Consider the following 50538-nt stretch of genomic DNA (forward strand, 5'->3'; position numbering starts at 1 on the left):
TTGCCGTCGCGCGTGAAGCAGCTCACGCCATTGCCGAATTCATGGTCGTTGACCAGGTCGACCGCGTCCTTGAAGTTGGCCACGCGCACGCAGGAGAGCACCGGGCCGAAGATCTCTTCCTTGTAGATGCGCATCTCGGGCGTGACGTGGTCGAACAGCGTGCCGCCCATCCAGAAGCCGTCGCCGCAGCCGGCACCGGCCTGGCCGCCGTCGAACTGGCGGCCGTCGACCAGCAGCTTCGCGCCTTCCTTCTCGCCCTGGGCGATGTAGCCGGTGATGCGCTCGTGTGCCGCGCGCGTGACGATCGGGCCCATTTCGGCCGCGAGGTTCTCGCCGTCGAGCACCTTGAGCRTCTTCGTGCGCTCGATGAGCTTGGGAATGATCTTGTCGGCCACGTCGCCCACCAGCACCGCCACGCTGATCGCCATGCAGCGCTCGCCGGCCGAGCCGTAGCCCGCGCCGATCAGTGCGTCCACCGTCTGGTCGATGTCGGCGTCGGGCATCACCACCATGTGGTTCTTCGCGCCGCCAAGGGCCTGCACGCGCTTGCCGTTGCGCGCGCCCGTTTCATAGATGTAGTTGGCAATGGGCGTGGAGCCCACGAAGCTCACGGCCTTGACGTCGGGGTGCTCGAGCAGCGCGTCGACCGCCACCTTGTCGCCCTGCACCACGTTGAACACGCCGTCGGGCAGGCCCGCTTCCTTCAGCAGTTCGGCCATGCGCAGCGACGGGGTCGGATCGGTCGGGCTGGGCTTGAGAATGAAGGTGTTGCCGGCGGCAATGGCCACCGGGAACATCCACATCGGCACCATCACCGGGAAGTTGAAGGGCGTGATGCCAGCCACCACGCCGAGCGGCTGGCGCAGCGTCCAGTTGTCGATGCCGGTGGAGACCTGGTCGGTGAAGTCGCCCTTGAGCAATTGCGGGATGCCGCAGGCGAATTCGACGATGTCGATGCCGCGCGAGACCTCGCCCTGCGCGTCGGTGAACACCTTGCCGTGCTCGAAGGTAATCGCATGCGCCAGCTCGTCCTTGTTCTTGTTGAGCAGCTCCAGGAACTTGAACATCACGCGGGCGCGACGGATCGGCGGCGTATCGGCCCACTTGGGAAAGGCGGCCTGCGCGGCGGCCACCGCTGCATCGACGTCGGCATGGTTGGCCAAGGCCACTCGGCCGGTTACCCACCCCGTGGCGGGGTTGCTCACTTCCTGCGTACGGGTCGACGTCCCTGCGACAGCAGTGCCTCCGATGAAGTGGTTGATTGTGGAAATACTCATGCATGTCTCCATAGAAAACTGAAGAGGTCCGTCACTTCGCGGCGTCAAGCATCAGCGCGTTTCGGCGAGGGCGTCGTGAAGGGCCTCGACGAGGCGATCAATCTCCGCCTTCTCCGAGATAAACGGCGGCGCAAGCTGGATGGAGTCCGCGCCCTGACGCACATAGAAGCCTTTGCTCCAGCACGCCTTGGCAATGTCATAGGGCCGCCGGCCAGGAGCGTCGGGAGTGCCGCCTATGGCGATGCCAGCAGCCAATCCAAAGTTGCGGATATCGATGACGTGCTTCGCATGGACAAGTGAATGCACCGCATCTTCAAAGTAGGGTGCCAGGGCCGCCGCTCGAGCAACGATCTCGTCGTTCACAATCACGTCAAGCGTCGCGATCCCTGCCGCGCAAGCGACCGGATGGGCCGAATAGGTATAACCATGGGGAAACTCGACCGCGAAGTCGGGGGCCGCCACTCCCATGAAAGTATCGTAGACGTTACCCGAGGCAACAACAGCGGCCAATGGCTGTGCGCCATTCGTCACCTGCTTGGCGATGGTCATCATGTCTGGCACAACGCCGAATGCTTCCGCACCCGTCATTGCACCAAGACGGCCGAATCCCGTGATGACCTCATCGAAGATCAACAGGATGTCGTGCGCCGTGCAGATCTCCCGCAGCCGCTTGAGATAGCCCTGGGGCGGCAGGATCACGCCGGCCGAACCGGAGATCGGCTCGACGATCACTGCGGCGATGTTCGAGGCATCATGCAACGCGATCAGGTCGAGAAGTTCGTTGGCAAGCTCGGCGCCATCCTGCGGTAGGCCACGAACAAAGGCGTTGCTTGCAAGCTGTGTGTGGGCAAGATGGTCAGCGTCGACACCGGGGCCAAAGAGCTTGCGGTTGCCGCCGAGGCCGCCAACAGATATCCCCCCGAAATTGACTCCGTGGTAGCCCTTTTGCCGACCGATGAAGCGGGTCTTGGTTCCTTGCCCCCGCAGGCGCCAGTAGGCACGTGCCAGCTTCAGCGCGGTATCCACAGCCTCCGATCCGGAACTGGTGAAGAACACGTGGTCCAACCCTTGCGGCATGAGTGCCTTGATCTTGTTCGCGAGCTCGAATTGGGCAGGATGACCGTGCTGGAAAGCAGGCGAGTAATCCAGCTTCGCAATCTGCTTGGAGACTGCTTCGGAGATTTCGTCTCGGCCATGCCCCAACCCCGAACACCACAGACCCGAAAGACCGTCAAAGATCTTCCGGCCATCTATATCCGTGAAGTACGCTCCCTTGGCTTCAACGATGACCCGGGGCGATTCCTTGAACTGGCGATTGCCGGTGAATGGCATCCAGCAGGCGTCGATCCATTGCGGATCCAGGCTGAGGGATGGTTGTTGACGCTTTTCTTGAAAAGTATGCATGGCTGCTTCCAGTTGAAGAGGTGAATTCCGTTGATCAGGTCGCGCCGACGCTGAGGTATCGATCCTTGACCGCGTCGTCGGCCAAGAACTGCGCGTTGCTGCCCTGGTACACGATCGTTCCTTGCTCGATCACATAGTGCCGATCAGCCAACTGGGTGCAGACCTCGAGGTTCTGTTCCACCAGCAAGACTGCGACGCCAGCACGCCGGATCTCCTTGAGCTGGGCCACGATTTCTTCGACGATGACCGGGGCCAGTCCCTCGACCGGCTCATCCAGCATCAGAAGCTTGGGGTTGTTGAGCAGCGCGCGTCCGATCGAGAGCATCTGCTGCTCCCCACCAGAGAGCTGCCCTCCCCCGTTCTTCCGGCGCTCGCGCAGGCGCGGAAAGATCCTGTAGATGTCGGTCAGCGACCACGGAGAGCCCCGGCGCTGGCCGAGCAGGAGGTTTTCTTCGACCGATAGCAGCTTGAAGATTCCTCGATCCTCGGGCACGAGGCAAACACCGCGAGAAGCGATCTGGTGAGAAGGCATGCCTTGCAACTCGACGCCGCCAAAAACTATCTTGCCGCCCGTGGGGCGAACAGCGCCCGCAATTGTCTTGAGCGTGGTGGACTTGCCGGCTCCATTGCGGCCGAGCAGGGTTACCAGTTCGCCGTTACCGATCTGAAGATCGACACCTTGCAGGATGTGACTCTTGCCGTAATGGCTATGTAACCGATCCAAGCGAAGAATCATTTGCGGCCTCCGGTGATCATGCTGCCCAGGTACGCGGTTCGCACGCGTTCGTCATCGCGCACCGACTGAGGCGTTCCCTCGACCAGCACCCGTCCCTGCTGCATCACCGTCACTGTGTGCGATATGTCCATGACGATCCCCATGTTGTGTTCGATCAGAACGACCGTGTAGTCGCGGCCCAGATCGGCGATCAGCGTCTTCATGTCGTCGAGATCGTCGATCCCCATGCCGGAGGTGGGTTCGTCCAGAAAGATCGCTTTGGGCTCGGCCGCGAGGGCCATGCCGACCTCCAATCGACGCTGCTGACCATGCGACAGGGAACCGGCCGCTGTACGCTCCTGATTCCGCAGACCAAGGCGTTCGATCACCCGGTCCACCATCTCGGCGCAAGACCAGTGGCCCTGCGGCGAACGCCAGAGATTGAATGCTCTTCTTGCGTTGACGCCCTGCGCGGCCAAGCGCAAGTTCTCGCGCACTGTCAGGGTGGGAAAGAGGCTCGTGACCTGGAACGATCTCGCCATTCCCTTGCGCACTCGTACATGGCCGGGTTCACGGGTGACGTCCTGCCCATTGAAGGCAATGCTGCCACCCGTCACGCCAAGCGTGCCGGTGAGCATGTGGAACAGTGTTGTCTTGCCGGCACCGTTGGGGCCGATGACGGAGTGCACCGTGTTGCGTCTCACGCGCAGGTCCACGCCGCCAAGGGCCACGAACTTGCCGTAGTGCTTGGTAACCTGCCGTGCTTCCAGAAGGAATTCCGTGCTCATACCTGCTTCTCCTCGACTCGGATCTCACCGGTCCGCTTGAACCGCGCCGTCAAAGCGAGGAAGCCATCTTCGATAAGGCCCCACAAACCGCGCTGCATACCCAGGCTGATGATCACAAGCAGCACGCCCAGCAACATCAGCCAGCGCGGCCACAGGGTCGACAGCCAATCGGCCGCAAGCACGTAGAACAGGGCACCGATCAACGACGCGGCGAGATTGCCGGCGCCGCCGATCACTGTCATCACGAGGATCATTTCGCTCACATGAAATTCGGCGTTCGCGAGTGGTGCGACTCCGACCATCATCGCGTTGAGTGCGCCGGCCAGCGCAGTCACGGCACCCGAGAGCACGAAAGCGAGCAGTTTGAAGCGCGGTACGTTGTAGCCAACGGCGCTGGCGCGCACCTCGTTGTCCCGGATTGCCAGCAACGTGCGCCCAAAGATCGATGTCGTCACCCGATGCAGAGCGACGAAGACCAACAGGAAGATGACCGCCACCATCGCATAGAACTGCCACGCCGTGGTGTTGTCCCAGAGAACCACTCCGAACGCCGACAACGGCGGTCTCGGGATGTTGAGCAGCCCGTTGTCGCCCCCGGTCAGGGAAGGAACGCTATAGGCCAAAAAGTAGAACATCTGCGCGAAGGCGAGCGTCAGCATGACGAAGTAGGTCCCCTTCTGTCGAATCGACACGATCCCGACCAGCCCCGCGGCGAGGCCACCAAGAATGATCGAGGCAACCAGCGCAAGGGGCATGGGCAACCCGGTGCGAGTCAGCACAAGGCCGAACGTGTAGCTTCCGAGTCCGAAGAAAATGCCCTGCCCGAAGGACAGCAGACCGGTATAGCCGAGCAGCAGATTGCAACCCAGAACGGCCAACGCATAGATGAGCACTTCACTGGCCAAAGACCCAGAACTCAACAACAGCGGTAGAGCCACCACGATGCCAAGAGCAACTGCGATATCGATGTTTCGACGCATGGTTCAGCCTCGCTTTCCAAGTAGGCCATTGGGGCGCAGCAGCAGAACCGCAGCCATGGCAACGTAGATCATCAGACGGGCACCCTCTGGCCATAGGGTGCTCATCACGCTCTGCACTACGCCGATGAGAATGCCGCCCACGAGTGCTCCCGTGAAACTTCCGAGGCCACCGACCACCACGACGACGAATGCGACCGCGAGTGCCTCGATCCCCATGAACGGCTCGACACCCCGGATGGGTGCCGCGAGGACTCCCGCGATCGCCGCAGTCGCCGCACCGAGGGCGAAAACCAGACTGAAGAGACGAAAGACGTTGATGCCGAGCAGGGACACCATTTCGGGCGACTCGCTCCCGGCGCGCACTGCACTGCCCAGACGAGTGCCTTCGAGCACCCACCAGAGCAACACAGCCAAACCGCCGGTCACAGCGATCACGAACAGGCGGTACTTGGGATAGATGAAGTCTCCCCACATGACCACCCCCTCCAGGCCGCTCGGAACCGCCACGCTGTCACCCAACGGCCCCCACTGCACGATGACCAGTTCTTGGATGATCAGCGCGACGCCCACCGTGATGAGGATGTGGAACTCGTGCGGCTTGGCGTAGACATGCCGCAGCAGGGTCTTCTCGGCAACCCACCCCACGGCCGCGACGAACAGCGGAACGATAAGCAAGGCGGCCCAGAAGCTCATCCCTTGCCTGACGGCCTCGAAGCAAAAGTAAGCCCCCAGCAGATAAAAAACCCCGTGAGCAAAATTGACGAATCGGAGCAAGCCGAAGACGATGGACAGGCCAACGGCCAGCAGGAAGTACAACATTCCTATTCCGATGCCGTTGACGGTCTGCAGAAGGTAAACACTCATATACGGCGACTCCGGTAGTTCGCGGCCGACTTTTCAGCTCAGCTTGCAGCCGGCTTGTTCTACGGTCAGAAACGACTGTCCGGAACTGACAACATCCACATAATCGTCCGCATCCTTCATCTGCTTCTTGGCCTTTCCGCGAAGCAGGTAGTAGTCTTTGATGACCTGGTGGTCTTCCTTGCGGATCTGCTCCTGGCCCGTGAGGCCTTCGAACTTCATGCCCTCCAACGCTGAGATCACCGCCTTCGGCTCGGTCGAACCCGCTTTGGCGATCGCGTCAATGACGCACTTGGTGCAGATGAACGCGGCTGCCAAGGTGTAGTTCGGCATGATCTTCAGCTCTTTGTTGACCTGCGCGATCAGCTCGCGGTTGGTGGGAGAATCGACCTTGTGCCAGTACTGCGCCCCGAAGTAGATGTCCTCGGTGGTGTCTGCGCCGAGGGACTGGAACTGCTCCAGCCCCGAGGTCCATGGCACAAGGATCGTCATCTTCTTGTGCAGCCCGAAGCTGATGGCTTGACGCAACGCATCGGTTGACTGCGTCCCGAAGTTGAGCAGCACCAGGACGTCCGGCTTGGCCGCAATGGCATTGGTCAGATAGCCGCTGAACTCTTTCTCCGCCAGGGAGTGATAGCTGTTGCCGACCAGCTCCACACCCTTTTCCTTCAGCACATCCTTGGTGGCGGCCAGCATTCCTTCGCCAAAGACGTATTGGGCAGTGATGGTGTACCAGCGCTTCGCCTTGGGCTGTGCCTCGATGAGTGGCCGCAACGTCTGCGCGACGGCGCCATAGGCAGGCACCGGCCACCGGAACGTCGCGGCATTGCATTCCTTGCCCGTGATCTCGTCCGCACCGGAATAGCAGAAGAAGACGCCCCCGAGTCGATGGACCTCTTTACCCATCGCCAGTGCTTCGGGGGAAAGGATCCCGCCAACAAAGAACTTGGTGTTCTTTTGCTGCGCAGCCTCCTGCACCTTGCGCACCGCCGTCGCTGGCTTTGCCTCAGTGTCGAAAACGCTGTACGCGAGGCGACGACCTATCACGGTCCCATAACGCTGGATTGCCATGCGAACACCGAGCTCCCCATACTTGCCGTTGACGGCAAATGGACCCGACATGGGGAAAGGCGCCCCGAACTCGATCCCTTCGGCCGCCTGCGCCGAAGCCAAGCGGGAAAGCGACATTGGGGCAATGCCGGCTGCGGCCAGTGCTAGAAGGTCACGTCTATTCATATTGTCTCTTTGATGTTTCAGTTGGGGAAAGTGACGACGGCCGCGGCGACACGGGAATCGCTGCGATGGAACCTATGGCGAGTTGAGAAGTTGCGCTAGGGCATCCGCTATCGAAAGCAATCGGCTGTCTTCGCCTCGTGCCCCGACCAGCTGAATGCCGACCGGGCGACCGTCCGCGGTCAGCCCGCAAGGGATCACGATGGCGGGTTGTTGGCTCAGGTTCATGGGAAAGCTGAAGCCGGCCCAATCGGTCCATCGGGTCATGCCGCTGCCCGGCGGAACCTCGTGACCCGCCTCGAAGGGGGCCACTGCCGTGGCGGGCGAGACGAGGACGTCGTACTCCTGTAGCACCCGATCCATTGCGCTACCGAACTCGACCCGCCGCATTTGTGCAGAAACCAGGCCCGCGGTCATCGTTCCGCCGTCACGTGCGGCCTCGAGCAAACCGGGGTCAATGCGGCTTCGGTCTTGCTCGGGTATCGAGTTGATGCGGGCCGCCGCACCGCAGAGCCAGTGGTGCTTAAAAATGTCCAGGACATCGTTGCGAGGCAGTTGCATGGGCTCTACGCAGGCGCCGGCGCGTTCAATTTTTCGAACGGCTCGTTCGACGATCTGCACGACCTCTGGTTCGACTTTCCCTGTCGCGGGCTGCGACCAGTAGCCAACTCGCGTACCGGCGAGCGCAGTGTGGCCCCAGTCAGACGATGTGGGGGCATGCGCGCATTGGGTCCAGTCGCGCATGTCCCTGCCCGCCATCACCCTGAACATGGCCGCTGCGTCTGCGACGGATCTGGCAATGGAGCCGATGTGGGACAGAGTTCCGAACGCACTCACCGGAAAGGTGGGAACGCGCGCGTATGTCGGCTTGAATCCGACGGTTGCGGTGAAGGAGGCAGGAACGCGTGCCGATCCTCCGCCGTCCGTGGCGAGATGAAGGACACCGGCGCCGGTGGCGGCCGCTACGGCCGCACCACCAGACGAGCCTCCGGCGGTCACGCTGGGCATCCAGGGATTGCGCGTGATACCGCTCGCCGGACTGTCCGTGACCGCCTTCCACCCGAACTCGGGCGTGGTGGTCAGGCCCAGGAGAACAGCCCCTGCGCAGCGCAGTCGCCCGACCGCCGGTGCGTCCTCGCGTTGCGGTTGCAACTGCGTCGTCAGGCTGCCGAAGCGAACCACCCAGCCCTTCACCCAGACGATGTCCTTGATCGTTGCCGGAACGCCATCGATCGGCGACAGCGGGGTGCCCGTCCGCCAGCGCTGTTCGGACGCACGGGCCTGCTCCATCGCGCCGTCGTGGTCGATGTATGTGAAGGCGTTCAAGGGCTTGTTGATCGCTTCGGCCCTGGCGAGAGATGCACGCGCGACCTCCACGGGCGAGACTTCGCCTGAGTGATACAGCGCAGTCAGTTCCGCCACGCCGATACGGCAAAGTGGATCGGCATCCAAGAGGGGGGAACGGATAGGGAGGTGCATGGATAGGCTTCGATTGCGCGGGGCGAAGCGGCGGCTGTGGACGCCTTCCCTTCCCCGCAGAAATTGGCTAGACCATCACGCCAGTTCGATGCACTCGTTCTCCAGGCGATGTCCCTCTTTCCGAAGGTGGAGGTACCCATCCCACCAAAGGCGAAAACACGAGAGATGCGCGGATACAGAACAACAGTGCTTTGATTTGCTTCATCAAATTCTCCAACTGGCATGCATTCGAATGCACTGAAAAGATTTAGAGCGGACGCGGCTTCCCCTGGCGATGTCCAACCGCCATGGTGAATGGCTTCCAGCGCAACACGGTGCTATGCGTGCGCGTAGTCAGAGTCAGGGGAGATTGCCGAGTCGATCGCAGGAGGTGGGCTCCCACATGACCAGCTTCTTGCCGCGTGAAGTCCGCTTTTGCATCTTCTCAAACGCCTGGGACGGCGTGGTCGCCAAGACCGTCTTGATCATGTTGTCTCCTTCTCAGCTTCTAGTGTTTATTCGGCGCAGCCGCAGGCCTGGGCGCAGGACCTTCCAAACCAGTCGAAGTCCTTGCAAGCACACCTTTGAATTCTTTGATGGGGCCTGCAATGTCTCGAACTGAACCGATTGCGCTCACGCCGCGCAAAACTCCCTCTGCATCGTAGGAGAGAAAAAGTCGCGAACGTCCAATCGTCTCGACATTGGTTTCGGAGCCCAGGGAGGGAAGTCCTGCGACCTGGAGTGCGAAGTCGTACTGATTGCTCCAGAACCAAGGCACCGCATCGAACTCAAGTTGCTGGCCGAGCATGTTTCGCGCTGCGGTGTCTGCTTGATCCTCGGCATTGCGCCAGTTTTCAATCCTTACAGCCCGCCCGTAGAGTCTGCTGTCGTAGCAACACACATCACCGCACGAAAAAATTCTTTCGTCGTCAGTTCGCAGATACTGATTTGTCCGTATGCCGTTGTCGGTTGCCAAACCCGCCGTTTCAGCCAGATCGACATTCGGTCGAACACCAAGGCCATAGACCACGATGTCACATGCCATGGCCTCGCCGGTCGAAAGGCGAACGGATTGCACGTTGCCCGTCCCCTCCAGTGCCACGATCCCAACACCGAATCGGACATTCACGCTTCGTCTTTGATGCTCGGCCACCACTGCATCCGAGACGATCAGCGGCACACTCCTGCCCATTGCTTGCGGTGCGCGCTCCAGCACCGTGACCGTACAACCGCGTTCCAGAGCCGCGGCAGCAACCTCCAGGCCAATCACGCCGGCGCCGATGACCACCAGGCGGCAGCCACGCTGCAGTGAGTCCGCGATCGCTTTTGCATGCTGGGGCGTACGCAGCGGCAATACCCCACTCAGATCCGAACCTGGCACTGTGAGCGGATTGACGCTCGCCCCAGTCGCCAGCAGAAGCCGGTGATAGGCGATCTCCCGCCCGTCTTTTAAGATCACGCGCGCGGCATCTCGATCGATGCGCACGACACTTTGGGCAAGCTGCAGATCGATTTCATTCTCTGCGTACCAGGAGTCGGCGTAGAAGGCGCATTGTTCGCCTGTTTTCTTGCCTAGAAGCACCGCCTTGGACAGCGGGGGGCGATCGTAAGGAAGGCAACTCTCCTCACCAATCAGGCCGATACCGCCTGTCCAACCATGCTTGCGAAGAGCAGCAGCGGCTCGGGATCCGCTATGACCTGCACCAACGATCACGATGGGCTCTTGACAAGTGGTCATGGCTTTCTCTTCGCGCCCGTCTTTACTGTGCTGCCTTGGCTTCTGCGCACGCCAACATGGCGTCACCAATTACCCGCTCGCCCTTCGCATTCAGGGCTTCCCCGGCGCTTTGAATATCGCGTACGTCCTTGTTCTGGCTCAGCTTGGCCTTGCCCACCAAGCGGGTTACCTCGATCTCGATGCCGACGATCGCCTTGAGCATCGTGTCGATGTAATCCTTGGGACCATCGGTCATCTTCCACGGCGTTGGTTGCGACGCCTCGTGAGTGCGGGTGAGCCGAGCCACCATGCCGCGGACATATCGCTCATCGTCCCGAATCGTGGCTCTCCCGTAGGCATGGACCACGATGTAGTTCCAACTGGGCACTTGCTTGTGAAACTCTTGCTTGCTGGGATACCACTGGGGCGAGATGTAGGAATCTCCAGCCCGAAAGACAACCATCACTTCGTCGCCGCTGACGATGTCCTGCCACACAGGGTTGCTGCGCGCAACGTGCGAGTGCAGCACCACCTGGGATCCTTCCTTGGCGTCCAGCTCGAACGGAATATGGTTGGCATCCAAGCCGCTTTTGCCGTGTGTAAACAAAATGCCCAGTGGATTCTTAGCGATCAGGTCGTGCAGAACTTCAGGGCGCGATTCATCGAAGTGGGCAGGAACGTACATATCTCTATCTCTCTAATTGATTGCTGAGGAAGAAAGCTTCGACCAGACTCAATTCAGATCTCGATCATTTCGAAATCGGCTTTGCCGGCGCCGCATTCAGGGCACACCCAATCGTTCGGCACATCCTCCCAGCGGGTTCCGGATGCGATGCCTTCGCCAGGCAGGCCTTGCTCTTCGTGGTACTCGAATCCACAGAGCACACAAAGCCAACTCTTGAAGGCCACGGCTTGGTTCTTCTCGGTTATGCAATCAGTCATGGGGTGCCTCGCTCATGTCATGCCGGCTTCAAAACAAGCCGTCGTCAAAAAGTAGTATGGTGTATTCAGGTTCAGTGAGATGGACCAGTATTCACTTATCTCAGGAGACCAGAATCCATGCCACGAACAGCCAAGACGCCGGAAGTTCCTGCGATCGGGCAACTTGACCGAAAGGCCGGCGGTCTCGGACGTCAGCTTGCCCATAAGCTGCGTCAGGCGGTAAAGAGAGGTGACCTCCAACCCGGCGAAATCCTCCCGTCGACGCGGGCGCTCGCCAAGTCCCTGGGAGTCGCGCGCGGCACCGTCCTCGAGGCTTTCGAACAGCTGATTGCCGAAGGATTCCTCGAAGCCGAGCAAGGTGGCAGCACGCGCGTCGCCGCATCCTTGGCTGACATGCCATTGGTTGGTGCTGACGCGCGCGAAGGCAAGGCGAGCGCCAAGCCGCTTTCATTGCCCTTGCCATCCGCGGCATTCGCCCAGATCGCTCGGCAGTTCATGCCATTGCCACCGGTGCCCTTTGCTGTTTCGGTGCCTGCCGGAGCTGCCGCTCCCGGCGAGGTCTGGCGCCGGCTGGGCAACCAGATCCGCGCGCGCGGCAAGGGGATGCCAAGCGGCTATGGAGACCCTCAGGGGGCCCTGCCTCTGCGCCAGGCGATCGCGGAATATGTGCGACGGTCTCGCTCTGTGCGTTGCGACCCTGCTCAAATCATTGTGACTACCGGCACTCAACAAGGGCTGTATCTGGCTTGCCTGGTGCTTCTCGGCAACGAAGACTATGCGTGGGTCGAGAACCCGGCCTATTGGGGCATCACGGCAATATTGGAAACCCTGGGGCCGAAAGGTCGCATGGTGCGCGTGCCGGTCGATTCAGAAGGTTTGATCGTCGATGAGGGCTTGCGCTTGAGACCCGATGCGCGCGCCGCATTTGTGACCCCATCGCATCAATATCCGTTGGGCATGCCCTTAAGCATGGCGCGCCGAAACGCCCTGCTGACCTGGGCACGCACCAACGCAGCCTGGGTGGTGGAAGACGACTATGACAGCGAGTTGCGATACGCGGGACATCCATTTCCGGCGTTGCAAGGCCTAGACCCTGATCATGTGGTCTATCTGGGGACATTCAGCAAGATCCTCTTTCCGTCGCTGCGGCTCGGATATGCCATCGTGCCTCCGAAGCTCGTCGAGGCGTTCTGTGGTGCTCGCATGTTGTTGGACCGTCATCCGCCAAGCGCCGATCAGCACGTCTTGGCGGCCTTCATCGCCGAAGGGCATCTGGATCGACACATCCGACGGATCCGAGGCGTCTACGCGGAATGCCGCAGCCAGCTTGCACAACTTTTCCAGGAGTTGCTTCCCGGTGACCTGGCATGGCTGCAGCCCAGCGATCAGGGCATGCACTCGGTGCTCTGGCTGGCGCCTGGCGTTGATGACCAAGCCGTCTCCGTTCAGGCTGCCAGAGCCGGCGTGGCTGTGCGACCAGTGTCTCGCATGTACGCGGAAGGCAGCGAACGTTCCGGTTTGATCTTGGGCCTGGGAGCATTCACTGCCGATCAGATCGCGGACGCCGCGCGGCGACTGGCTTCCATCATCAATGCTGCCGCTCCAACAGGACGGCGCGGGGCCCGTAAAACGATCCGATGAAGGGGTCGTCAACGATCGCCGGAGTGACGGGCCGGAACCTCAGGGCGAGCGGTCAGCCCGAACGCGCGGGCCCCGTAGCAGCTCCTTCCCGTCGCCGGTCATCGTGTCGATAATGGTTGCAGCGCGGCGCAGAGCCCCGATGGCTGATCAGCCCCATGGCAGCCAGCTATCGATGCGATCACGCACACAACTATTAACCACGAAGCACCATGGCGATCGAAACACTTGACCGACCGCTGCGGTATTTCCTATGCATCGCGGAGTTGGGCTCGCTCTCCAAGGCCGCCGACAAGCTCGACCAGACACAGTCCGGATTGAGCAAGCAATTGGGCACGCTCGAGTCGAACCTTGGCCAGCCACTGTTTGTCCGTACGGGTCGCGGCGTCCAGCTGACCGAAGCCGGCACGAAACTCTATGACGCCCTGGTGCCGGCCTTCAGAGAGATCGACCGTGCTGTCGACAGCGCGCGCCAGCAAGGGGTTACGCACGGCACTGTCCGCTTGGCGACGGTCCATACGCTCAGCTACTACTTCGTCGCTGAAGTGTTCTCGCTCTTCGTCAGCACACATCCGGATGTGAATCTCTCTCTGCTCAGCCGCAGCTCACCCGAAGTCGTCGCTCTGGTCGAGAACGGCAAGGCGGACCTGGGTTTCGTCTACGACTCCGCGGTGGACTGCGGAACTTTGACATCGAAGCCGCTGTTCGAGGACGAAATGGCGCTGGTCGTCCTCGACAGCAGTCCCCTTGGATCGTCCCAGGACCTGTCGACCCTCAGCCTGCGCCTGGTCGGCTTTCCAGCACACTACGCCCTGAGGCGGATGATCCACAGCGCCGGGCTGCAGGCCACCTATGTTGCCGAAGCAGAAACGATAGACGCCATGCTCAAGCTCGTTTCCTCCGGGGTGGGTCATTGCATCTTGCCGTCGCGCATTCCCGACAGGCTCCTTGCCGACTATGGCCTTCGCAAGGTGTCCATCGGGCGTCCTGCACTGCGCCGCCGGGTGGTGGCCATCTCCAGCACAGGCAAGGCGATGGCACCGTTGACCTCCGACCTGCTCGCTTGCGCCTTGCAGGTCGCCGAACAACTGCAACGCTCGACCTGATCTTCTCAGTTCCGGGAACGGGTGTGAGCGGAGCCCGAATCGATCTCTTCAGCGCCGCAACGTTCGCCTTGGGCAAGGCCGCGCCTCTCGCTACTGCAACGAGTCCAGCGCCTGCCGAAGGTCAGCGATGAGGTCATCCACATCTTCCAGCCCGACAGACAACCGGATGAGGTCCATCGTCACGCCAGCGCTGAGACGCGCGGCAGGCTCGACCTTCTGGCGCGCAAGGATCAGGGTGCCGGGATGGGTGATCAGGGTTTCGGTGTCGCCCAGGCTGATGGCCCTGGAGATGAGCTTCAACCGATCGATCATCGCAATGGCGCCGTCGCCACCGGCGTGCAGCTCGAACGAGAGCATCCCACCACCCGCACTCATCTGCGAGAGGCCGAGTGGACGATCGGGGCTGCCTTCGAGGTAGGCGTATCGCACGAGCTTCACCGCCGGATGAGAGTCCAGCATGCGAGCAACCTTCAACGCGCTCTCGCTGTGCTGCCGCATCCGCAGCGTCAACGTCTTCAGTCCGCGCAGGACCAGGAAGCACAGCATGGGCGAGAGCGTCGCGCCAGTCATGTATTTGAGGCCTGCCGACCTGATCCGCTTGATCGTGGGCAGATCTCCGAGCACGACTCCGGCGAGCAGATCGCCGTGCCCGTTGATGTACTTCGTCATGGAGTGCACCACGAGGTCGGCACCGTGCTCGATCGGCCGCTGCAGGGCGGGCGATCCGAAGGTCGAATCGACGAGGACCCGAACACCAGGACGGCTGTGCGCCACCTCGGCCAGCTCTTTGATGTTCAAGAGCTGAGCCGTCGGGTTCACCGGCGTTTCGAAGTACACCAGCCGTGTCCGGTCGGACAAGGCCTTCTTGAGGTTCTCAGGCTTGGTGAGGTCGACCTTCGTGACCTTCACCCCGAAGCGCGGCAGGCCTTCATCGACCAATGAGGTCGCCGTCGAGTACATCGTGTGATGCACGATCAACTCGTCTCCGGCCGACAGGAGCGTGAGCAAGGTGGAGCAGATGGCCCCCATGCCTGAGCCGGTGGCCAGCGCGGCCTCGGCACCTTCGAGCTCTGCGAGCCTCGTCTCCAGGAGGTGCTGCGTCGGGTTGTGCTGCCGACCATAGACGTACCGGTCGCTTTCTCCAGAGAACACTGCTGCCGCCTCCGCCGTGTTGTCGAAGGCGAAGGTGGACGTCATGTAGATCGGCGGAGAAACGGCTCCGTAGGGATCGGATCTGTCATGACCATGATGCAGCGCGCGCGTCTGGAATCCCAGACCTTGCGAATCCTCTTTCATGCTTGATCTTTCATTTTTGACTCTGTCGATAAAAACAAGCCGGCAGCAGCGGCAGCGCCTAGTGGACGATCTGGTTCAGAAATTGGCGGGCGCGATCTGTCTGTGGGATGCCGAAGAACAGCTCGGGAACGTTCTCTTCGACGATCTCCCCTCGGTCCATGAAAATGACCCGGTCCGCCACCTTGCGGGCGAAGCCCATCTCGTGCGTCACGCAGAGCATGGTCATCTTCGTCTCCTCGGCCAGGCTCACCATGACGTCGAGCACTTCCTTGACCATCTCCGGATCAAGCGCCGAAGTGGGCTCGTCGAACAGCATGACCTTGGGCGACATGCATAGCGATCTTGCGATTGCGACACGCTGCTGCTGCCCTCCGGACAATTGGCCGGGATACTTGTGCGCTTGGTCGGGTATGCGAACCCGCTCCAGGTACTTCATTGCGATCGCCTGCGCTTCGGCCAGCGGTTTCTTCAGAACCCACGTCGGTCCTAGCGTGAGGTTCTCCAGAACGGTGAGGTGAGGAAACAGGTTGAAGTGCTGGAATACCATGCCGACTTCCTTCCTGATGGCCTCGATGCGCTTCAGGTCGTGGATCAGTTCAACGCCATCCACAGTGATGAGCCCCGACTGATGCTCCTCGAGCCGGTTGATGCAGCGGATCATCGTGGACTTGCCCGAGCCGGAGGGCCCGCAGATCACGATCCGCTCTCCCCTCCGCACGTTCAGATCGATGTTTTGCAGGACATGGAAGTCCCCATACCATTTGTTGACTTTTTGCAGACTGACGATGACTTCGCTCATTGATGTCCCCTTTGGACGCTAGCGCTTCAGATTCCGTTCGAGGGACCGGCTGTACCTCGATATGGAATAGCAGAAGACGAAATAGATCAGGCCGATGAACAGGTAGGCCTCTACGCCGAAGCCTGTCCAAGCCGGGTCCGAAAGGGCCGCCTTCGCTGCTTGCGTCAGGTCGAAGATTCCGATGATGACGACAAGGGAGGTGTCCTTGAACAGTGCGATGAAGGTGCTCACGAGCGGCGGAATCACGACCTTGAGGGCCTGAGGCAGGACAATCTTGCGTGTCTGCTGCCAGTAGCTCAATCCGATGGACTCGGCGCCCTCGTATTGACCTTTGGGGATGGCCTGGAGTCCGCCGCGGACAATCTCCGCAACGTAGGCCGCCGCGAAGAAGATGATCGCCAGCTGTGCTCTCAACAGCTTGTCGATGCTGAGGCCCTCTGGCAAGAACAGGGGCAGCATCACCGACGACAGGAACAGCAGGCTGATCAACGGCACGCCGCGTATCAGCTCGATATATGCGACGCACATTGCCTTGATGGCCGGCATCCGGGAGCGGCGTCCCAGGGCGAGCAGGATGCCGATGGGAAAGGCACACGCGATCCCGAATGTCGAAAGGATGAGCGTCAAGGGCAAGCCGCCCCAGCGCGTGTTCTCGACGAAGACCAGACCGAGGAAGCCACCCCACATCAAGGTCGCCACGGCCAGGATCGTGAACACCCACAGCCCGACGATCTGGAGTCCGGCCAGCCGGCGGGTGGCGGTCCACACGATCGAAGCGACGAGCAGCGCCGTCGCCAGCAACGGCCGCCATTGCTCGGCATGCGGATAGGCGCCGAAGAGAATCAGCCGATATTTTTCCCGGATGAACGCCCAGCAAGCCCCGCCCGCCTCCCTGCAGGCCTGGGCGTCGGGAGCTTGGAAGCTGGCCTTGACCAGCAGCCACTGCGCAAGTGGCGGTGCCAACATCAGGACGAGCCAGATCGTCAGGATGGTCAAGACCGCACTCGCCGGAGACTGGAAGAGGCTTTGCCGCAACCTGGTGATGAGCCTGGCCTGGACTCTGGGCGGCGCCTGCAAGGCGGGCCGGTCCGTATGGGTGGTGGTGCTCATGCTTATCTTTCCACCAGCGCAATGCGCTTGTTGTACCAATTCATCAACAGCGAAACTGTGAGGCTCACAGTCATGAAGGCGGCCATGATGATCAGGACGCCCTCGATCGCCTGGCCGGTCTGGTTCAACACCGTGTTGACGACGGAAACCAGGTCGGGGTAGCCGATCGCAACGGCGAGCGAGCTGTTCTTGACCAGGTTCAGGTACTGGCTCGTCGTGGGGGGAACGATGACGCGAAGCGCCTGGGGCAGGATCACGAGCCGAAGCACGCGCGACCGCGGAAGCCCGAGCGTCTGTGCCGCCTCCCATTGGCCATGGCTCACCGATTGGACGCCGGCGCGGACGATCTCTGCAATGAACCCGGCGGTGTAGGTGACGAGCCCGACCAGCAGCGCGAACAGCTCGGGAGAGAGCGCCCAGCCTCCCTCGAAGTTGAATCCGCTCTGGTGAGGAATGCTGAGATGAAATTCGCGCCCTCCGAGCAGCCAGCCGACCGTTGGCATCAGCAGCAAGAGCATCAGGGCGAAAGGCCAAAGTCTCGATTGGGCGCCGGTCCGGCGCCGGCTGGAGCGCTGCCATCGGCCAACTGCCACGATCGTGAGTACGGAGATCACCAATCCCCAAAGAATTCCCGCAACGGCCGGTCCGTCGACTGCGGGCATCAGCATGCCGCGGTTCGACAGGTAGATGCCTGGAAGCGGGTGAAAGGCTGCCTTCGGACCCGGTAGAAGTTCCCCGATGACGGCATACCAGATCAACAGTTGCAGCAGAAGCGGTACATTGCGGATCAGTTCGACGTATGCACTTGCCAGCCGCACGATGAGCCAATTGCTCGACAACCTCGCGATCCCGACAATGACGCCGAGCATCGTGGCCAATACCAGCGCAACGGCGGAGACCCGCAGCGTGTTGGCAAGCCCCACGAGAATGGCACGGGCGTAGGTGTCCGACGGGGAATACTCGATCAGTGACTCGCCGATGGCGAACCCCGCTTCTCTTTCCAGAAATGCAAAACCAGTCGCGATGTTGCGCGTCGCGAGATTATGCAAGGTGTTGGAGACGAGGTAGTACGCGACGAGCGCGGCCAGCCCCACGACGACGAACTGATAGGCAAGTGCCCTGAACGCCGGATTGTTCCAGCTGAACTTGAGCGGAGCGCGGTGGTGTGAACTCATGGGGAGGTCGAGTGCCTGTCGCTCAAGTGTGGGCTATCGAATGGGCCACCCGTACATCAAGCCTCCCTTCGTGTACAAGGCATTCAGGCCGCGATCAAGCTTCATCGGACTCCCAGCGCCCAGGCTGCGGTCGAACATCTCACCGTAGTTGCCAACCTGCTTGATGATGTTGTATGCCCACTTGTCGTCAAGCCCGAGCCCCTTGCCCATGCCAGGAGAGGTGCCGAGGATCCGCTGGATGTTGGGCGGGATGCTGCCCTTTGCGATCTCGTCGACGTTCTTGGACGTCAGGTTGTATTCCTCCGCCTCCAGAAGCGCATTGAGCGACCAGCGCACGACGTTGAACCAGGCTTCATCGCCTTGGCGGACCATCGGTCCGAGAGGCTCCTTGGACAGCGGCTCCGGCAGGATCACATACTTGTCTGTGGTTCCGAAGGCGATACGCGCCAGCGCCAGCTGCGACTTGTCCATCGTGATGCCATCGCAGCGGCCCGCCGCGAACGCGCGCTTGATCTCGTCGACGGTGTCCAGCAGCACCGGTTTGAAGCTTTGCTTGAGACCGCGAAACCAGTCGGTGAGGTTCAGTTCGGTGGTGGTCCCCGGCAGGACGCAGATGGTGGCGCCAGCCAGGTTCTTCGCGCTGCTGACATTGGCATCCTTGGTCACCATGATGCCTTGGCTGTCATAGAAGTTCACGCCAACGCCAATCAGGCCCAGTGTGGTATCGCGCGACATCGTCTGGGTGGTGTTGCGCGTCAGGACGTCGACCTCGCCGGACTGCAGCGCAGTGAAGCGTGCTTGCGTGGTGAGTGGGATGACCTTGAACTTGGTCGCATTGCCGAACATCGCGGCTGCAATCGCACGGCAGGTGTCCACGTCGATGCCCTGCCACTCCCCCTTGCTGTCGGTGAATGCGAATCCGGGGAGGTTCGTCGAGACACCGCACTGCACGAAGCCGCGCTTCTTCACCGTGTCGAATGTTTGGCCGGCATGGCCCATGCCTGAGAGACAAAGGCCCATCAGGGCGGCGGCCGCAAGGCGGACAAGTTTCATGGCGATCTTTCTGTGGAACGGGTTTTTTTCGGCGTGGACGCTGGGCGTAGAGGGCGGGCGGGCGAACGAGGTCCGGGACGTACATGCCGGAGCATGTCCATCGGACTCAAGGCGCAGGGGTCGGGCGAGTGATCTAGGGGCGCGGCCGACCAGCGAGCCGCGGCGCCGAGCCTGCTTCGGCCTGCCGGCACCAATAGTCGAAGGTGCTGTTCACGATCGAAGGCTTCAGCAGATAGTCGTGCGCCTCGCGGGCCAGCGTGTCGTCCACCGGCGTCAAAGGGCCGAAGGCGGCTTGGGCCCGCAGCTGCATCCGTGCGGCACGCTCGAGATATACCGACAGGTAGGTGGCTTCCTGTGTCGTCTTTCCGGCCGTCAGGTAGCCGTGATGCGCCAGGACGATGGCTCGCTTCGATCCCAGCGCCCGCGAGATGATGACGCCTTCATCATCCGCAATGGGCACCCCCGGCCACTCTGCGAGGAACGCGCAATCGTCATGCAGGGGGGTCATGTCCATCTGGGCGATGACCAACGGCTGCCTGGCTGCAGCGAGCGCGGAGGCCCAGGGCGAATGCGTATGGACGATGGACTGAACGTCGGGCCGCGCCTCATACACCCACAGATGGAAACGCGTCGCAGGGTTCGGCATGCCGCTGCCCGTCAGCGTGTTCAGGTCGCCATCGACTTCGATGAAGTCGTCCGGCGTGGCTTCGTCGAAGCCGAGCCCGAACCTGAGCGTCCAGTACGCGCCTGCCCTGTCGGAGCGCGCGCTGATCTGGCCTGCAAGACCCGCTTCCTGCCCCGTCATGGCAAGAATCCGGCAAGCGCAGGCCAGGGTCTCCTTCATGGTCCGGCGAGGTGACACCAGGTGCCTGGCCATGTCCTGGGTGGCACGATCGTCGAAGTAGTCCTTGGACCGCAAGTCTTCAGTCATGTGGTGTGTCTCCGTGTCTTTGTAATGACACAAAGTATCCTGGGCTGCGGCACAGCACACCATGCAGCACAGCTCATAGCAGCTATGAGCTTCGCGCGACGACCTCTCGAATCAACGGACCTGCGCTCACTCCCACTTGAGGGAGCGTTCCACCGACATGTCCGGATCGCTGCAGACTTCGATCAACGCCGGTCCCTCGACGCCCATCGCTTGTTCGACGACGCCTGCGGCATCCCTGGAGTGCTCGATCCTGAATCCGCGGGCGCCGAATGCCTCGGCAAGTTTTGCGAAGCCGGGATTCGCCAGGTCGGTGCCGCTGATGCGATGGGGAAAGTGCCGCTGCTGGTGGGTGCGGATGGTGCCGTATGACCCGTTGTTGGACACCACCACGCGCAGGTTCAGCCTTCTGTCGACCGCGGTGATCAGTTCATTGCCGCTCATGAGAAATCCGCCGTCGCCGACAAAGGCGAGGACTTCTCGCCCCGGATGGCGCAGGCCAGCCGCGACACCCGCGGGAACACCGGTTCCCATGGCTCCGCATGCCGAACCGAGCAGCCGGTTCGCCGGCGTCATCTTGAAGATGCGGTGAACCCAGGCTGCAAAGTTGCCCGAGTCGGTGGTCAAGACTGCATCGTTCCGGGCCAACCGTGCGATTGCCATGATCGTGTGGCCCAGGACGTCGTTTGCCACGACGTTCTCTGGTTGCCAGCCGTGCGCACGGTCGGCCGCTGCGCGCACCCGCTCGAGCCACTGGCTCGACACCGCCCTGGAGCCGCCATGGCGCAATGCGGCACGCACGAAGCCATGCGCCGTCGAGACAATTGGCAGTTCCGTGGCGAAGTGGCGCCCGATCATCGACGGATCGGGATACACGTGAACGAACTTCTGCGGATTGGTGCCTTGCCGCGGAAAGGCAAACCCCAGGGACGACACGTCGCCCATGCGGCTGCCGAGGGCAATGATCAGGTCGGCCTCGCTGAAAAGCGCCGTGTGCGCGGGCGAGGTGAAGAAGCTCAGTTGGCCGATCCAGCGAGGGTCTGTGTTGGAGAACTGGTCCTGGTTCTTGTTGGTGACGGCAACGGGAATGTTCCACCGGCCGACGAGCGCCTGGAGCTCGTTGCGGAAATCATCTGTCCGGCACTCACCACCCACGATCAGGATCGGCCGGCTGGCCTTGGAAATCAGCTCGTGCACGCGCGCGGCATCCTCCAGGGTCGCCTCGGCGCGTGCGACACCGTGAACCCGCGCGGGCTGCCGCTCGACCAGTTCGGTCAGCACGTCTTCGGGCAACTCGACAGCGACCGGTCCCGGCGTTCCCGAGACCGCCGCGGCAAAGGCGCGGGCCATCACTTCGGCGACGCTTGCCGCCTTGTCGATGCGCCCCGACCATTTCAGCAAGCCGGAAAAAGCCTTGCTGGAATCGATTTCCTGAACGGCGCCGCGGCCCAGGTTCGGCGTTTCGACCTGGCCTATCAGTAGGATCAGCGGAACGGCCTCTTCGGCCGCCACGTGAACGCCGATGGCAGCATTGAACGCCCCGGGGCCCCGGCTCGCCATGACGATGCCGGCGCGGCCCGTCAACTTGGCGTCCGCAATCGCGGCCAGCGCCGCGGAGCCTTCGTGGCGGCATGTCACCAGATCGAAATCCTCTCGCGCGTGAAGCGCGTCCAGGAGCGCCAGGAAGCTTTCACCGGGAACGCTGAATGCACGGTCCGCACCATGCGCGACCATGCTGTCGAGGATGGCCTCGGCAACTCTGTACGTCATGAACGTCCTTCTCTTAAGACGCGTTCACGTCGACGATCAGGCGGCCCCGGATCTCGCCCCGCATGAGCCGGGCGGCTGCGTCGATCGCTTGCGGCAGCGCGATCTCGGCCGCAATGTCTTCCAGGATCGAACCATCCAGATCGCGCGCCAGCCGCTCCCACGCCGCGACACGGTCGGCCTTTGGCCGCATCACGCTATCAACGCCGATGAGGCTTACCCCGCGGAGGATGAACGGCGCAACCGACGCAGGCAGGTCGAGCCCCTGCGCCAGGCCGCACGCAGCGACAACGCCGTTGTATCGAAGCTGCGCGCATACATTGGCCAGCGTGTGGCTGCCAACCGAATCCACGGCGGCGGCCCAGCGCTCCTTCTGCAGCGGCTTGCCCGGTTCGCTCAACTCCTTGCGATCGATCACGTCGCTGGCCCCGAGCCGCCGCAGATAATCGGATTCGTCCAGCCGCCCCGTGGACGCGGTGACCGTGTACCCGAGCTTGGCCAAGAGGGCGATCGCAACGCTTCCCACGCCGCCGTTCGCCCCCGTCACGAGCACTGGCCCATCGCCCGCCTTGAGGCCGTGGCGCTCCAGAGCCATCACGCACAGCATGGCGGTGTACCCCGCGGTCCCGATGGCCATGGCATCCCTGGTGCTGAAACGCTTCGGAAGCGGAATCAACCAGTCGCCCTTCACGCGCGCCCGCTGTGCAAGCCCGCCCCAATGCGCTTCGCCAACGCCCCAGCCGTTGAGCACCACCGTGTCGCCCGGCTTGAATTCGCGATGGTCGCTCTGCTCCACCACGCCCGCAAAGTCAATGCCCGGCACCATGGGAAAGCTCCGGACCACAGGGCCCTTTCCGGTGATGGCCAGGCCGTCCTTGTAGTTCAGCGTGCTGAATTCGACGCGGACCGTGACGTCGCCCGCGGGCAGGCGGTTTTCATCGATTTCGGCCAGCGAGGCGCGGTAGCCTTCCGCGTCTTTTTCCACGACGATGCCTTTGAACATGTTTTCGCTCCAGTAATAAATCAGTGATCCGCCGCGTGGCGGGGCGACGTTTGGGCGGGTACACCCAGGCTGGACAGGAATGCCTCGATGAAGGTGACCAGGGGCCGGTCCGACTGCACCAGCCTGGCTCGGAGCACGGCACCCTCCCAGGCGATCCAGAAGAACTCGGCGAGCTGCTCGACATTCAGCGTTGCCGAGATGGTTCCTGCGGACTGAGCCTCTCGCAGGCAGCAAGCCACCCGCTCTTGCCAGCCGACAAGAATGGCGTCGAGGCGTTCGCGAAAATCCAAAGGCAGGGCACCCAGTTCCTGGCTCAGGTTGCCGACAAGGCATCCCCGCGTGAAGCGGTGCTTGCGCATGCCTCGCGATGCATCGGCAATGAAGTCGGCAAGCCGATCGAGCGGTGCACGTTCCTGGTTCAGCAGCCACCGGTCGAGCTTGCGCTTGAAGTAGTCGTCGTACGCCTCCATCACGGCCGCTCCGAACGCGTCCTTGTTCGCGAAGTAGTGATAGAACGAGCCCTTGGGCACGGTCGCCCGCTTCAGCACGGCATCCAGGCCCGTCGAACTGAAGCCCTGCTCGGTGAGCAGCTCCATCCCGCATCGGATCAGTACATCACGCGTTGCCGCATACGCCGGCGAAGGCCGCCTGCCGCGCGCCACGGCCGTTTTGGGTTTTTCTGTCATGCAGCAATTCTAGACCGATCGTCTAGAGATCATCCACTGCTTTCTCGAAGGCATGCGCGCATCCGCCGAAGCCGCACCAACATGCGAACACGCATGCACTTTCATTGGGCGATCTGCACCTCATTGCAGGGGCGACGGATTGAATCTGCAGATTTCTCTAGACTTGATTGCAGGCCCAAGTCTTGCTCGTAAACCCCTACTAGAGTCCTAATTGACACAATGTGTCCTGTAGCAAATACTTCTACCACCTCCTCACTTCTGCAGAAGGAAGCCCCATGAAGCCCCGCTCCATCAAGAAATGGCTTGTCGCCGCCAGCCTCGCCTGCCTGGCCATCACTACCGCGCTGGCCGACGAGCCGTATCCGTCAAAGCCGATCAAGCTCGTTGCGGGTTTCCCGCCAGGGGGCCCCACGGACATCATTGCGCGCGTGATTGCGCAGGGCCTCGGCAAAGAGCTCAACGGCACGGTCATCGTTGACAACCGCGCAGGTGCCGGCGGCGTCATCGGCGCCGATGCCGTCGCCAAGTCGAAGCCGGACGGCTACACCCTGCTCGTCGCGGTGGAGTCCTCGCAGACGCGCGGGCAAGCCCTCAACCCGACGCTTTCCTATGACCAGCTCAAGGACTTTGCCTACGTCAGGAACGTCGCCAAGCAGCGCAATCTCGTCGTCGTGAATCCCGACGTGCCGGTCAACAGCATCAAGGAACTCATTGCCTACGCGAAGGCAAACCCCGGGAAGCTGAATTTCGGCGGCACCTTCGGCGCGACATCGCACATCGGCGGAACGCTGTTCGATGCACGCAACGGCACGCAGCTCACATTCGTGAACTACAAGGGCGGCGCGCAACCCATCACCGATCTCATGGCCGGCGTGGTGCAGGTCGGCTTCTTCACCGAGGCGACAGTCGCCCAGCACATCCGGGCCGGAAAGATCAAGGCCCTTGCGGTCGCCGCGCCGGAGCGCTCGCCCGCGTTCCCGGACCTTCCCACGCTCCAGGAAGCTGGCAGCAAGCCGATCGACCTTTCGCCTTGGTTCGGCATTGCGGCGCCTGCCGGCACGCCGGGTCCCGTCGTCCAGAAGATCGCGGCGGCGCTGGACAAGGTGGTGACGAGCCCCGAGTTCCTGGCGCAGTTGGAGACGCTCGGCGCCGTTCCGGTGAAGGTGTCGACACCCGATCTGTATACCAAGCAGGTGGCCAAGGAGATCGTGTTCTGGAACGATTGGGCGAAAACGATGACGACTCCTTTGGCCCGCTGACCGACTGCCCGGTATTCGATCCGATGAACTTCTACGACCTATACGACGAGAGACTGCCCGCGGCGGAGCGAGCGCTCGTTCAATCCGCCGGCGACTTCTGTCGCGGCGAATTCAGCGCCCACCTCCTGGAGTCGCACACGCAGGGCCGCGCCTACGATGCCTCATGGATCGACAGGTGGGCAAAGGAAGGCTTCCTGGGGCTTCAAACGCCAAGGGAATTCGGCGGCCACGACGCCTCGTTCCTCTGCAAGATTCGCGTGGCGCAGACGATGGCGGAGCATGGTTTTGCCGCCGCCTTTGCCATCAACAACCTGCAGGGCTCCGTGACTCGCGTGGCGCGCTTCGGCTCCGAGAAGCAACGTGCCGAGCTCCTGGCCGCCATGCTGGGCGGGCGAACGCTGTGCGCCCCAGCCATGTCCGAGCCCGACGGCGGCAGCGATCTGGCCGCGCTGAAGACAAAGGCACGGCGCGTGGACGGCGGATGGCTGATCAGCGGCACGAAGTCGTGGATCACCAACGGTTCCATCATCCAATGCGCCAACCTGCTTGCAAGAGTTGAAGACCCAGTCGGCGCGGAGGCCGGCGATATCGCGTCTTTTCTGGTGCCGCTGGTTGACGGGCCGACGCTGCGAAGGGATGAACCCGTGATGCCGGGCGCCCGCTCCTTCCGCCTCGCATCCCTGGTTTTCCAGGATCATTTCGTTCCCGACTGGTGTCTCTTCGACCCACCGGGGCAGGCGTTCAAGTCTTCCATGGCATCGGTCAATGCCGCACGCGTTCATGTCGCGGCAATGTGCGTCGCCGCTGCCAAGGCGGCCTTGGCAGAGACGGTGGGCTACGCGGAATCAAGGCAAGCCTTCGGCAAGCCGCTGCTCAGGCACCAGGGACTCGGGTGGGAGCTCGCGGAGGTCTCGCTGCGCCTGGAGGCGGCCAATGCCCTCGTGCTGCGCGCGGCGATCGCCGTGCAAACAGGAAAGGCGGCTCTGACGCTAGCCGCCCAGGCAAAAAAGTTCGCCGTCGACGTGGCCGTCTGGGCACTCGATCAGTGCCAGCGTGCAATGGGCGCCACCGGCGCGAGCGCCGATCACCGCCTTGCCATGCTGTCGAGCGAAACACGGCTGGCGGCATTCGGCGACGGCACCAACCAGATGCTGCTCGACCGCATCGCCAAGGGCCTGGCCAAAGACTACGGGCCTTCGCCCGCGCAAAAGGAATCTGATCGATGAGAAATGTGGTCGTCAAGGATGCGAGCGCCGCGGTAGCCGGCTTGCGCGACGGAGACACGGTGATGGTCGGCGGATTCGGCGGCGCGGGCGTTCCGCGCGGGATGATCGAGGCGGTGCTGGACCTTAAGGTGCGCGAACTGACCGTCATCTCCAACAACGCAGGCTCCGGTGGCCAGGACCTCTCGCTGTGGTTCGGTGCGCGCATCGTCCGCAAGATCATCTGTTCCTATCCGAGAAGCGCGGACGTGTTCGCCGACCAATACCGGGCCGGCGATGTCGAACTCGAACTGGTCCCGCAGGGCACGCTGGTCGAGCGCATCCGGGCCGGCGGTGCGGGCCTTGGCGGATTCCTCACGCCGACGGGTGTAGGCACCGTGTTCGAGAAGGGCAAGCAGAAGGTCGTGGTCGACGGCCGCGAGTTCCTTCTGGAGAAGCCCTTGCGCGCACAGTTCTCGCTGCTCAAGGGCCGGCAGGCGGACGTGCTCGGCAACCTGAACTACAACAAGACGGCACGAAACCACTCGGTGGTGATGGCCACTGCCGGCGAGGTGGTTGCGGTCGAGGTCGACGAACTCCTGGAGCCCGGCGAGCTCGATCCCGAAGGCGTCATCACCCCCTGCATCTTCGTCGACCGCGTCTTTCTCTCGAGGCCCGCATGAACTCTCTCACCAGACTGGAACTCGCGCGCCTGGTCGCCCACCAGCTTCCCAGGCAAGGGTTCGTCAACCTCGGCATCGGCGCGCCGACGAGCGTGGCGGACTATCTTCCCTCCGATACCTCGGTCATGCTCCATAGCGAGAACGGCATTCTCAACGTCGGGCCCAAACCGGCCGAGGGAGAGGAAGACCTGGACCTGATCAATGCCGGAAAGATGCCCGTCACCCTCGCCCGGGGCGGCTCCTTCTTCGACTCGAGCCTGTCGTTTTCGATGATGCGCGGAGGCCACCTCGACATCGCCATCCTCGGTGCGTTCCAGGTCTCCCAGCACGGCGACCTAGCCAACTGGACCACAGGCGACCTGAACGGTGCACCGCCAGCCATCGGCGGTGCCATCGATCTTGCCGTGGGAGCAAAGCAGATCTGGGTGATGATGGAACACACCACGCGCGACGCCCAGCCGCGCCTGGTCGAGCGTTGCACCTTGCCGCTCACGGCAGTGGGTGTGGTGGCCAAGGTGTTCACGAACCTCGCGATCATCGACGTCACCGCCGATGGATTTGTGGTGCAGGCGCTTTTCGAGGGTGCATCGCTTGAATCCGTGCAGCAGCTCACCGGAGCGCCGCTGAAGCCGGCGCCCACGCTGCGGCGATTCTCTTCGGACGGGGTGCTCGCGCCGTCCCTTTGAGGCCGGGGTTCAGGCTGAGGGGCGACCCGCCCCAGGACCTATGCGGTGGCGGCAATCACGACAAGGGCCGAAGCCGGTTCGTCGGTGAGCGCCGTGAGCTTGTGCGGAATGGTGGAGTCGAACTGCACACAGTCGCCGGGTTCCAGGCGTTCCTTACGAGCCCCGATCTGCATCTCGATGTGGCCGGTCAGAACGAAGAGGATTTCCTCGCCCTCGTGGTGGCTCATGATCCGGCCGCGCTTCTGGATTTTTCCCGGCCGCACGATGAATGCCCGCATCACGCGATCGTTGCGAAGGCCCGCGACCAGCGAGAGATGCGTCGTGGGATCTCCCGCAATGGATCCATTGCCTCGGACGATCGAAACGACGTCTTCCTCCGGCTGTTGTCCGAAGAGCCGGTCCACCGTCACGCCCAGGGCCTTGGCGATATTGAGCGCCGATTCGATCGACGGGGTGGATACGCCCCGCTCGATCTTCGACAAATAGCTGCGCGTGAGCCCTGAGTCTCGAGCCAGATTCTCCAGCGTCAGTCCGCTTTGGACGCGCAGATACTTGAGATGTAGTGCCAAGGCTTTGAATGGGTCTGTGGCAGGCCGATCGGCTGCTTGCAAACCTCTGGAAATTGCTGCGGGGCCCGATTCTGGCACGAGTGTGTCGCCCGCATCCTAGATGTCGAGCACCAGGCGGTGCCCTGCACACCCCGCAACGCAGATGATCACTTCATGGGCGCGCTCCTGGGCGCTCAATACGCGATCGTGATGGATCGGCGGTCCCTCGGTCCAGCGCGTACGGCATGCGCCGCAGATGCCGCCTGCGCATGACACGGAGATATCGGCGTCCACCGCTTCTAACGTGGCCAGGAGTCCCACCTCGGGCCGCACTTCCATCTCGCGACCGCTCTTGCTCAGCACTACGGTGTATGGCTGCGCGTTCAGGGTTGGAGCAAGCTTGGGCGCCGTGAATCGCTCCACATGTTTGCGGCTTTCAGGCCACTCGGCGACAGCGGATTCGAATGCATCGAGCATCCCGGTGGGTCCGCAGCAAAACGCCTTCGCATCCGGGCCAGCGCCCTCCACGATGAATTGGATGTCGGGCGGATCGGCCTCGAGCGTGTTGTACAAGTGGACCCGTCCACCTTTTACCGCCGGCGCCAGCATGTCGATCAGGCTCGGCTCTCCCATGCTGGCCCAGTGCAGCTGGTAGTTCGACTGGCCTTCACGCTCCAGTGCCAGGATGGCAGACACGAACGGCGTCACGCCGATTCCGCCTGCGACAAAGATGTTCATCCCGGTAGGCGAGAGCTCCAACCCGCTTCTGGGCACCGAAACACCGATGACTTCGCCGGCACGAAGCTCGTCGTGTATGTGGCATGACCCGCCGCGCCCTGCTTCCTCGCGCTTGACCGCAACCACATATCTCCTGCAGTCCGCAGGATCGTTGCAGAGCGAATAGGTACGCACGAGCCCACTGGCCAAATGGAGATCGATGTGCGCTCCGGGCCTGAAGGCAGGCAGGCGCCACCCGTCCTGGTCGGCCAATACCAGCCGCTTGACCCCCGGCACAGGCTCATCGATTTCCCGAACGACAGCTTGAAGATGCTTGATCGCCTTCGGCATATCACGACCCGTGGACAGCGTCGCCCACGCGAACGATGCCGCCCTTCAAAATCCGACAGTTGAGCCCCGACCTGTTGATCAATGGATCGAACACGGCCTTGCCGAGAATCTCCTCGATGTGGCGGCACGGCGTGGACAGCCGGGTGGCTTCGAGAAGCGTTTCCCCTACCCAGAACTGGCGGCCGACGAGATGATTGAGCGGCACCCCTTGCACGGTCACGTTTCTGCGATGCTCCTCGGGCAGCATCTGGATTTTTGCATCGCGCGCCAGGGCTTCCAGCGTCTCGTTCTCGAACAGCGTGATCTGCCGACCCTCCTCCGGCTTGTGGGAATAGAAGCCGGACTCCCGGCCGATCATGTACCGGTCTCCCTCGATGCCCTTGCCGGCAATGAGCGTCAACTCATCGAAGGACTCCATGGGAAGGAAGGCCCGAGGCGTGATGTGCAGATGCCGAACGACGCCCGTCCATGCAGGAACGACCTCTCGCTCGTCGAGCCGCTGTTGGTGGGTTGCTGCAGTAAGCATGTAAGACGCTCCTTGATAACGGCGATCCAGCCGGTCTGATGAAGGAACGTCATTATAGGACACTTTGTGTCCTATGGGACTCGTCTGAACGCAGATCGCTGTCCATGCTGATAGGCCACCGCCCTCAGCGAAGCGACCGAAGGCATGTGCATCTGGCCGACAGCTTCTGCAGCAGTTGCTGCATGCCTCCGCATCATTCCGCCATCAGCGTCCCTAGTCTTTGAAAAGACCGATGAAGAGATTCCGCATCCAGTGGTGCGCCGGGTCCGATTCGAAGCGGCGGCTCCAGTGCAGCGACACCGTGAAGGCGCTGCGGGGAAGCTCCGCCGGGAGCACCGCATAGCGCTTCGGCTCGATGAACCTGCGCGCGATCGCCTGCGGCATCACGACAGCAAAATCGGTGCGCGCGATGATCGCCGGCAGTGCCAGGAAATGCGCCGAGTTGAGCACCAGCCTTCCATCGAGCCCGAGTTGCTGCAGGATGCGGAAGGTCTCCGAGTGCGAGCGCACGGCCACGTACTCCAGGCGCCGCAGATCCTGAATGGTCATGCGGGCATCCGCCGCCTTGGTGCTCTTGGCCATCGGATGTCCCGCCCGCACCACCACCGCGTAGCGGTCGCGCAGCAGGTCGACGCGCTCCGTTCCGCTGACCGAGGGCAGAAACCCGAGCGCGAAATGGATGGCTCCGGTTTCGAGGGCATCGGTGATCTCCCCGTGCGGCAGCGGCGTCGTATGCACCCGTATGCCGGGTGCCTGGCGGTGCAAGGCCTCCATCAGTTCCGGCAGCAGCCGGGCCTCCCCGATGTCGTTCATGTGCAGCCGGACGGTCATGCGCGAGCGTGAGGGGTCGAAGGTGTCTTCGTCCCGCAGCACATCCTCGATGGCGGCCACGGCGGGCTGGACGACGCTTGCGAGCCGCTCCGCGCGCAGCGTCGGACGCATGCGGCCGTTGGCACGCACGAACAGCGCATCGCCCAAGGCGAGCCGCAGTCGCGTCAGGCCTTGGCTGGCCGCCGGCTGCGACAGCCCCAGCGCATCGGCGGCGCGGCTCACGCTGCCCAGGCGGTACACCGCCTCGAACAGGCGGAGCAGGTTCATGTCCAGCTTTTCAGTATGCATACTGCTTATTGTGCTCTAGACATTTCATTGTATTGATGAATACCACGCGAACCGCAAAACTGCGGACCTCACCTAGGAGCATTCATGGACCGACGCGTCGAACTTCCCGCGCAAGCACCCGTCCTGGTCGGCAGCCCCCTGACCGTGCGCGACGCCGTTTTCAGGCTGCTGCGCGCATTCGGCATGACCAGCGTGTTCGGCAACCCGGGCTCGACGGAACTGCCGATGTTCATCGACTTCCCGCAAGACTTCCGCTACGTGCTCGGCCTGCAGGAATCTGTGGTCGTGGGCATGGCAGACGGATATGCGCAGGCCACGCACAACGCGGCCTTCGTCAACCTGCACTCCGCCGCCGGCGTCGGCCATGCGATGGGCAACATCTTCACGGCCTTTCGCAACCGCACGCCGCTCGTGATCACGGCCGGCCAGCAGGCGCGGTCAATCCTGCCCTTCGAACCCTTCCTCGGCTCCACGCAGGCGCCCGAGCTGCCGCGACCCTACGTCAAGTGGAGCGTCGAGCCGGCGCGGGCCGAGGACGTTCCGCTGGCGATCGCGCGGGCCTACTACATCGCGATGACGCCGCCGCGCGGCCCGGTGCTGGTTTCGATTCCGTCGGATGACTGGGACGTGCAGACCTTGCCGGTCGATGCACGCGAGGTCAGCCGCCACGTGCGCGCAGCCCCCGACCTTCTCGCGCGCATTGCCGCAGCCCTCGATGGTGCCCGCGCTCCCGCCTTCGTGGTCGGTGCCGCGGTCGATCGCGACGAGGCCTGGAAAGAAGCGGTTGAATTGGCCGAGCGGCACAACGCCCGCGTGTACGTCGCGCCCATGTCGGGCCGATGCAGCTTCCCGGAAGACCACCCGCTGTGGGGAGGCTTCCTGCCGCCGATGCGCGAGCGCATCGTCGAGCGGCTCGCCGGCCACGACCTCGTATTTGCGCTTGGTGCGCCGGCGTTCACCTACCATGTGCCGGGCCAAGGACCGCACCTGCCCGAAGGATGCGAGCTGGTGCAGCTGACGGACGATCCCCAGGTCGCGGCCTGGGCGCCGACAGGAAGCTCCGTGGTCGGCAGCATCCGCCTCGGGTTGCTCGATCTGCTCGAATGCAGCGCGCCGCGCGATCGTCCGGCACCACCTGTCCATGTGCGGCCACCGCGTGTTGCAGAGCCCGGGCCCGGCGAACGCCTGCCGGTGGCGTGGGTCCTGCAGACGCTGGCCGACGTGCGCGCGCGCGACAGCATCCTGGTCGAGGAAGCACCCAGCGCACGGCCCGTGATGCACGGCCACCTGCCGGTCTTCGAGTCGGAAACCTTCTACACCATGTGCAGCGGCGGCCTGGGTTTCGGCCTTCCGGCCGCGGTGGGTGTGGCGCTGGGCAAGCCGGGCGCGCGGGTCATTGCATTGGTGGGCGATGGCTCGGCAATGTATGCCATCCAGGCGCTGTGGAGTGCAGCCCAACTGGCGCTGCCGGTCACGGTGCTGATCCTGAAGAACCGCCGCTATGCCGCGCTCTATGAGTTCGCGCGCATCTTCGGCTACCGGCCTGACGAGCATGTGCCGGGCACCGACCTGCCCGATCTCGATTTCGTTGCGCTGGCTGGCGCGCAAGGCATGAAGGGGCTGCGCGTCGACACGGCGGAGCAGTTGCGTCCGGCCTTGCATCAAGCCCTGCAATCGACCGCACCGATGCTGGTCGAGATCGAAGTGGCCTGACAGTTTTTCGCTTTTTTCAGATCTACAAGGAGACAAGACGATGGGCACGATATCGATGTTGATCAATGGCGAGGACCGCCAGGCTGCGGACGGTGCCACCTTCGAGCGCCGCAATCCGCTCGACGGCACGGTGGCGACCATCGCGCCGGCCGCCACGAAGGCCGACGCCGTGGCAGCGGTTGAAGCCGCCGCAGCCGCGTTTCCGGCCTGGTCCCGCACCGGCCCGGGCGAACGCAGGGCGCTGCTGCTGAAGGCGGCACAGGCCATCGAGGCCAAGGCAGAGGCCCTGACGGATGCCATGGCATCCGAGACTGGTGCTGGCGCCCCGTGGGCCGGATTCAACGTGCACCTGGCGGCCGGCATGCTGCAGGAGGCTGCCGGCATGACGACCCAGATCAGCGGCGAGGTTATCCCCTCCGATGTGCCCGGCAGCCTGGCCATGGGCCTGCGCCGCCCGGCCGGTGTGGTGCTTGGCATCGCGCCATGGAATGCACCGGTGATCCTCGGCGTGCGTGCGATCGCCACGCCGCTCGCTTGCGGCAACACGGTCGTGTTCAAGGGCTCGGAACTCAGCCCTGCGACCCACGGACTGATCGTTGAAGCGTTCAAGGATGCCGGCTTCCCGCCGGGCGTCGTCAACTTCGTGACCAATGCGCCGGCGGATGCGGCCGAAGTGGTCGAAGCAATCATTGCCCATCCAGCATTGCGTCGCGTGAACTTCACAGGCTCCACCCGCGTCGGCAGGCTGATCGCGCAGACCTGCGCGAAGTACCTGAAGCCGGCGGTGCTGGAACTGGGCGGCAAGGCCCCGCTGGTCGTGCTGGACGATGCCGATCTCGATGCCGCCGTCAATGGCGCGGCCTTCGGCGCCTTCGCCAACAGCGGCCAGATCTGCATGAGCACCGAGCGCATCATCGTGGACCGCAAGATCGCAGACGCCTTCGTCGCGAAGCTCGCCGCCAAGGCCACGCAGCTCCCGCTGGGCGATCCGCGCAAGGGGCCGGTGGTGCTGGGTTCGGTGGTCGACGCGAGCACCGTCGAGCGCTGCAACGCGCTGATCGACGACGCGCTTGCAAAGGGTGCGAAGCTCGTGTGCGGCGGCAAGGCCGACAGCACGCTGATGCCCGCGACGCTGCTCGACCACGTCACGCCGCAGATGCGCATCTACCATGAAGAGAGCTTCGGTCCCGTGAAACCGGTGGTGCGTGTCGACGGCGTCGACGAGGCGGTGCGCGTGGCCAATGACAACCCCTACGGACTGTCCGCCGCCGTGTTCGGGCGCGACATCGCGCGTGCTTGGGACGTCGCCAATCGCATCGACTCCGGCATCTGCCACGTGAACGGCCCGACCGTGCACGACGAGGCGCAGATGCCCTTCGGCGGCGTGAAGGACTCGGGCTACGGCCGCTTTGGCGGCAAGGCCGGCATCGACGCGTTCACCGAACTGCGGTGGCTCACGGTGCAGACCACCGAACGCCACTATCCGTTCTGATGAAGCGCAGGAGACAGCCCATGAAATCCCTGCTTGCAACCGCGGCGCTGGCGCTCGGCTTCGGCCCGTGCGGCGTTGCCCACGCCCAGGACTGGCCCAGGCAGCCGATCAAGATCGTCGCCAACTTCGCGCCCGGCGGCGCGGCCGACCAATTGGCCCGCGTGATCAGCGCACCGCTGCACGAAGCCCTGGGCCAGCCGGTGCTCGTGGAAAACAGGGGCGGTGCCGGCGGCAACCTCGGCGGCGATTTCGTCGCCAAGTCGCCGTCCGATGGTTATACGTTTCTGATGAGTTCCGGCGGCATGGTGTCGATCAATCCGCATATCTACGCAAAAATGCCCTTCGATCCGGCGAAGGATCTGGTCCCGGTCGCATCCGTCGCTCGCGTGCCGTTCTACCTGGTGGTCCGCGCCGACAGCCCAGTCAAGGACTTCAAGGGCCTGGTCGCCGACCTGAAGGCGAACCCCGGCAAGCGCTCGTTCGGATCGCCCGGCAACGGGAGCTCGCCTCACCTCGCGGCGGAGATGATGACCGGCCAGACAGGCACCACAGCCATCCACGTGCCCTACCGCGGCGCGGCGCCCGCGCTGACGGACTTGCTGGGCGGCCAGATCGACTTCCTGTTCGATCCCGGCATCAGCATCCAGCACGTCAAGACCGGCAAGCTGCGCATGCTGGCGGTGGCAAGCCTCAAGCGCGCGCCGCAGATGCCCGAGGTACCGACGCTCGATGAACTCGGGCTCAAGGGCCTCGACGCCGATGCGGTGTTCGGCCTCTACGCGCCTGCCGGCACGCGGCCGGCGGTGATCCAGCGGATCAATGCCGAAGTCAACCGCGCGCTGGCATTGCCGGCCGTCAGGACAACCATCGAAACCCTCGGCAACGTGCCGGAGCCGCTCACGCCTGCAGCCTTCGGCGACAAGGGCGCGGCCGACTTCAAGCGGCTGGGCGCCGTGATCCGGGAACGCGGCATTCGCGCCGACTGATGCATGAAGAAGAAAGACAGCCGATGACCGCCACGCTCCGGCCCGATGCCGGCCGCCCTCCCCTCATCGCCACGGACGTGCTGATCGCCGGCGGCGGTCCTTGCGGCCTGATGCTCGCCAACGAGCTCGGCCGCCGCGGCATCCGCTGCCTGCTGGTCGACGCCAAGCCGGGCACGGCCTTCAACCCGCAGGCCAATGCGACGCAGGCCCGCACGATGGAGTACTTCCGCCGGCTCGGCTTCGCGCACGAGATCCGCGCGCTGGGCCTGCCCGCTGACCACCCGACGGACATTGCGTACTTCACGCGCTTCGCCGGCCATGAACTGGCGCGCATCAGCCTGCCCACCGCGGCCGAGGCTGCTGTCAAGGTCAAGACGATGAGCGGGTCCTGGAGCGCCGCCGAGCTGCCGCATCGCGTGTCGCAGAAATTCGTCGAGCAAGCGCTGCGCCGCCATGCGCAGGCCTGGCCTTCCGTCGATGTGCGCTATGGCTGGCGGCTGGAGCGCTTCAGCGACGACGGGGGATCGGTGAGCGCCACGGTGCGGCCGAGCGAAGGAGGTCCGGCGCAGGACGTGGCCGCGAAGTTCCTGATCGGTGCCGATGGCGCGCGCAGTCTGGTCCGGCAACAGCTGGGCATCGAGTGGGGCGGCGTGAGCGGCATCCAGCGCGAGTTCATGGGCGGCAAGATGTTTGCCATCTACCTGCGCGCGCCCCGGTTCCTCGACGTGCTGCGCCACCCCAAGGCCTGGATGTACGTGGCCGTCAACCACGAAAGGCGTGCCTTCATGGCCTCGGTGGATGGCGTGTCCGAATACGCCTTCCATGCGGCGCTGCGCCCCGGCGAAGATGCCGACGGCTGGACCGAGGCCGATGCGCGCCGCGTCTTTGCCGAGGCAGTGGGCGTCGACGTGCCGATCGAGATCCTCTCGATGGGCACCTGGCTCGCCGGGCACGCGCTGGTGGCGCAGCGCTTCCAGCGGGGCCGGGTCTTCATCGCGGGGGATGCGGCCCATCTGTTCACGCCCACCGGCGGACTGGGCTACAACACGGCCGTCGAGGACGCGGTCAACCTGGGCTGGAAGCTCGCGAGCGTGATCCGCGGCCAGGCACCGCTGGCGCTGCTCGACAGCTACGAGACCGAGCGCAGGCCCCTGGCCGAGCGCAACACCGGCTACGCGCGTAAGTTCGCCGACTCTGTGGGGCTCTTCGCGGCAAAACCCGAACTGGAAGAAGCCTCCCAGCGGGGCGATGCCGAGCGGAAACTTGCCGGGCTGCACTTCGATGCGCATGCCCGGCTCGAATTCAATATCCCGGGCGTGACCTTCGGTGGCCGGTACGACGGCTCGCCGATCATCGTTGGCGACGGCGCCGTGCTGCCGCCGGACGAGCCGAATGCCTACACACCCACGGCCAGTCCGGGCGGCCGGCCGCCGCATGCGTGGCTCGACGACGGACGTTCGCTGTTCGATCTTTTCCACACCGAATGGACCCTGCTCGCGCTGGGGCCCGAAGCGCCCACGACCGAGGCCTTCGAAGCCGCGGCCCGGGATCTGGCAATGGACCTGCGCGTCGTCCGGCTGGCGCAGCCGGCCCTGCGCGAACTCTACGAAGCGCCGCTCGCGCTGATCCGCCCGGACCAGATCGTCGCATGGCGCGGTGCGGCCGCGGACGAGGCGGCACATGTGCTGTCTCGCGTCACTTCAAACCCTTCAACAAGCTCCGTCGATGCGACGAGAGGAGACCCGGCATGAAAGTCAGCACCCCGCTTCTTCGTCTCGCCGCCCTTGCGATGGCCCTGGCGGTGCCGCCTTCGGCCTTCGCACAGGCCTGGCCGACCAAGCCGGTCCGCCTGGTGGCGGCATTTCCGCCGGGCACGCCGGGCGACGTGATCGCCAGGCTGATACAGCCCGCGCTCCAGGCCGCCTGGAATCAACCAGTTGTTATCGAGAGCAAGACAGGCGCGGGAGGCAACCTGGCCGCCGGGGAAGTCGCACATGCCAGGGACGGCCACACACTGCTCGTCGGGCCCGACACGATCCTCACCATCAATCCCCATCTGTACAGGAAGCTGGGCTTCGATCTGAGGGCTTCGCTCAAGCCGGTGACCTACTTCGCGAGCTTCAACCAGACCCTGGTCTGCAACCCCGCGGCCGATGTGCCGTCCCTCGCGAAGTTCGTCCAGTTGCCCTCTACGCGGCTGTATGCCTCCGGCGGCGCCGGGACACCCAGCCACATGGCCATGGAGATGCTGCTGACGACGACCGGAACCAAGCTCACCCACGTGCCATACAAAGGTCCCGGCCCGGCAGCGCAGGACGTGATGGGAGGTCATGTGGATTGTGGCTTCATCGTCTCCTCCATCGTCTTGCCGCACGTCTTGAGCGGACGGCTGCGCGCGATCGCCGTCTCCGGCAAAGAACGTTCGGGCCTACTCCCCGAGATTCCGACGATCGCCCAGAGCGGACATCCGGGGTTCGATGCCACCTTCTTCGAGACCCTGATGGCACCGTCCGGCTTGCCGGCTGCCACGGTCGAGAAAATCCAGCGTGACGTGCGTGCCGCGCTCCTGGCGCCGGCCGTGAAGACGCGTCTGGCAGAGATGGACCTGCGTGTCGAGGGCTACAGCACGCAGGAGGCGCAACGGCGCAGCCAGGAGGACTTTGCCAAGTGGGGCACGGTCGCGCAGCGGACCCAACTGCAGCTGGACTGAAGGAGAGCCATCATGCGCAATCTGAACCATCACACCATCACCGACGCCGTGCTCGCGCGGCAGGCGCAGACGGCAGACCCGCGGCTCAAGCGCATCATGGACAGTCTCGTGCAGCACCTGCATGCCTTTGCACGCGAGGTGGAGCTGACCGAAGAGGAGTGGTTCAAGGGCATCGAGTTCCTGACCCGCTGCGGCCACATCACCGACGATAAGCGCCAGGAGTTCATCCTGCTGTCGGACGTGCTGGGCCTGTCGATGCTGACGGTGGCGCAGAACAACGACAAGCCTGCCGGCTGCACTGAGGCGACCGTCTTCGGTCCGTTCCACGTCGAAGGGGCCCCTCACTACGAACTCGGTGCGGACATCTCCAACGGTGCGCGCGGCATCCCGTGCCTTGTGCGCGGCACGGTGCGCGGCATCGGCGGCGAGCCAGTCGCCAACGCCCGCATGGACGTGTGGCAATCGGACGAAGATGGCCTGTACGACGTGCAGCATGCGGACATCGGCCATGCGCAGGCGCGCGGCATCGTGCACGCCGACAGCGAGGGGCGCTACAACTTCCGCTCGATCCTGGCCGTTCCCTATGCCATTCCGCACGATGGCCCGGTGGGCGATTTCCTGAAGGCCACCGGCCGGCATCCGTGGCGTCCCGCGCACCTGCACTTCCTGATCGAGGCCGATGGCTACGAGAAGCTGATCACGCACGTGTTCCGCAGCGACGACCGGTACCTGGATTCGGATGCCGTGTTCGGCGTGCGCCAGTCGCTGATTGCCGATTGGAGGCCGCAGGCCGATGGCTCCTATCTTGTCGAGTACGACTTCGTACTGAACCCCACCAAGCAAGACATCGCGGATGCCTGAGCGTCCTTCTTCAACCGCAATCTGCAAAGGACGCACAATGATCCGGCACATCGTCATGTGGGACGTGCATGGCGGCACGGCCGAGGAGAAGCAACGAAACGTCGAACACCTCCAAAGGTGCTTCCATGGTCTGCGCGGCTGCATTCCTGGCTTGCTCCACTTGGAGGTCGGTGTGGATGCCAGCCAGATCGACTATGCCTGCGACGTCGTGTTGTACAGCGAGTTCGAATCATGGGAAGCATTGGCCGCGTATGCGGTACATCCCGAACATCTGCGGGTACGCGACGAACTCGCTGGCGTCCGCATTGCACGACATCAGGTGGACTACGAAGTCCGGGCCGGCAGGGTCAGGGCTGAGCACGGCACAGCGGGGATCGCATGAGGGATTTCGTCTACAACGGCCAGCCGTCGCGGGTGGTGTTCGGCGCCGGGAGCTTGGCGCATCTCGAACGCGAGATCGAGATTCTCGGGGCACGCCGCGCGCTGGTGCTGTGCACGCCCGAGCAGCAGGGTCAGGCGCAGATGGTTGCCGAGCGACTTGGCGGTCGCGCCGCGGGCATTTTTGCGCGCGCGGTCATGCATGTGCCCATTGAGACCGCGCGTGAGGCCCGAGACGAGGCGCGCCGGCTGGGCGCCGACTGCGCCGTTGCCATCGGAGGCGGCTCGACCACTGGCCTGGGCAAGGCAATTGCTCTGGAATCCGGCCTGCCGATCCTTGCAATTCCCACGACCTACGCAGGGAGCGAGATGACGACCATCTACGGCATCACCGAAGGTGGCTTGAAGAAGACCGGCAAGGACGCGCGTGTGCTGCCCCGCACCGTGATCTACGACCCGGAATTGACGCTGATGCTGCCCGTGGCCATGAGCGTCACGAGCGGCATGAATGCGATTGCGCACGCGGCCGAAGGCCTGTACGCGCGCGACGGCAACCCGGTGATGAGCCTGATGGCCGAGGAAGGCGTTCGCGCGCTGGCCAGGGCGCTGCCGGCCATTCGCCGGCGCAGCAACGACATCGATGCCCGCGCAGACGCGCTGTACGGTGCATGGCTGTGCGGTACGGTCCTTGGCAGCGTGGGCATGGCGCTGCACCACAAGCTGTGCCACACCCTGGGCGGCAGCTTCAACCTGCCTCATGCCGAGGTGCACACGGTGGTGCTGCCTCAGGCCATCGCTTTCAACTCACCGGCAGTGCCTGAAGCCATGTCCCGCATCGAGCGCGCACTCGGGTCGGCAGCGCCGCGCAGCGCCGCGGCCGGCCTTTTCGACCTGGCACGGGACAACGGAGCGCCGGTGGCGCTGCGGGACCTCGGCATGAAGGAGGCTGACCTCGACCGCGCTGCGGATCTGGTCGTGAACAACCCCTACTGGAACCCACGAGAGGTCGGCGTAGCTCAGCGACGCGGAGTCAGGGAACTCCTGCAAAGGGCCTTTGAAGGCACCCCGCCTGAGTAAGCCGACTATCGTGGTCGAGGTCAATTGACTCGCCACACCGGCTACGACCGTTGAGGAAAACGGTCTCGACTAACCGGAACAGGTCACCATCGGAGACTTGACTGTTTTTTCGTCCGTGGCGGGGGAAGTTAGGAGAATCCGAAGAAGCGGCACCGAAGAGCCGCACCCAAGAGGGTGCATGCCTCTGCAAGGCACTACTTTATTGGCAGCTGACGATCTCGCAAATTAAGAAATGTCGCTGGAGCGATCAGCCGATTTTTCATTGGCGATGGCGCGAACAAGCCGAAGCAATGAGGGCTGCAGGATACGTGCCTCGAAATCGCGGCGCGGTATCGCGAGCTGCGCCATGATAAGTCCGTTAACGCAATTCAACACAAACGCATAGTCCAGATCTGGATCACTGGACCCCAGTTTCAGAAAGCTGTCCCGCATCAGACGGGCATGTATCTTTCCCCATTTCACCAGTACGCTACCTAACTCTAAGTCGCGCGATCCCGCGAGCGTAAGTTCGGTGATCGCCATGCCCATCGCATGATCATTGACCATGTACTTGATGTTGTGTTCCGCAAGGACGGTGGCGAAACGATCGGCGTCATCCGCGCACTTCGCAAGTTTAGGTGTGACGAGGGTAATGTTGTTTGCAATTCGACGGCAAACATCTTCGGCGAGTGCGCACATCAGGGCGCTTCGGGAGCCGAAGTAATAGTTGATCGCGCCATGGCTTGCATTGGCTTCGACTGAAACCGCTCGCAAAGTTACAGCATGATGGCCGTCGCGAACCAGTACGCGAAGCGCCGCTGCGATCAAGTCTTTGTGACGCTGACTTCCACGCGCGCTTAGTGGCAAATCGGGTTCAGCAAAGGCGCTCACGGAAGGCTCTTGAAAGTCGTCTGGATCCTCAGCTTAGCAGAAGAGGACTTTCGATCATCGGGCCTCTGGTGGTAGAACCGCGGACAAATCTGGCATGTACTCGAGCTTCTCGCCCATGTCTTCGGATGTGCTTGAGTCCGCATCAGCATCTCGCTCCCGGCTTGCGTAAGCTGGGCTCGCCTGAGTACGACTTCGTGCCGCGCTCGGTGGTCTGGACTGGCAGTCATGCGCCAGCCGCGCAGTTCGGCCTCGCCGAAGCCCCTGAGTTGCTCGTCGCTGAGAGCATGGGCGTCAGTTTCCGACTCTGCGGCACGCAGCCGATGGGCAAACGTCCCGTTTGCTGCTTGACCACTTGCCCGGGAACGCCAGGTCGATGTGCCCCTTTCTCCATCGCCCAAGCGCCGGCGTAGTGCCCGAGCACAAATGCATTTAGGTGTTCACGCGACGGGTCATCTGCGTCGCAGGGCGGCGGAAGCAGCCTTGACTCTGCTGCCGCCTGCATAGCGAGACCGTCTCGCCCAAGGACCATGCGATTGGCTTGCCGGTTACCGTAGAGGTCAGGCGCGGTGAAGCCCTCGCCGTCACAGTGGCAGCGTGCAGTTCCGCCTCGCGAGCCACACAGCACCAAAGATCAACGCTGCACGATGAGATGGAGAGCACGCACGGCTCCCACGAGTCTTGCGCGCTGCTGAGGCCACGGCCCTCCGCACCCCGCGCACTAGGCCGTCGCGTCGGCCCTCGAGCCACCGCGATTCCGGCTACTGAAACTTCGGGATTCGCACCCTCGGCCAGACCTTTTGGGCTCGAGGGCCGGATCAGGGCACCGAGTTGTGGATCAGGTGGAGCCCTGCCTTGATCACCTGCGCGACTGTTCTCGGGTAAGTACTAGTTCCGCCCGCCCCGTCGGCGGCTAGATTAGCCGGACCGAAACTTATCCACTTGGAGTACTTTTCAGATGACACCAACAACCTTCACGCGGAGGCACTTTGCCCGCATCGCGACCTGGGCAGTGGCTGGGTTGGGTGTTTCGGGACAAGCACTCGCGCAAAACCAGAAGCCGGTGCTGAAGGGCCAAGTGGTGAAGATCGCAGTGATCGAACCCTTGTCGGGGCTGATGGGTTCCGTAGGCACAAGCCTGCTGAAGTCCTATCAGTACTTGGCGGAACAATTCAGCGCCTCCAATCCAGCCGGCGTGAAATTCGAGATCGTCGGCTTCGATAACAAATTGAGTCCAACCGAAACCCTCGGCGCGCTGAAGAGTGCGATGGATCAGGATATTCGTTTCATTGCGCAAGGCACCGGCTCGGCGCCGGCGCTGGCGCTGATCAGCGCGATCGAAAAGCACAATCAACGCAATCCAGGGAAAGAAGTCCTTTACCTGAATCATGCCGCGACCGACCCGGAATTGACTGGCAACAACTGCAGCTATTGGCACTTTCGCTTCGAGGCCGACACCGCAATGAAAATGGAGGCGTTGACAAGCTTCATTAAAGACCGGCCATCGGTCAAGAAGGTCTACCTGATCAACCAGAATTATTCCTCCGGCATCCAGATCGCAGAGGCCGCCAAGGCCGGTTTGCGGGCGAAGCGGCCTGACGTCGAAATCGTTGGAGATGACCGCCATCCACTCGCGCAAATACGTGATTTTTCACCCTACATGACAAAAGTTCGCGCTTCCGGGGCGGACACGATCATTACAGGAAGCTGGGGAACAGACCTTTCACTGCTGATCAAGGCCGCAGAAGAAAGTGGCTGGAAAGGCACTTTCTATACCTACTATGCCGTCGTCGCAGGCACCCCAACCGCGCTCCGCCAAGTTGATGACAACCGCGTGTTTCAGGTGGCCTACAGCCACTACAACATGGGCGGTCAAATGAACGTCTGGATGAAAGAATTCCAGAAGCGATTCAACGAAGATTTTTATACACATGGTGTCGCCCTGGTCTTCGAATTGTTGAGCAAATCAATTCAACAGGGGCAATCCACAGACGTAATTCGCGTAGCGGAGCAAATGGAGGGAGCCAAATTCAAAGGCTTCAATGGCATGGTTGAAATGAGAAAATCGGACCACCAGCTCCAGCAGCCTTTGTTCGTCACTGTCTGGACCAGCGTAAGTGCTCAAGTTCCTTACAGTGCTGAAGGCACGGGTAAGACATTTGCTCCTGTTCGGGAGTTCACCGCCGAAGAAGTTTCCAGACCCTCCACATGTCGGATGTCTCGCCCCTGAGCGAGGACGGACTTCGTTAGGCCAAAAAAATTTGGCCACAACTTCTCCACTCGGAGTAAAAATCATGAATCATTATTCCAACACGCTCTTCGATCTTGAAGGATCCACCGCTCTCATTACCGGTGGGTCACGAGGCATCGGGCTCCAAATTGCAGAGGCGCTCGGTAGTGCGGGTGCGCGGCTCATGCTGACCGCAAGAAAGGAGGCCGAACTCGAGGCCGCCGCCGCCCATTTGAAAAGCCTCGGGATCGACGCTTCATGGATTGCGGCCGACTCGAGCGACCCCTCCGAAGTTCAACGCGTTTGCAGCAAAACTTTCGACTCGTTCGGCCACTTGGACATTTTGATCAACAACGCGGGAACCTCTTGGGGTGCCTCGGCTGAGACCCACACGCTTCAAGCATGGGACCGCGTTATGAACCTGAATATCAGGAGCCTTTTTCTTTTTAGCCAACAAGCTGCCGTGGGAAGCATGATCCCGCGCCAGCGGGGTCGCATCATCAATATCGCATCAATTGCCGGGCTCGGCGGGAATCCAGCGCCAATGGAATGCGTCGCCTACAACACCAGCAAAGGAGCGGTTATCACCTTTACCCGTGCACTTGCTGCCGAATGGGGGAAGCATGGGATCAATGTAAATGCGATCTCTCCTGGGCTGTTCCCAAGCAAGATGGCAGATGGGGTGATCGCGGCATTCGGCGAAGAAAGAATTATCAGCACCACGCCTCTTGGAAGGCTGGGCGATCCGGACGACCTCAAAGGCGCTGCGCTGTTGCTGGCCTCTGCAGCCGGAAAACACATGACCGGTCACGCAATTGTTGTCGATGGCGGCACAAGTGCGGTGATCGGCGCTTGAATGCACAAATGCCAATTCGCCAATAAACGAAAGCTTACCCCATGACGTTTGACTACGAACCATCAGAGTTGACGCAGCGTGATGAACTGCTTTATGCATGCCAAGAGTTGAGCCCAATCTTGCAAGCGGCCAACGACACAGTAGAAAAAGAACGACATCTGTCAAATGAACTTGCCGAAAAACTGGCTCAGGCCGGCCTCTATCGGATGTTCATTCCACGTGCATTCGGCGGTTTGGAGGCGGATGTTCATACATTCGTGGCTGTCGTAGAAAAGCTGGCGCAAGCCAATTCTGCGGCGGCATGGTGCACGTTTATCTCGAATACATCGACAATCATCGGGGGCTATCTTCCCGGTCCCGAGGCAAAAATACTATTTGAGAATCCGAACATCAAAATGGCCGGAGTATTCGCGCCGCGCGGGACTGCGGTCCGCACCGTGGTCGATGGAGTACCAGGCTTCCTGGTGAATGGGAGTTGGATGTGGGGCTCAGCTTCGTACAACGCTGATTTCATTACCGGCGGATGCGTGATTTTGGGTGAGGACGGAAAACCCGAAAAGCTCGCGGACGGGACAATGGAAAATCGTTCCATGGTCTTTAGGGCGGAGCAAGTGTCGATAGCCGACACTTGGCACACCCTCGGCCTGCGCGGAACAGGTAGCAATGAATACAGCGTCAAAGATGCATTCGTCCCTGCCGGCCTGTCCGCATCGATACTTACCGACGTACCAATCCCCGGTGCATTGTTCAAGTTTCCGGTGTTTTGCATTCTGGGCGTGGGCATTGCGGCAGTAGCACTCGGCATCGCACGTCATGCCATCGACAGCCTGATCGAACTCGCAACAAAAAAGACGCCTCAAGGCAGTGCCCGTCTTTTGGCCGATCGCGCCTCAACTCAGCAGCATGTCGCAAGGGCGGAAGCCCAGCTTCGCTCCGCTCGCGCCTTCTTGATTGACGCGGTGGACCGGGCATGGTCGGCGTCCACCGACTCGGGCGAGATTTCTGTGGCGCTACGCCGAGATCTTCGACTGGCGACGACCCACGCAAGCGAACAGGCAGTCGAAGTCGTCACTCGGGTGTACTCCTGTGCGGGTGGCAGTTCGATCTTTGACGACTCTCAACTTCAGCGCTGCCTGCGCGATGTCTTGACTGCGTCCCAGCACATGATGGTCAGCGAGTCCACGTACGAGCTCACGGGCCGGCTGTATCTCGGCCTTCCGACGAACGCCGCAATGCTCTGAGGACGCAAATGACAATGCCTGAAGACTGGCTCAGCCGGTTGAAACTGCCGCTCCTGATCGCGCCGATGTTTCTGGTGTCGACCGTCGAGTTGGTAGTGGCTGCATGCCGCAAAGGTGCCATTGGGACCGTTCCCGCGGCGAATGCCAGGACTGTTGAAGTCCTGGACGAGTGGTTTGATCGGATTTCAACCCAGCTCGGATCGGCCGATGCGCCGTGGGGCGTGAACCTGCTGGTGCATAAAAGCTATCAACGGCTCAACCAAGACCTCGAGGTAGTGGCGCGCTATCGGCCACCACTGATCATTACGGCCCTCGGAAGTCCGAAAGAGGTCATCGAATGCGTGCATTCGTATGGCGGACGGGTGTTTGCTGATGTGAACTCGGTGCAACATGCCAGGAAGGCCGTATCGCTTGGAGTCGACGGGCTTGTCCTGGTCGCTGCTGGCGCAGGGGGGCATACCGGGATGATGAGCGCCTTTGCAATGGTTCCCGCCATTCGAGAGTTTTTCGGCGGGACGATAGTCTTGGGTGGGGGAATCATCAATGGGTCGGGCATTCGAGCCGCGGAAACGCTGGGCGCCGACCTTGCCTCGATGGGTACGGCATTCATCGCCTGCCCGGAGTCGATGGCCAGCGACGCATACCGTCAAATGCTGCTGGATTCGGACATCGACGATCTGATCTTGACCAGAGCCGTTTCCGGAGTGCCGGCGTATTGGCTGCGCAAAAGTCTGGCCGCAGTCGGCATCAATGCGGACGAACTCGAATCCGCAGAGCCGGTGCGCAACGGAGACATTGAGCGTTGGACGAAGGTTTGGTCAGCCGGCCATGGTGTGGGATCGCTCAATGCGATTGAGCCAACCGCCGCTTTGATGGACCGACTAACCCGCGAGTACTGGTCCGCCGTTGCAAGCGGATCTCGACTGCAGCATTTCGAGGCCGCATGATGACTAACTCCTCGCCACGCATCCTCGGCATCGGGGGTGGGACAAGACCCGGTTCAAGTGCCGAGCGCTACCTGCAGCTTGCGCTCAGCGCCGCTGAAAAGGCAGGGGCAACCACCAGCTTCCTCGGTGCCAGTTCGCTTCGTTTGCCGCTCTATGAACCTAGCGCCGCGGCAGACGTTGCCGCACAGCAGCTTGTTAAAGAGCTGCGCAGGGCCGACGGAATCATCATCGCTTCGCCCGGATATCACGGCACCGTGTCCGGGTTCATGAAGAACGCGCTTGACTATGCCGAGGAAACCAGAAGCGACAAGCGCCCCTATTTCAGCGAACGAGCGGTCGGGTGCATGGCCGTAGCTGGTGGATGGCAGGCGGCGGTTGGAACGATGGCGTCCTTGAGGGAGATCGTGCATGCGCTGAGAGGATGGCCTACCCCGATGGGCGTCGCCATCAACATCGCTGAAGCTCCGCTCGATTCCGAGGGCATCTGCCAATCGATCTCCGTAGTACAGCAAATTCAACTGATGGCAAGCCAGGTTGTTGAATTCGCGAATCTTTCGACCAGCCGACAACTTTAAACAATCCGAACTCTGGAGATATCCCATGACCAACTTTTCGCAACTATCCAATAACCAATTCATTCTCCGGCAACGGCCCAGTGGGCTGCCAAAAGAAAGCGACTGGCAGCAGGTAAAAACGGCCGTAAAGGCACCGGAAAAAGGAAAGGTACTCGTGGCGGTCACCTTCATTTCCGTGGATCCTGCCATGCGGTCGTGGATGAATGAAGGTAAGTCCTACATGGAGGCAATCGCCATCGGCGATGTCATGCGGGCCGCCGGGGCCGGTCTGGTCTTGCAGTCCGACGATGCGAGATTCAGCGTCGGTGACGCTGTACTGGGAGCTTTTGGTGTCCAGGAGTTCGCGACCATGGACCCCGATGATCTGACGAAGATTGATATCTCCAACGTGCCAGCAACGGCTTATATGGGCGCCCTTGGCACTCCGGGTTTTACGGCGTACTTCGGTCTTCTGGAAATAGGGAAGGTCAGGTTCGGCGAAACGGTCCTGGTGTCCGGCGCCGCAGGTGCCGTGGGCTCGGTTGTTGGGCAAATCGCCAAGATCAAAGGGTGTCGCGTCGTGGGTATTGCGGGGGGCGCAGAAAAATGCGCTCACCTCGTCAACAACCTGGGGTTTGATGCTGCGGTCGACTACAAGCAGCCCGACGCACGTGCTCAGTTGTCAAAAGCATGCCCGGAAGGTGTCGACGTTTACTTCGACAATGTGGGCGGCGAAGTACTCGATCTGGCTCTTGGTCGCATTCGCCGCGGTGCGCGTATTGTGGTTTGTGGGGCTGTCTCGCAATACAACAACGTGGCCCGTGGCAGCGGACCCAAAAACTACATGTCTCTGCTTATGAACAGGGCCAGGATGGAAGGGTTTGTCATTTTCGACTATGAAAAGCGTTATCCCGAGGCACTGCATGCGTTGCGCGGTTGGCTGGCCGCCGGCTGGATCAAGTCTTATGAAGACGTGCTCGAGGGGATCGAGACTTTCCCCACCGCCCTGCAGCGCATGTTTGAGGGTGGAAACACCGGAAAGATGCTCATCAAGCTCCCGGCAACCGCTGGCCTTGCTGCAACTGCGAAGTAGCGGGGGCGATCATGAACAATCGCCCGTGGCTGCCATGGTATCCGCCTCATGTTCCGCACACCATCGAGCCCTTGAAGGAGTACCAGACCCTTGCCGATTTCTTCACTGGCTTGTTTTATCAGTTCAGCGATCGCATTGCCATTCGTCACGAGAGTAGTGAACTCAGCTATTCAAATCTGGATTCATTGAGCCTGGGAATCGCAGCGTATCTGCAGACGCTGGGACTCGAAGCGGGCACAAAAGTAGCGGTCGCTCTTCCCAATTCCCCTCAGTACGTGATAGCGGCAATCGGTGTGATTCGAGCGGGGATGGTACTGGTCAACGTCAATCCCGCCTACACCGCTCGGGAGTTCCTGCTGCAAGTCTCGGACGCTCAAGCCGAGGCGGCCATACTGCTCGAGAGCCAGTTCGATGCAGTGAAGGACGGCCTCCCCCAGACCCAGGTTGACCACTTGATTCTGTGCAATCTGCGCGTTACCTTGGAACCCACACGAGAAAGCCTTCGCGCAGACCGTGCCGGCGCCAACTCAGTCGTCGATATGCCTCAAGCGCTCTCGCTTGGGATGTCCGCGACCTACTCAACGCCCAAGCTGGTTAAGCATGACATCGTGGTTCTGCAATACACCGGCGGGACCACCGGAGTTTCCAAAGGAGCAATGCTCTCACATGAAGGCCTACTGGCCAACACAGCTCAGAACTCCGCCTGGTTCCAGCCCGCATTGGCGGACATACCAGTCCCCGTGTTCGCATGCGCATTGCCGCTATATCACATCGTTTCCTTCATAACACTTCTGGCGAGCATCAAACTGGGCGGAACCATGCTCCTGATTACCGATCCTCGTGATTCGGCAAAGATGCTGGCGAAACTGCGTGAAGCCCCCTTTCACATGCTGCCCGGCATCAACACGCTGTTCAGCAACTTGATGAATGATCCCGAGTTCGACACAGTCGATTGGCAACATCTCAAGGTGACAACGGCTGGCGGAATGGCCACGCAACGTCCCATCGCCGCCCGGTGGCTCGAAAGAACGGGTTGTGCCATCAGCGAGGGATACGGGCTTTCCGAGACATCCGGAACGGTGAGTTGCAACCCGCCTCACGGCAATATTCGCCAAGGGACCGTCGGCCCGCCAGCACCGTCAACGGAAGTGTTGATCCTTGACGAGAAATTTGAAGCCCTCCCATTGGGAAAGATTGGACAAATTGCGGTTCGTGGCCCGCAGTTGTTCAAGGGCTATTGGCAGCGCGACGAGGAAACTGCCCGTTTCATGACAAAGGATGGTTTTTTCCTTACCGGCGATCTCGGCTGCATTGATGAACAAGGCTATCTGTGCATTTCCGGCCGGGAGAAAGAAATGATGCTGGTGAGCGGTTTCAACGTTTATCCCAGCGAGATTGAGGCTGTGGCCATCGAAATGGACCAGGTGCTTGAGTGCGCGGCTGTTGGCGTTCCTGATGAGCTCACTGGAGAAGCCGTAAAACTGGTTGTGGTGCCTCGAAGCGACGCGTTGACCGAAGAATCGATAAGACAACACATGAAGGCAAACCTCACCGCGTATAAGCGCCCGAAGATCATCGAGTTTCGGGAAAAGCTCCCCCGGTCAGCAGTTGGGAAATTGCTGCGCGCTTCGCTGGGTGCCCCGCTGTGACTTTGAAGATAGGCGTGCCCGCCGAGACAATGGCCGGCGAAACCCGCGTGGCCGTAACGCCCGAGACGGTGAAGAAACTGGCCGCTTCCGGGCACACCGTGCGCGTGCAGTCCGGGGCCGGCATTGCAGCCAGCGTCACCGATGCCGCCTACGAGGCCGCCGGTGCCGAGATCGTCAACATGAACGCCGCCTTCGCGGCCGACATGGTGCTCAAGGTGCGCACCCCCAGCGATGCCGAGACCGCGCTCATGAAGCCGGGCACCGTGGTCATCGGCATGCTCAACCCCTTCGATGCGGCCGGCCTGCAGCGCCTGGCCACGGCCGGCCTCACGGCCTTCGCGCTCGAAGCCGCGCCGCGCACCACCCGCGCCCAGAGCATGGACGTGCTCTCCTCGCAGGCCAACATCGCGGGCTACAAGGCCGTGATCATGGCGGCCGACAAGTACCAGCGCTTCTTTCCCATGCTCATGACCGCCGCCGGCACCGTGAAGGCCGCGCGCGTGGTCATCCTGGGCGTGGGCGTGGCCGGCCTGCAGGCCATTGCCACCGCCAAGCGCCTGGGGGCGGTGATCGAGGCCTCCGACGTGCGTCCGAGCGTCAAGGAGCAGATCGAGTCGCTCGGCGGCAAGTTCATCGAGGTGTCCTACGACACCGACGAAGAAAAGGAAGCCGCGGTCGGCGTTGGCGGCTACGCCCGGCCCATGCCCGCGAGCTGGCTCGCGCGCCAGCAGGTCGAGGTGGCCAAGCGCGTGGCGCTGGCCGACATCGTCATCAGCACCGCGCTCATTCCCGGACGCGCCGCGCCCACGCTCATCACCGAGGACATGGTCAAGGCCATGAAGCCCGGCTCGGTGATC

Annotated in this window: 48 protein-coding genes; 22 read left to right on the forward strand and 26 right to left on the reverse strand. The window is 62.4% G+C overall.

Features of this window, described 5'->3' with window-relative positions; genetic code table 11:
* The 12 genes from AC1DSC_RS30795 to AC1DSC_RS30850 form a co-directional block, all read right to left on the reverse strand.
* A partial coding sequence (locus AC1DSC_RS30795) for a CoA-acylating methylmalonate-semialdehyde dehydrogenase (protein ID WP_478131995.1) occupies nucleotides 1-1277 on the reverse strand: 1277 nt, incomplete at its 3' end.
* 51 nt (nucleotides 1278-1328) lie between these two features.
* A complete protein-coding gene (gene aptA, locus AC1DSC_RS30800; protein WP_412512540.1) occupies nucleotides 1329-2681 on the reverse strand; it encodes an omega-aminotransferase AptA in 1353 nt (450 codons plus the stop codon).
* 34 nt (nucleotides 2682-2715) lie between these two features.
* Complete coding sequence (locus AC1DSC_RS30805; protein WP_412512541.1) at nucleotides 2716-3417, reverse strand: ABC transporter ATP-binding protein; 702 nt, start codon at nucleotides 3415-3417, stop codon at nucleotides 2716-2718.
* Nucleotides 3414-4184, reverse strand: coding sequence for an ABC transporter ATP-binding protein (locus AC1DSC_RS30810; protein WP_412512542.1), 771 nt, complete (start codon nucleotides 4182-4184; stop codon nucleotides 3414-3416). The genes AC1DSC_RS30805 and AC1DSC_RS30810 overlap by 4 nt, the downstream gene beginning before the upstream one ends.
* Nucleotides 4181-5164 carry a branched-chain amino acid ABC transporter permease gene (locus AC1DSC_RS30815; protein WP_412512543.1) on the reverse strand — a complete coding sequence of 328 codons (984 nt, stop codon included), beginning with the start codon at nucleotides 5162-5164 and terminating at the stop codon, nucleotides 4181-4183. The genes AC1DSC_RS30810 and AC1DSC_RS30815 overlap by 4 nt, the downstream gene beginning before the upstream one ends.
* Nucleotides 5165-5167: 3 nt before the next feature.
* A complete protein-coding gene (locus tag AC1DSC_RS30820; protein WP_412512544.1) occupies nucleotides 5168-6028 on the reverse strand; it encodes a branched-chain amino acid ABC transporter permease in 861 nt (286 codons plus the stop codon).
* Between the two features lie 33 nt (nucleotides 6029-6061).
* The gene (locus AC1DSC_RS30825; protein ID WP_412512545.1) at nucleotides 6062-7261 is read right to left on the reverse strand and encodes an ABC transporter substrate-binding protein; all 1200 of its coding nucleotides are present in this window, start codon (nucleotides 7259-7261) and stop codon (nucleotides 6062-6064) included.
* A 72-nt stretch (nucleotides 7262-7333) separates the two neighbouring features.
* The gene (locus tag AC1DSC_RS30830) at nucleotides 7334-8710 is read right to left on the reverse strand and encodes an amidase (protein WP_436037863.1); all 1377 of its coding nucleotides are present in this window, start codon (nucleotides 8708-8710) and stop codon (nucleotides 7334-7336) included.
* 366 nt (nucleotides 8711-9076) lie between these two features.
* Nucleotides 9077-9205 carry a hypothetical protein gene (locus AC1DSC_RS30835; protein ID WP_412512547.1) on the reverse strand — a complete coding sequence of 43 codons (129 nt, stop codon included), beginning with the start codon at nucleotides 9203-9205 and terminating at the stop codon, nucleotides 9077-9079.
* A gap of 19 nt (nucleotides 9206-9224) precedes the next feature.
* On the reverse strand, nucleotides 9225-10454 hold the full coding sequence (locus AC1DSC_RS30840; protein ID WP_412512548.1) for an NAD(P)/FAD-dependent oxidoreductase: 1230 nt from the start codon (nucleotides 10452-10454) through the stop codon (nucleotides 9225-9227).
* Nucleotides 10455-10476: 22 nt separating this feature from the next.
* Nucleotides 10477-11118 carry an FMN-binding negative transcriptional regulator gene (locus tag AC1DSC_RS30845; protein ID WP_412512549.1) on the reverse strand — a complete coding sequence of 214 codons (642 nt, stop codon included), beginning with the start codon at nucleotides 11116-11118 and terminating at the stop codon, nucleotides 10477-10479.
* Nucleotides 11119-11171: 53 nt separating this feature from the next.
* Nucleotides 11172-11375 (reverse strand): rubredoxin, encoded by a 204-nt coding sequence (locus AC1DSC_RS30850; protein WP_412512550.1) that lies wholly within the window; start codon nucleotides 11373-11375, stop codon nucleotides 11172-11174.
* Between the two features lie 117 nt (nucleotides 11376-11492).
* On the opposite strand from AC1DSC_RS30850, the gene pdxR reads away from it, so the two are divergent.
* Nucleotides 11493-13016, forward strand: coding sequence for a MocR-like pyridoxine biosynthesis transcription factor PdxR (pdxR, locus tag AC1DSC_RS30855; RefSeq protein ID WP_436037866.1), 1524 nt, complete (start codon nucleotides 11493-11495; stop codon nucleotides 13014-13016).
* A 215-nt stretch (nucleotides 13017-13231) separates the two neighbouring features.
* Nucleotides 13232-14119 carry a LysR family transcriptional regulator gene (locus tag AC1DSC_RS30860; RefSeq protein WP_412512592.1) on the forward strand — a complete coding sequence of 296 codons (888 nt, stop codon included), beginning with the start codon at nucleotides 13232-13234 and terminating at the stop codon, nucleotides 14117-14119.
* 90 nt (nucleotides 14120-14209) lie between these two features.
* Here AC1DSC_RS30860 and AC1DSC_RS30865 read toward each other — a convergent pair whose 3' ends face one another.
* From AC1DSC_RS30865 to acuR, 9 genes are all read right to left on the reverse strand, one after another.
* Nucleotides 14210-15415, reverse strand: coding sequence for a trans-sulfuration enzyme family protein (locus tag AC1DSC_RS30865; protein WP_412512552.1), 1206 nt, complete (start codon nucleotides 15413-15415; stop codon nucleotides 14210-14212).
* A 58-nt stretch (nucleotides 15416-15473) separates the two neighbouring features.
* Nucleotides 15474-16214 carry an amino acid ABC transporter ATP-binding protein gene (locus AC1DSC_RS30870; protein WP_412512553.1) on the reverse strand — a complete coding sequence of 247 codons (741 nt, stop codon included), beginning with the start codon at nucleotides 16212-16214 and terminating at the stop codon, nucleotides 15474-15476.
* Between the two features lie 18 nt (nucleotides 16215-16232).
* On the reverse strand, nucleotides 16233-17324 hold the full coding sequence (locus AC1DSC_RS30875; protein ID WP_412512554.1) for an amino acid ABC transporter permease: 1092 nt from the start codon (nucleotides 17322-17324) through the stop codon (nucleotides 16233-16235).
* Nucleotides 17325-17326: 2 nt separating this feature from the next.
* On the reverse strand, nucleotides 17327-18499 hold the full coding sequence (locus AC1DSC_RS30880) for an amino acid ABC transporter permease (protein ID WP_412512555.1): 1173 nt from the start codon (nucleotides 18497-18499) through the stop codon (nucleotides 17327-17329).
* Nucleotides 18500-18532: 33 nt separating this feature from the next.
* Complete coding sequence (locus AC1DSC_RS30885) at nucleotides 18533-19552, reverse strand: amino acid ABC transporter substrate-binding protein (protein ID WP_412512556.1); 1020 nt, start codon at nucleotides 19550-19552, stop codon at nucleotides 18533-18535.
* Nucleotides 19553-19685: 133 nt separating this feature from the next.
* On the reverse strand, nucleotides 19686-20483 hold the full coding sequence (locus AC1DSC_RS30890) for an aldolase (RefSeq protein WP_412512557.1): 798 nt from the start codon (nucleotides 20481-20483) through the stop codon (nucleotides 19686-19688).
* A 126-nt stretch (nucleotides 20484-20609) separates the two neighbouring features.
* Nucleotides 20610-22250 carry a thiamine pyrophosphate-dependent enzyme gene (locus AC1DSC_RS30895; RefSeq protein ID WP_436037870.1) on the reverse strand — a complete coding sequence of 547 codons (1641 nt, stop codon included), beginning with the start codon at nucleotides 22248-22250 and terminating at the stop codon, nucleotides 20610-20612.
* 13 nt (nucleotides 22251-22263) lie between these two features.
* Nucleotides 22264-23250, reverse strand: coding sequence for an acrylyl-CoA reductase (NADPH) (acuI, locus tag AC1DSC_RS30900; protein WP_412512559.1), 987 nt, complete (start codon nucleotides 23248-23250; stop codon nucleotides 22264-22266).
* Nucleotides 23251-23270: 20 nt separating this feature from the next.
* On the reverse strand, nucleotides 23271-23936 hold the full coding sequence (gene acuR, locus AC1DSC_RS30905; RefSeq protein ID WP_412512560.1) for an acrylate utilization transcriptional regulator AcuR: 666 nt from the start codon (nucleotides 23934-23936) through the stop codon (nucleotides 23271-23273).
* Nucleotides 23937-24211: 275 nt separating this feature from the next.
* Between acuR and AC1DSC_RS30910 the strand changes: the two genes are divergently transcribed.
* From AC1DSC_RS30910 to AC1DSC_RS30925, 4 genes are read left to right on the forward strand one after another with little or no spacing between them, the layout of a single operon-like run.
* Nucleotides 24212-25195 (forward strand): Bug family tripartite tricarboxylate transporter substrate binding protein, encoded by a 984-nt coding sequence (locus tag AC1DSC_RS30910; RefSeq protein ID WP_412512561.1) that lies wholly within the window; start codon nucleotides 24212-24214, stop codon nucleotides 25193-25195.
* 23 nt (nucleotides 25196-25218) lie between these two features.
* Nucleotides 25219-26421: an acyl-CoA dehydrogenase family protein gene (locus AC1DSC_RS30915; protein ID WP_412512562.1), complete on the forward strand. Its 1203-nt coding sequence runs from the start codon at nucleotides 25219-25221 to the stop codon at nucleotides 26419-26421.
* Nucleotides 26418-27080 carry a CoA transferase subunit A gene (locus AC1DSC_RS30920; protein WP_412512563.1) on the forward strand — a complete coding sequence of 221 codons (663 nt, stop codon included), beginning with the start codon at nucleotides 26418-26420 and terminating at the stop codon, nucleotides 27078-27080. Before AC1DSC_RS30915 ends, AC1DSC_RS30920 begins: the two co-directional genes overlap by 4 nt.
* Nucleotides 27077-27766: a 3-oxoacid CoA-transferase subunit B gene (locus AC1DSC_RS30925; RefSeq protein WP_412512564.1), complete on the forward strand. Its 690-nt coding sequence runs from the start codon at nucleotides 27077-27079 to the stop codon at nucleotides 27764-27766. Before AC1DSC_RS30920 ends, AC1DSC_RS30925 begins: the two co-directional genes overlap by 4 nt.
* 38 nt (nucleotides 27767-27804) lie before the next feature.
* Here the strand turns inward: AC1DSC_RS30925 and AC1DSC_RS30930 are convergent, their stop codons facing one another.
* The 4 genes from AC1DSC_RS30930 to AC1DSC_RS30945 all read right to left on the reverse strand — a co-directional run bounded on the left by AC1DSC_RS30930 (nucleotide 27805) and on the right by AC1DSC_RS30945 (nucleotide 31027).
* The gene (locus tag AC1DSC_RS30930) at nucleotides 27805-28335 is read right to left on the reverse strand and encodes a helix-turn-helix domain-containing protein (RefSeq protein ID WP_412512565.1); all 531 of its coding nucleotides are present in this window, start codon (nucleotides 28333-28335) and stop codon (nucleotides 27805-27807) included.
* Between the two features lie 96 nt (nucleotides 28336-28431).
* On the reverse strand, nucleotides 28432-29382 hold the full coding sequence (locus AC1DSC_RS30935; protein ID WP_412512566.1) for a PDR/VanB family oxidoreductase: 951 nt from the start codon (nucleotides 29380-29382) through the stop codon (nucleotides 28432-28434).
* A 1-nt stretch (nucleotide 29383) separates the two neighbouring features.
* Nucleotides 29384-29908 carry an MOSC domain-containing protein gene (locus AC1DSC_RS30940; RefSeq protein WP_412512567.1) on the reverse strand — a complete coding sequence of 175 codons (525 nt, stop codon included), beginning with the start codon at nucleotides 29906-29908 and terminating at the stop codon, nucleotides 29384-29386.
* Nucleotides 29909-30121: 213 nt separating this feature from the next.
* Nucleotides 30122-31027, reverse strand: coding sequence for a LysR family transcriptional regulator (locus AC1DSC_RS30945; RefSeq protein WP_412512568.1), 906 nt, complete (start codon nucleotides 31025-31027; stop codon nucleotides 30122-30124).
* Between the two features lie 84 nt (nucleotides 31028-31111).
* Here AC1DSC_RS30945 and mdlC point away from each other — a divergent pair, with 84 nt between their 5' ends.
* Genes mdlC through AC1DSC_RS30985 form a run of 8 tightly spaced genes read left to right on the forward strand, consistent with a single transcriptional unit; the run spans nucleotide 31112 to nucleotide 40244 of the window.
* Complete coding sequence (gene mdlC / locus AC1DSC_RS30950) at nucleotides 31112-32740, forward strand: benzoylformate decarboxylase (protein ID WP_436288757.1); 1629 nt, start codon at nucleotides 31112-31114, stop codon at nucleotides 32738-32740.
* Nucleotides 32741-32780: 40 nt separating this feature from the next.
* The gene (locus AC1DSC_RS30955; protein WP_412512570.1) at nucleotides 32781-34232 is read left to right on the forward strand and encodes an aldehyde dehydrogenase; all 1452 of its coding nucleotides are present in this window, start codon (nucleotides 32781-32783) and stop codon (nucleotides 34230-34232) included.
* Nucleotides 34233-34252: 20 nt separating this feature from the next.
* On the forward strand, nucleotides 34253-35218 hold the full coding sequence (locus AC1DSC_RS30960; RefSeq protein ID WP_412512571.1) for a Bug family tripartite tricarboxylate transporter substrate binding protein: 966 nt from the start codon (nucleotides 34253-34255) through the stop codon (nucleotides 35216-35218).
* A 23-nt stretch (nucleotides 35219-35241) separates the two neighbouring features.
* Complete coding sequence (locus AC1DSC_RS30965; RefSeq protein WP_412512572.1) at nucleotides 35242-36969, forward strand: FAD-dependent oxidoreductase; 1728 nt, start codon at nucleotides 35242-35244, stop codon at nucleotides 36967-36969.
* Nucleotides 36966-37928: a Bug family tripartite tricarboxylate transporter substrate binding protein gene (locus AC1DSC_RS30970; RefSeq protein ID WP_412512573.1), complete on the forward strand. Its 963-nt coding sequence runs from the start codon at nucleotides 36966-36968 to the stop codon at nucleotides 37926-37928. Before AC1DSC_RS30965 ends, AC1DSC_RS30970 begins: the two co-directional genes overlap by 4 nt.
* 12 nt (nucleotides 37929-37940) lie before the next feature.
* The gene (locus AC1DSC_RS30975) at nucleotides 37941-38789 is read left to right on the forward strand and encodes an intradiol ring-cleavage dioxygenase (protein ID WP_412512574.1); all 849 of its coding nucleotides are present in this window, start codon (nucleotides 37941-37943) and stop codon (nucleotides 38787-38789) included.
* Nucleotides 38790-38826: 37 nt separating this feature from the next.
* Nucleotides 38827-39171: a Dabb family protein gene (locus AC1DSC_RS30980; protein WP_412512575.1), complete on the forward strand. Its 345-nt coding sequence runs from the start codon at nucleotides 38827-38829 to the stop codon at nucleotides 39169-39171.
* Nucleotides 39168-40244, forward strand: a complete 1077-nt coding sequence (locus tag AC1DSC_RS30985; protein WP_412512576.1) for a maleylacetate reductase — start codon at nucleotides 39168-39170, stop codon at nucleotides 40242-40244. Before AC1DSC_RS30980 ends, AC1DSC_RS30985 begins: the two co-directional genes overlap by 4 nt.
* Before the next feature lie 225 nt (nucleotides 40245-40469).
* Here the strand turns inward: AC1DSC_RS30985 and AC1DSC_RS30990 are convergent, their stop codons facing one another.
* Entirely contained in the window at nucleotides 40470-41114 is a 645-nt protein-coding gene (locus tag AC1DSC_RS30990; RefSeq protein ID WP_369664551.1) for a TetR/AcrR family transcriptional regulator, read from the reverse strand.
* Nucleotides 41115-42069: 955 nt separating this feature from the next.
* On the opposite strand from AC1DSC_RS30990, the gene AC1DSC_RS30995 reads away from it, so the two are divergent.
* The 8 genes from AC1DSC_RS30995 to AC1DSC_RS31030 form a co-directional block, all read left to right on the forward strand.
* The gene (locus tag AC1DSC_RS30995; RefSeq protein ID WP_412512577.1) at nucleotides 42070-43341 is read left to right on the forward strand and encodes a branched-chain amino acid ABC transporter substrate-binding protein; all 1272 of its coding nucleotides are present in this window, start codon (nucleotides 42070-42072) and stop codon (nucleotides 43339-43341) included.
* A gap of 64 nt (nucleotides 43342-43405) precedes the next feature.
* A complete protein-coding gene (locus AC1DSC_RS31000) occupies nucleotides 43406-44197 on the forward strand; it encodes an SDR family oxidoreductase (protein ID WP_412512578.1) in 792 nt (263 codons plus the stop codon).
* Nucleotides 44198-44238: 41 nt separating this feature from the next.
* On the forward strand, nucleotides 44239-45438 hold the full coding sequence (locus AC1DSC_RS31005) for an acyl-CoA dehydrogenase family protein (RefSeq protein WP_412512579.1): 1200 nt from the start codon (nucleotides 44239-44241) through the stop codon (nucleotides 45436-45438).
* Nucleotides 45439-45446: 8 nt separating this feature from the next.
* Nucleotides 45447-46385, forward strand: coding sequence for an NAD(P)H-dependent flavin oxidoreductase (locus AC1DSC_RS31010; RefSeq protein WP_436301148.1), 939 nt, complete (start codon nucleotides 45447-45449; stop codon nucleotides 46383-46385).
* Complete coding sequence (locus AC1DSC_RS31015) at nucleotides 46385-46960, forward strand: NADPH-dependent FMN reductase (RefSeq protein ID WP_478131996.1); 576 nt, start codon at nucleotides 46385-46387, stop codon at nucleotides 46958-46960. Before AC1DSC_RS31010 ends, AC1DSC_RS31015 begins: the two co-directional genes overlap by 1 nt.
* A gap of 25 nt (nucleotides 46961-46985) precedes the next feature.
* Nucleotides 46986-48032, forward strand: coding sequence for an NADP-dependent oxidoreductase (locus tag AC1DSC_RS31020; protein ID WP_412512582.1), 1047 nt, complete (start codon nucleotides 46986-46988; stop codon nucleotides 48030-48032).
* A gap of 11 nt (nucleotides 48033-48043) precedes the next feature.
* Nucleotides 48044-49681 (forward strand): AMP-binding protein, encoded by a 1638-nt coding sequence (locus tag AC1DSC_RS31025; protein ID WP_412512583.1) that lies wholly within the window; start codon nucleotides 48044-48046, stop codon nucleotides 49679-49681.
* Between the two features lie 2 nt (nucleotides 49682-49683).
* Nucleotides 49684-50538, forward strand: an 855-nt coding sequence (locus AC1DSC_RS31030) for an NAD(P) transhydrogenase subunit alpha (RefSeq protein WP_478131997.1), incomplete at its 3' end; no start/stop codon positions are given.

The sequence above is a fragment of the Variovorax sp. 01N425 genome (genome assembly GCF_056399465.1).

Excerpts from the sequence above, each read along its gene's own strand:
- AC1DSC_RS30805 (WP_412512541.1), bottom strand. The coding sequence starts at position 3,417 with ATGATTCTTCGCTTGGATCGGTTACATAGCCATTACGGCAAGAGTCAC.
- AC1DSC_RS30820 (WP_412512544.1), bottom strand. The coding sequence starts at position 6,028 with ATGAGTGTTTACCTTCTGCAGACCGTCAACGGCATCGGAATAGGAATG.
- AC1DSC_RS30970 (WP_412512573.1), top strand. The coding sequence starts at position 36,966 with ATGAAAGTCAGCACCCCGCTTCTTCGTCTCGCCGCCCTTGCGATGGCC.
- AC1DSC_RS31020 (WP_412512582.1), top strand. The coding sequence starts at position 46,986 with ATGACCAACTTTTCGCAACTATCCAATAACCAATTCATTCTCCGGCAA.
- AC1DSC_RS30975 (WP_412512574.1), top strand. The coding sequence starts at position 37,941 with ATGCGCAATCTGAACCATCACACCATCACCGACGCCGTGCTCGCGCGG.
- AC1DSC_RS30825 (WP_412512545.1), bottom strand. The coding sequence starts at position 7,261 with ATGAATAGACGTGACCTTCTAGCACTGGCCGCAGCCGGCATTGCCCCA.
- AC1DSC_RS30835 (WP_412512547.1), bottom strand. The coding sequence starts at position 9,205 with ATGATCAAGACGGTCTTGGCGACCACGCCGTCCCAGGCGTTTGAGAAG.
- AC1DSC_RS30995 (WP_412512577.1), top strand. The coding sequence starts at position 42,070 with ATGACACCAACAACCTTCACGCGGAGGCACTTTGCCCGCATCGCGACC.
- AC1DSC_RS30980 (WP_412512575.1), top strand. The coding sequence starts at position 38,827 with ATGATCCGGCACATCGTCATGTGGGACGTGCATGGCGGCACGGCCGAG.
- mdlC (WP_436288757.1), top strand. The coding sequence starts at position 31,112 with ATGGACCGACGCGTCGAACTTCCCGCGCAAGCACCCGTCCTGGTCGGC.
- AC1DSC_RS30920 (WP_412512563.1), top strand. The coding sequence starts at position 26,418 with ATGAGAAATGTGGTCGTCAAGGATGCGAGCGCCGCGGTAGCCGGCTTG.
- AC1DSC_RS30875 (WP_412512554.1), bottom strand. The coding sequence starts at position 17,324 with ATGAGCACCACCACCCATACGGACCGGCCCGCCTTGCAGGCGCCGCCC.
- AC1DSC_RS30850 (WP_412512550.1), bottom strand. The coding sequence starts at position 11,375 with ATGACTGATTGCATAACCGAGAAGAACCAAGCCGTGGCCTTCAAGAGT.
- AC1DSC_RS30880 (WP_412512555.1), bottom strand. The coding sequence starts at position 18,499 with ATGAGTTCACACCACCGCGCTCCGCTCAAGTTCAGCTGGAACAATCCG.
- aptA (WP_412512540.1), bottom strand. The coding sequence starts at position 2,681 with ATGCATACTTTTCAAGAAAAGCGTCAACAACCATCCCTCAGCCTGGAT.
- AC1DSC_RS30810 (WP_412512542.1), bottom strand. The coding sequence starts at position 4,184 with ATGAGCACGGAATTCCTTCTGGAAGCACGGCAGGTTACCAAGCACTAC.
- AC1DSC_RS30890 (WP_412512557.1), bottom strand. The coding sequence starts at position 20,483 with ATGACTGAAGACTTGCGGTCCAAGGACTACTTCGACGATCGTGCCACC.
- AC1DSC_RS30960 (WP_412512571.1), top strand. The coding sequence starts at position 34,253 with ATGAAATCCCTGCTTGCAACCGCGGCGCTGGCGCTCGGCTTCGGCCCG.
- AC1DSC_RS30840 (WP_412512548.1), bottom strand. The coding sequence starts at position 10,454 with ATGACCACTTGTCAAGAGCCCATCGTGATCGTTGGTGCAGGTCATAGC.
- AC1DSC_RS30965 (WP_412512572.1), top strand. The coding sequence starts at position 35,242 with ATGACCGCCACGCTCCGGCCCGATGCCGGCCGCCCTCCCCTCATCGCC.
- AC1DSC_RS30865 (WP_412512552.1), bottom strand. The coding sequence starts at position 15,415 with ATGAAAGAGGATTCGCAAGGTCTGGGATTCCAGACGCGCGCGCTGCAT.
- AC1DSC_RS31005 (WP_412512579.1), top strand. The coding sequence starts at position 44,239 with ATGACGTTTGACTACGAACCATCAGAGTTGACGCAGCGTGATGAACTG.
- acuR (WP_412512560.1), bottom strand. The coding sequence starts at position 23,936 with ATGACAGAAAAACCCAAAACGGCCGTGGCGCGCGGCAGGCGGCCTTCG.
- AC1DSC_RS30940 (WP_412512567.1), bottom strand. The coding sequence starts at position 29,908 with ATGCTTACTGCAGCAACCCACCAACAGCGGCTCGACGAGCGAGAGGTC.
- AC1DSC_RS30935 (WP_412512566.1), bottom strand. The coding sequence starts at position 29,382 with ATGCCGAAGGCGATCAAGCATCTTCAAGCTGTCGTTCGGGAAATCGAT.
- AC1DSC_RS30910 (WP_412512561.1), top strand. The coding sequence starts at position 24,212 with ATGAAGCCCCGCTCCATCAAGAAATGGCTTGTCGCCGCCAGCCTCGCC.
- acuI (WP_412512559.1), bottom strand. The coding sequence starts at position 23,250 with ATGTTCAAAGGCATCGTCGTGGAAAAAGACGCGGAAGGCTACCGCGCC.
- AC1DSC_RS31015 (WP_478131996.1), top strand. The coding sequence starts at position 46,385 with ATGACTAACTCCTCGCCACGCATCCTCGGCATCGGGGGTGGGACAAGA.
- AC1DSC_RS30870 (WP_412512553.1), bottom strand. The coding sequence starts at position 16,214 with ATGAGCGAAGTCATCGTCAGTCTGCAAAAAGTCAACAAATGGTATGGG.
- AC1DSC_RS30925 (WP_412512564.1), top strand. The coding sequence starts at position 27,077 with ATGAACTCTCTCACCAGACTGGAACTCGCGCGCCTGGTCGCCCACCAG.
- AC1DSC_RS30915 (WP_412512562.1), top strand. The coding sequence starts at position 25,219 with ATGAACTTCTACGACCTATACGACGAGAGACTGCCCGCGGCGGAGCGA.
- AC1DSC_RS31010 (WP_436301148.1), top strand. The coding sequence starts at position 45,447 with ATGACAATGCCTGAAGACTGGCTCAGCCGGTTGAAACTGCCGCTCCTG.
- AC1DSC_RS30815 (WP_412512543.1), bottom strand. The coding sequence starts at position 5,164 with ATGCGTCGAAACATCGATATCGCAGTTGCTCTTGGCATCGTGGTGGCT.
- pdxR (WP_436037866.1), top strand. The coding sequence starts at position 11,493 with ATGCCACGAACAGCCAAGACGCCGGAAGTTCCTGCGATCGGGCAACTT.
- AC1DSC_RS30895 (WP_436037870.1), bottom strand. The coding sequence starts at position 22,250 with ATGACGTACAGAGTTGCCGAGGCCATCCTCGACAGCATGGTCGCGCAT.
- AC1DSC_RS30845 (WP_412512549.1), bottom strand. The coding sequence starts at position 11,118 with ATGTACGTTCCTGCCCACTTCGATGAATCGCGCCCTGAAGTTCTGCAC.
- AC1DSC_RS31000 (WP_412512578.1), top strand. The coding sequence starts at position 43,406 with ATGAATCATTATTCCAACACGCTCTTCGATCTTGAAGGATCCACCGCT.
- AC1DSC_RS31025 (WP_412512583.1), top strand. The coding sequence starts at position 48,044 with ATGAACAATCGCCCGTGGCTGCCATGGTATCCGCCTCATGTTCCGCAC.
- AC1DSC_RS30955 (WP_412512570.1), top strand. The coding sequence starts at position 32,781 with ATGGGCACGATATCGATGTTGATCAATGGCGAGGACCGCCAGGCTGCG.
- AC1DSC_RS30945 (WP_412512568.1), bottom strand. The coding sequence starts at position 31,027 with ATGCATACTGAAAAGCTGGACATGAACCTGCTCCGCCTGTTCGAGGCG.
- AC1DSC_RS30885 (WP_412512556.1), bottom strand. The coding sequence starts at position 19,552 with ATGAAACTTGTCCGCCTTGCGGCCGCCGCCCTGATGGGCCTTTGTCTC.
- AC1DSC_RS30985 (WP_412512576.1), top strand. The coding sequence starts at position 39,168 with ATGAGGGATTTCGTCTACAACGGCCAGCCGTCGCGGGTGGTGTTCGGC.